This is a genomic window from Mesorhizobium sp. M0848, from assembly GCF_040319805.1.
Lineage (GTDB): Bacteria > Pseudomonadota > Alphaproteobacteria > Rhizobiales > Rhizobiaceae > Mesorhizobium.
In genome coordinates, this window is sequence record NZ_JAMYOM010000011.1 from 1 (window position 1) to 55,218 (window position 55,218).

The 55,218-nt window shown below is 62.2% G+C and carries 57 protein-coding genes, 3 tRNA genes and 2 pseudogenes (1 of these 62 only partly in view); 27 read left to right on the forward strand and 35 right to left on the reverse strand.

Annotated elements, in window-relative coordinates:
• A partial coding sequence (locus NKH95_RS14270) for a GTP-binding protein (RefSeq protein ID WP_032908143.1) occupies positions 1-91 on the reverse strand: 91 nt, incomplete at its 3' end.
• A gap of 312 nt (positions 92-403) precedes the next feature.
• On the opposite strand from NKH95_RS14270, the gene NKH95_RS14275 reads away from it, so the two are divergent.
• Entirely contained in the window at positions 404-1,291 is an 888-nt protein-coding gene (locus NKH95_RS14275) for a DMT family transporter (RefSeq protein WP_023812086.1), read from the forward strand.
• Positions 1,292-1,467: 176 nt separating this feature from the next.
• On the forward strand, positions 1,468-1,605 hold the full coding sequence (locus tag NKH95_RS14280; protein ID WP_164778452.1) for a hypothetical protein: 138 nt from the start codon (positions 1,468-1,470) through the stop codon (positions 1,603-1,605).
• Between the two features lie 75 nt (positions 1,606-1,680).
• Here NKH95_RS14280 and NKH95_RS14285 read toward each other — a convergent pair whose 3' ends face one another.
• Positions 1,681-1,938 carry a GlsB/YeaQ/YmgE family stress response membrane protein gene (locus tag NKH95_RS14285; protein WP_023812088.1) on the reverse strand — a complete coding sequence of 86 codons (258 nt, stop codon included), beginning with the start codon at positions 1,936-1,938 and terminating at the stop codon, positions 1,681-1,683.
• A 131-nt stretch (positions 1,939-2,069) separates the two neighbouring features.
• Here NKH95_RS14285 and NKH95_RS14290 point away from each other — a divergent pair, with 131 nt between their 5' ends.
• Complete coding sequence (locus NKH95_RS14290; protein ID WP_023812089.1) at positions 2,070-2,534, forward strand: YidB family protein; 465 nt, start codon at positions 2,070-2,072, stop codon at positions 2,532-2,534.
• A 78-nt stretch (positions 2,535-2,612) separates the two neighbouring features.
• Here the strand turns inward: NKH95_RS14290 and NKH95_RS14295 are convergent.
• A tRNA-Gly gene (locus NKH95_RS14295) sits at positions 2,613-2,686 on the reverse strand.
• Positions 2,687-2,775: 89 nt separating this feature from the next.
• Positions 2,776-2,860, reverse strand: a tRNA-Tyr gene (locus NKH95_RS14300).
• A 198-nt stretch (positions 2,861-3,058) separates the two neighbouring features.
• Here NKH95_RS14300 and rlmB point away from each other — a divergent pair.
• Positions 3,059-3,907 carry a 23S rRNA (guanosine(2251)-2'-O)-methyltransferase RlmB gene (gene rlmB / locus NKH95_RS14305; RefSeq protein WP_023812090.1) on the forward strand — a complete coding sequence of 283 codons (849 nt, stop codon included), beginning with the start codon at positions 3,059-3,061 and terminating at the stop codon, positions 3,905-3,907.
• A gap of 107 nt (positions 3,908-4,014) precedes the next feature.
• Here the strand turns inward: rlmB and NKH95_RS14310 are convergent, their stop codons facing one another.
• Genes NKH95_RS14310 through gcl form a run of 3 tightly spaced genes read right to left on the reverse strand, consistent with a single transcriptional unit; the run spans position 4,015 to position 7,578 of the window.
• A complete protein-coding gene (locus NKH95_RS14310) occupies positions 4,015-4,932 on the reverse strand; it encodes a 2-hydroxy-3-oxopropionate reductase (RefSeq protein ID WP_023812091.1) in 918 nt (305 codons plus the stop codon).
• Positions 4,933-4,965: 33 nt separating this feature from the next.
• A complete protein-coding gene (gene hyi, locus NKH95_RS14315; RefSeq protein WP_023812092.1) occupies positions 4,966-5,769 on the reverse strand; it encodes a hydroxypyruvate isomerase in 804 nt (267 codons plus the stop codon).
• Between the two features lie 27 nt (positions 5,770-5,796).
• The gene (gene gcl, locus NKH95_RS14320) at positions 5,797-7,578 is read right to left on the reverse strand and encodes a glyoxylate carboligase (RefSeq protein WP_352891832.1); all 1,782 of its coding nucleotides are present in this window, start codon (positions 7,576-7,578) and stop codon (positions 5,797-5,799) included.
• 214 nt (positions 7,579-7,792) lie between these two features.
• Here gcl and bhcR point away from each other — a divergent pair, with 214 nt between their 5' ends.
• Positions 7,793-8,611 carry an HTH-type transcriptional regulator BhcR gene (gene bhcR / locus NKH95_RS14325; RefSeq protein ID WP_352891834.1) on the forward strand — a complete coding sequence of 273 codons (819 nt, stop codon included), beginning with the start codon at positions 7,793-7,795 and terminating at the stop codon, positions 8,609-8,611.
• A 79-nt stretch (positions 8,612-8,690) separates the two neighbouring features.
• Here the strand turns inward: bhcR and NKH95_RS14330 are convergent, their stop codons facing one another.
• The 3 genes from NKH95_RS14330 to NKH95_RS14340 form a co-directional block, all read right to left on the reverse strand.
• A complete protein-coding gene (locus NKH95_RS14330) occupies positions 8,691-8,996 on the reverse strand; it encodes a BA14K family protein (protein WP_023812095.1) in 306 nt (101 codons plus the stop codon).
• A 445-nt stretch (positions 8,997-9,441) separates the two neighbouring features.
• Positions 9,442-9,657, reverse strand: coding sequence for a hypothetical protein (locus NKH95_RS14335; protein ID WP_023812096.1), 216 nt, complete (start codon positions 9,655-9,657; stop codon positions 9,442-9,444).
• A gap of 205 nt (positions 9,658-9,862) precedes the next feature.
• Positions 9,863-10,030 (reverse strand): hypothetical protein, encoded by a 168-nt coding sequence (locus NKH95_RS14340; protein WP_127268088.1) that lies wholly within the window; start codon positions 10,028-10,030, stop codon positions 9,863-9,865.
• Between the two features lie 155 nt (positions 10,031-10,185).
• Here NKH95_RS14340 and NKH95_RS14345 point away from each other — a divergent pair.
• Positions 10,186-10,261: transfer RNA gene (locus tag NKH95_RS14345), tRNA-Thr, on the forward strand.
• A 158-nt stretch (positions 10,262-10,419) separates the two neighbouring features.
• Here the strand turns inward: NKH95_RS14345 and NKH95_RS14350 are convergent.
• Complete coding sequence (locus NKH95_RS14350; protein ID WP_127291337.1) at positions 10,420-10,659, reverse strand: hypothetical protein; 240 nt, start codon at positions 10,657-10,659, stop codon at positions 10,420-10,422.
• A gap of 549 nt (positions 10,660-11,208) precedes the next feature.
• On the opposite strand from NKH95_RS14350, the gene NKH95_RS14355 reads away from it, so the two are divergent.
• On the forward strand, positions 11,209-11,631 hold the full coding sequence (locus NKH95_RS14355; RefSeq protein ID WP_127291340.1) for a DUF983 domain-containing protein: 423 nt from the start codon (positions 11,209-11,211) through the stop codon (positions 11,629-11,631).
• 32 nt (positions 11,632-11,663) lie between these two features.
• On the opposite strand, the gene NKH95_RS14360 is transcribed toward NKH95_RS14355, so the two are convergent.
• Positions 11,664-11,807 carry a DUF1515 family protein gene (locus NKH95_RS14360; protein WP_352556259.1) on the reverse strand — a complete coding sequence of 48 codons (144 nt, stop codon included), beginning with the start codon at positions 11,805-11,807 and terminating at the stop codon, positions 11,664-11,666.
• Positions 11,808-12,031: 224 nt separating this feature from the next.
• Here NKH95_RS14360 and NKH95_RS14365 point away from each other — a divergent pair, with 224 nt between their 5' ends.
• Entirely contained in the window at positions 12,032-12,415 is a 384-nt protein-coding gene (locus NKH95_RS14365; protein ID WP_128305851.1) for a hypothetical protein, read from the forward strand.
• Positions 12,416-12,970: 555 nt separating this feature from the next.
• Here NKH95_RS14365 and NKH95_RS14370 read toward each other — a convergent pair.
• Together NKH95_RS14370 and NKH95_RS14375 are read right to left on the reverse strand one after the other, a co-directional pair.
• The gene (locus NKH95_RS14370; protein WP_128305852.1) at positions 12,971-13,540 is read right to left on the reverse strand and encodes a DUF2569 family protein; all 570 of its coding nucleotides are present in this window, start codon (positions 13,538-13,540) and stop codon (positions 12,971-12,973) included.
• Between the two features lie 124 nt (positions 13,541-13,664).
• On the reverse strand, positions 13,665-14,279 hold the full coding sequence (locus tag NKH95_RS14375; protein WP_352629460.1) for a TetR/AcrR family transcriptional regulator: 615 nt from the start codon (positions 14,277-14,279) through the stop codon (positions 13,665-13,667).
• 91 nt (positions 14,280-14,370) lie between these two features.
• Between NKH95_RS14375 and NKH95_RS14380 the strand changes: the two genes are divergently transcribed.
• From NKH95_RS14380 to NKH95_RS14400, 5 genes are read left to right on the forward strand one after another with little or no spacing between them, the layout of a single operon-like run.
• Positions 14,371-15,450, forward strand: a complete 1,080-nt coding sequence (locus NKH95_RS14380; protein WP_352751402.1) for a polyamine ABC transporter substrate-binding protein — start codon at positions 14,371-14,373, stop codon at positions 15,448-15,450.
• 13 nt (positions 15,451-15,463) lie between these two features.
• A complete protein-coding gene (locus tag NKH95_RS14385) occupies positions 15,464-16,363 on the forward strand; it encodes an ABC transporter permease (protein WP_352891840.1) in 900 nt (299 codons plus the stop codon).
• 1 nt (position 16,364) lies between these two features.
• The gene (locus NKH95_RS14390; RefSeq protein WP_352439947.1) at positions 16,365-17,147 is read left to right on the forward strand and encodes an ABC transporter permease; all 783 of its coding nucleotides are present in this window, start codon (positions 16,365-16,367) and stop codon (positions 17,145-17,147) included.
• Entirely contained in the window at positions 17,144-18,208 is a 1,065-nt protein-coding gene (locus NKH95_RS14395) for an ABC transporter ATP-binding protein (protein ID WP_352439946.1), read from the forward strand. The genes NKH95_RS14390 and NKH95_RS14395 overlap by 4 nt, the downstream gene beginning before the upstream one ends.
• Position 18,209: 1 nt before the next feature.
• The gene (locus tag NKH95_RS14400; protein ID WP_352795102.1) at positions 18,210-18,968 is read left to right on the forward strand and encodes an MBL fold metallo-hydrolase; all 759 of its coding nucleotides are present in this window, start codon (positions 18,210-18,212) and stop codon (positions 18,966-18,968) included.
• Between the two features lie 6 nt (positions 18,969-18,974).
• On the opposite strand, the gene NKH95_RS14405 is transcribed toward NKH95_RS14400, so the two are convergent.
• From NKH95_RS14405 to NKH95_RS14415, 3 genes are all read right to left on the reverse strand, one after another.
• Positions 18,975-19,676, reverse strand: a complete 702-nt coding sequence (locus NKH95_RS14405) for a TetR/AcrR family transcriptional regulator (RefSeq protein ID WP_352751394.1) — start codon at positions 19,674-19,676, stop codon at positions 18,975-18,977.
• A 140-nt stretch (positions 19,677-19,816) separates the two neighbouring features.
• Positions 19,817-21,244: an amidase gene (locus NKH95_RS14410; RefSeq protein WP_352891843.1), complete on the reverse strand. Its 1,428-nt coding sequence runs from the start codon at positions 21,242-21,244 to the stop codon at positions 19,817-19,819.
• Between the two features lie 83 nt (positions 21,245-21,327).
• Positions 21,328-22,362, reverse strand: coding sequence for an extracellular solute-binding protein (locus NKH95_RS14415; protein WP_023812115.1), 1,035 nt, complete (start codon positions 22,360-22,362; stop codon positions 21,328-21,330).
• Positions 22,363-23,317: 955 nt separating this feature from the next.
• On the opposite strand from NKH95_RS14415, the gene NKH95_RS14420 reads away from it, so the two are divergent.
• Together NKH95_RS14420 and NKH95_RS14425 are read left to right on the forward strand one after the other, a co-directional pair.
• Complete coding sequence (locus tag NKH95_RS14420) at positions 23,318-24,091, forward strand: NAD kinase (protein ID WP_023812117.1); 774 nt, start codon at positions 23,318-23,320, stop codon at positions 24,089-24,091.
• Between the two features lie 202 nt (positions 24,092-24,293).
• Positions 24,294-25,883, forward strand: coding sequence for a DEAD/DEAH box helicase (locus NKH95_RS14425; RefSeq protein ID WP_352439940.1), 1,590 nt, complete (start codon positions 24,294-24,296; stop codon positions 25,881-25,883).
• 73 nt (positions 25,884-25,956) lie between these two features.
• On the opposite strand, the gene NKH95_RS14430 is transcribed toward NKH95_RS14425, so the two are convergent.
• The 8 genes and pseudogenes from NKH95_RS14430 to NKH95_RS14465 form a co-directional block, all read right to left on the reverse strand.
• The gene (locus tag NKH95_RS14430) at positions 25,957-26,562 is read right to left on the reverse strand and encodes a hypothetical protein (protein ID WP_023812119.1); all 606 of its coding nucleotides are present in this window, start codon (positions 26,560-26,562) and stop codon (positions 25,957-25,959) included.
• A gap of 227 nt (positions 26,563-26,789) precedes the next feature.
• Positions 26,790-27,440, reverse strand: coding sequence for a YiaD family glycine zipper/OmpA-like lipoprotein (locus NKH95_RS14435; RefSeq protein ID WP_023812120.1), 651 nt, complete (start codon positions 27,438-27,440; stop codon positions 26,790-26,792).
• A gap of 176 nt (positions 27,441-27,616) precedes the next feature.
• Positions 27,617-27,981: pseudogene (locus tag NKH95_RS14440) on the reverse strand (GFA family protein).
• 157 nt (positions 27,982-28,138) lie between these two features.
• Complete coding sequence (locus NKH95_RS14445) at positions 28,139-28,516, reverse strand: hypothetical protein (RefSeq protein WP_023812122.1); 378 nt, start codon at positions 28,514-28,516, stop codon at positions 28,139-28,141.
• A gap of 286 nt (positions 28,517-28,802) precedes the next feature.
• Positions 28,803-29,221, reverse strand: a pseudogene (locus NKH95_RS14450) (GFA family protein).
• Between the two features lie 78 nt (positions 29,222-29,299).
• Positions 29,300-30,431 (reverse strand): peptide chain release factor 2 gene (gene prfB, locus NKH95_RS14455; RefSeq protein ID WP_352891846.1). Its coding sequence is split into 2 segments (ribosomal slippage): positions 29,300-30,364 and positions 30,366-30,431, totalling 1,131 coding nucleotides; the frame shifts between segments, so codons are not numbered across the junction.
• A gap of 118 nt (positions 30,432-30,549) precedes the next feature.
• Complete coding sequence (locus NKH95_RS14460) at positions 30,550-33,006, reverse strand: penicillin-binding protein 1A (protein WP_352891848.1); 2,457 nt, start codon at positions 33,004-33,006, stop codon at positions 30,550-30,552.
• 213 nt (positions 33,007-33,219) lie between these two features.
• Positions 33,220-34,482, reverse strand: coding sequence for an N-acetylmuramoyl-L-alanine amidase (locus NKH95_RS14465; protein WP_352773766.1), 1,263 nt, complete (start codon positions 34,480-34,482; stop codon positions 33,220-33,222).
• 653 nt (positions 34,483-35,135) lie between these two features.
• Here NKH95_RS14465 and NKH95_RS14470 point away from each other — a divergent pair.
• The gene (locus tag NKH95_RS14470; protein ID WP_352795789.1) at positions 35,136-38,075 is read left to right on the forward strand and encodes a ribonuclease E/G; all 2,940 of its coding nucleotides are present in this window, start codon (positions 35,136-35,138) and stop codon (positions 38,073-38,075) included.
• Positions 38,076-38,245: 170 nt separating this feature from the next.
• Here the strand turns inward: NKH95_RS14470 and NKH95_RS14475 are convergent, their stop codons facing one another.
• On the reverse strand, positions 38,246-39,229 hold the full coding sequence (locus tag NKH95_RS14475; RefSeq protein ID WP_352773764.1) for a glutaminase: 984 nt from the start codon (positions 39,227-39,229) through the stop codon (positions 38,246-38,248).
• A 4-nt stretch (positions 39,230-39,233) separates the two neighbouring features.
• The gene (locus NKH95_RS14480; protein ID WP_023812129.1) at positions 39,234-40,382 is read right to left on the reverse strand and encodes a pyridoxal phosphate-dependent aminotransferase; all 1,149 of its coding nucleotides are present in this window, start codon (positions 40,380-40,382) and stop codon (positions 39,234-39,236) included.
• 145 nt (positions 40,383-40,527) lie between these two features.
• On the opposite strand from NKH95_RS14480, the gene NKH95_RS14485 reads away from it, so the two are divergent.
• The 6 genes from NKH95_RS14485 to aat all read left to right on the forward strand — a co-directional run bounded on the left by NKH95_RS14485 (position 40,528) and on the right by aat (position 45,839).
• On the forward strand, positions 40,528-41,922 hold the full coding sequence (locus tag NKH95_RS14485) for a M48 family metalloprotease (RefSeq protein WP_023812130.1): 1,395 nt from the start codon (positions 40,528-40,530) through the stop codon (positions 41,920-41,922).
• Between the two features lie 61 nt (positions 41,923-41,983).
• Complete coding sequence (locus NKH95_RS14490; protein WP_352760332.1) at positions 41,984-42,787, forward strand: DsbA family protein; 804 nt, start codon at positions 41,984-41,986, stop codon at positions 42,785-42,787.
• Positions 42,788-42,935: 148 nt separating this feature from the next.
• On the forward strand, positions 42,936-43,370 hold the full coding sequence (aroQ, locus tag NKH95_RS14495) for a type II 3-dehydroquinate dehydratase (protein ID WP_013531359.1): 435 nt from the start codon (positions 42,936-42,938) through the stop codon (positions 43,368-43,370).
• A 26-nt stretch (positions 43,371-43,396) separates the two neighbouring features.
• Positions 43,397-43,855 (forward strand): acetyl-CoA carboxylase biotin carboxyl carrier protein, encoded by a 459-nt coding sequence (accB, locus tag NKH95_RS14500; RefSeq protein WP_023812132.1) that lies wholly within the window; start codon positions 43,397-43,399, stop codon positions 43,853-43,855.
• Positions 43,856-43,865: 10 nt separating this feature from the next.
• Positions 43,866-45,209: an acetyl-CoA carboxylase biotin carboxylase subunit gene (gene accC / locus NKH95_RS14505; RefSeq protein WP_023812133.1), complete on the forward strand. Its 1,344-nt coding sequence runs from the start codon at positions 43,866-43,868 to the stop codon at positions 45,207-45,209.
• A 12-nt stretch (positions 45,210-45,221) separates the two neighbouring features.
• A complete protein-coding gene (aat, locus tag NKH95_RS14510) occupies positions 45,222-45,839 on the forward strand; it encodes a leucyl/phenylalanyl-tRNA--protein transferase (RefSeq protein WP_023812134.1) in 618 nt (205 codons plus the stop codon).
• 28 nt (positions 45,840-45,867) lie between these two features.
• Here the strand turns inward: aat and NKH95_RS14515 are convergent, their stop codons facing one another.
• The 3 genes from NKH95_RS14515 to NKH95_RS14525 form a co-directional block, all read right to left on the reverse strand.
• A complete protein-coding gene (locus NKH95_RS14515) occupies positions 45,868-46,254 on the reverse strand; it encodes a hypothetical protein (RefSeq protein WP_127291408.1) in 387 nt (128 codons plus the stop codon).
• 75 nt (positions 46,255-46,329) lie between these two features.
• Positions 46,330-46,920 carry a DUF2155 domain-containing protein gene (locus NKH95_RS14520; RefSeq protein WP_352609658.1) on the reverse strand — a complete coding sequence of 197 codons (591 nt, stop codon included), beginning with the start codon at positions 46,918-46,920 and terminating at the stop codon, positions 46,330-46,332.
• A 123-nt stretch (positions 46,921-47,043) separates the two neighbouring features.
• Positions 47,044-47,442, reverse strand: a complete 399-nt coding sequence (locus tag NKH95_RS14525; protein WP_013531353.1) for an NADH:ubiquinone oxidoreductase subunit NDUFA12 — start codon at positions 47,440-47,442, stop codon at positions 47,044-47,046.
• 229 nt (positions 47,443-47,671) lie between these two features.
• Between NKH95_RS14525 and panB the strand changes: the two genes are divergently transcribed.
• Positions 47,672-48,514 carry a 3-methyl-2-oxobutanoate hydroxymethyltransferase gene (panB, locus tag NKH95_RS14530; RefSeq protein WP_352629436.1) on the forward strand — a complete coding sequence of 281 codons (843 nt, stop codon included), beginning with the start codon at positions 47,672-47,674 and terminating at the stop codon, positions 48,512-48,514.
• A complete protein-coding gene (panC, locus tag NKH95_RS14535; protein ID WP_352629434.1) occupies positions 48,511-49,362 on the forward strand; it encodes a pantoate--beta-alanine ligase in 852 nt (283 codons plus the stop codon). Before panB ends, panC begins: the two co-directional genes overlap by 4 nt.
• A gap of 78 nt (positions 49,363-49,440) precedes the next feature.
• Here the strand turns inward: panC and NKH95_RS14540 are convergent, their stop codons facing one another.
• From NKH95_RS14540 to gatB, 3 genes are read right to left on the reverse strand one after another with little or no spacing between them, the layout of a single operon-like run.
• Complete coding sequence (locus NKH95_RS14540; protein ID WP_245465083.1) at positions 49,441-49,836, reverse strand: VanZ family protein; 396 nt, start codon at positions 49,834-49,836, stop codon at positions 49,441-49,443.
• Between the two features lie 29 nt (positions 49,837-49,865).
• A complete protein-coding gene (locus tag NKH95_RS14545; protein WP_352629432.1) occupies positions 49,866-50,354 on the reverse strand; it encodes a GNAT family N-acetyltransferase in 489 nt (162 codons plus the stop codon).
• Positions 50,355-50,358: 4 nt separating this feature from the next.
• Positions 50,359-51,858 (reverse strand): Asp-tRNA(Asn)/Glu-tRNA(Gln) amidotransferase subunit GatB, encoded by a 1,500-nt coding sequence (gene gatB, locus NKH95_RS14550; protein ID WP_352629430.1) that lies wholly within the window; start codon positions 51,856-51,858, stop codon positions 50,359-50,361.
• A gap of 280 nt (positions 51,859-52,138) precedes the next feature.
• Between gatB and NKH95_RS14555 the strand changes: the two genes are divergently transcribed.
• On the forward strand, positions 52,139-52,396 hold the full coding sequence (locus NKH95_RS14555) for a YjhX family toxin (protein WP_128304037.1): 258 nt from the start codon (positions 52,139-52,141) through the stop codon (positions 52,394-52,396).
• A gap of 48 nt (positions 52,397-52,444) precedes the next feature.
• On the opposite strand, the gene NKH95_RS14560 is transcribed toward NKH95_RS14555, so the two are convergent.
• Positions 52,445-52,876 carry a CBS domain-containing protein gene (locus NKH95_RS14560; RefSeq protein ID WP_023812142.1) on the reverse strand — a complete coding sequence of 144 codons (432 nt, stop codon included), beginning with the start codon at positions 52,874-52,876 and terminating at the stop codon, positions 52,445-52,447.
• A gap of 87 nt (positions 52,877-52,963) precedes the next feature.
• Positions 52,964-53,722: a rhomboid family intramembrane serine protease gene (locus NKH95_RS14565; protein WP_352609650.1), complete on the reverse strand. Its 759-nt coding sequence runs from the start codon at positions 53,720-53,722 to the stop codon at positions 52,964-52,966.
• A 229-nt stretch (positions 53,723-53,951) separates the two neighbouring features.
• Here NKH95_RS14565 and NKH95_RS14570 point away from each other — a divergent pair, with 229 nt between their 5' ends.
• Both NKH95_RS14570 and NKH95_RS14575 read left to right on the forward strand, forming a co-directional pair.
• Positions 53,952-54,992, forward strand: coding sequence for a substrate-binding domain-containing protein (locus tag NKH95_RS14570; RefSeq protein WP_023812144.1), 1,041 nt, complete (start codon positions 53,952-53,954; stop codon positions 54,990-54,992).
• A gap of 133 nt (positions 54,993-55,125) precedes the next feature.
• A protein-coding gene (locus tag NKH95_RS14575; RefSeq protein WP_206638041.1) for an LVIVD repeat-containing protein crosses the window boundary here: on the forward strand, positions 55,126-55,218 show its start. 1,164 nt of this gene lie beyond the right edge of the window; 93 of the gene's 1,257 nt are visible here — the first part of the coding sequence; it begins with the start codon at positions 55,126-55,128; the stop codon falls past the right edge of the window.

Here is a 55,218-nt window from a genome sequence, read left to right on the forward strand (position 1 = left end):
CCGCCGTCAGCGACGTCTTGCCATGGTCGACGTGGCCAATCGTGCCGATGTTCACGTGAGGCTTGTTACGCTCGAATTTACCTTTTGCCATTGTCTCTTTCCTTGGACGGCCCGGATCTTCAGTTCGGTCGAAGACCTTCAGTTCAGTCGAATGCGGGGCGATTAGCGACAAAGGCCAAAAAACACAAGCGTCTTTTGGCCGGGTGCCGTCTCACTCAGTCCGAACCATCGATCCGATTGCGGGGATATGACGAAGATATAGGAAGGCTCTGGGCAAAATGAAGGGGTAGCGGGCCGACCGATCGAGGCCGCGAAAGCGCTGGCTTGCTTGCCCGGCCCTGTCTGATTCATGGCCAGGCCATGGACCATTGCCGCCACCACCCGCCTCTGATCTTGTGGCCAGATGCATTTCATCCCTGCCTCTATCCGCGGCCCGCTGTTCATGATCGTCTCGACGGGATCGTATCTCGTCAACGACACGATGATGAAACTCGCGACGGCAGGCCTGCCGTCCTACGAAGTGCTGTTTCTGCGGGGTGCCGCGGCTGCGCTCTGGGGCTTCCCGCTGTTGTTCGCGCTGGGCTACGGCAAGCAGATCCCGCTGATCTTCGACAAGCGCGTACTGAGCCGGAACGTGCTCGAGCTGGCGGCGATCCTTTGCTATGTGGTCGCGCTCGCCAATATGCAGATTGCCGATTCCACCGCGCTCGGACAGATCACGCCGCTCTTGATGCTGGTCGGCTCCTCGATCCTGTTTGGCGAACGGATCGGCAGCCGTCGCATGGCGCTCATCGGGCTCGGTTTCGTCGGCGCGCTGATGGTGGCGCAGCCGACCATGCAAGGCATTTCGGTCTACGCCCTGCTGGCGCTCGGCAACGCAGCCCTCGCGGCGGCGCGTGACCTCGCCGGCCGGCGGGTCTCGGCCGAGGTGCCGGGGATGATCGTGGCGATTTCCGCCGTCGTGGTGGTGCTGATCGGCGCCGGCGCCGCGCATCTGGTTTCAGAGCGCTGGGTCATGCCCCAGGCACATCACCTGCTGCTGATGGCGGGTGCTGGATTTTTCCTGATCTTCGGCCATTTCTTCATCTTCATGGCCTATCGCATCGGACCGACCAGCGCCGTGGCGCCGTTCTACTATTGCTTCACCGTCTGGGCGGTCATTTCGGGCCTGCTGGTGTTCGGGCAGTTCCCCAACACGCTGGCCATTTGCGGCATTCTGCTGGTCGTCGGCAGCGGGCTGACCATCGTCTCGCTGGATCAGCGTCAGCGCCGGCTGGCCGTCGTCGCCTGACGCATGTCGCCCAAAAGGGGCCCCGGTTTTGGGAGAACGACGTGCATAAACAAAACCTGGAGCCTCCGCATCCAAGCACCCGCGCATGAGCAGTTGCCGGGCCGAAAAAGATCGTCTACTCGGCGAAGCATCGTTCGTTCGACGACGACATGATCAATCAGCCAAGGGAGTTCCCCGTGACCGATTTTGACCAGAACAAGAGCTCCGACGCCGAGCACAAGGCCGCTATCCGCAAGTCGCTTGTCGGCTGGGCGGTGTTCATCGCCGGAACGCTGATCTTTTTCGTCGCCGCCGATGCAGTGTTGATGCCATAGACGAGCCGCTGCACGTACAGGCCTGAAGCCGGTCTTGCCTTCGGAAACTCGAAACCTCAGACGATCCGCAGGTGCCTAAAGCGTCCGCCTTGCGCTGAACTGATGGTAGGCCCACAGCACGACCACCGCCCCAACCACCGCGACGATCAGGCTGGAGATGTTGAGACCGGTGACACCCACGCCAAAGATCTGGCTGCAGATCACGCCGCCGACAATGGCGCCGACGATGCCGAGGACGATATCCATGATCAGGCCCTGGCCGGTCTTGTTGACGATCTTGCTGCCCAGGAAGCCGGCAATGGCGCCCAGAATGATCCAACTGATGATACCCATTTTTTCCTCTCCATCCCCTCGCCAGCCGACATTTTCATAGGATTGTCAAAACCTCAAGCCAGCTTGAAATTCTGCCCGAATGCTTCATTGTTGATGAGGGGTCGGGCCTTGGTCGCTATGGAGGATCCACGATGGGACTTTTTGACAACGCCGTTCCCGGCGGCAACATCACCAAACCCCTGATGATCGCGCTCGGCGCATTGCTGGTCGGCAAGATGCTGAGCGGCAGAAGTGCCGAAGAGCCAGAACAGTCTCCCGCGCCCGCTCCGACCGCCCCCGTCCCGACGGAAACCACATCCGCCGATGGTGGCCTGGCTGGCGGATTGGGCGGCCTGCTCGACAAGCTCAGAAATGCCGGCCACGGCAATGCCGCCGACTCCTGGGTCGGCACCGGGCAGAACCAGCCGATCAATGCCAACGATCTTGGCACCGCGATCGGACCGCAGATCATTCGCGAGATCGCGCAACGGACTGGGCTGGACGAGCAGGAACTGCTCAAGCAACTGTCCACCGCCCTGCCCGGTATCGTCGACAGACTGACGCCGAACGGCCAGGTGCCGCAGCAGCACCAGGTCGCCACCGCGTTCAACAGCTGACGCGGCACAGCCACGACAATTGGAGCACTGCGCGCCTCGTGCGCAGTGTTTCGGCTTGCCGGTGATGGGATAAGTGTCTGGAGCGGGTAGCGGGAATCGAACCCGCATATTCAGCTTGGAAGGCTGCTGCTCTACCACTGAGCTATACCCGCGCCGTTCCTGAAGTACCGGATTCATCCGAAAAGCGCCATGCACTTTTCGGTCCGATTCTTGTCACGTTTCAGGGCTTCCGGGCCGGCAGTGGTGGAGAGGGTTGGATTCGAACCAACGTAAGCTAAGCTAACGGATTTACAGTCCGTCCCCTTTAACCACTCGGGCACCTCTCCAGTCTGCCGCCGGAGCCATGCAACGAGGCATTCACGCCGATCCGGACCCGAGTTATGTGTTCTCCGAAACCAGCGCAGCGCCTTATGGCGGCAAGCCCATTGGGTGTCAACCGCGCAACCATGGTTTTTCGTTTCTGTTCGCCGGCTGTGACGGCGGGCCATATCCTTGGCCGGAGGACACAGCTATAGAAGCCAGCCATGAGCGACAAAACCAACACCCCCAAAGACACCCATTACGCCAAGCTGCGCCGCGCCTATCGCGACGAGAAAAGCGGCGGCGCGCCGGCGTTCCGGCCCCGACAGCCGGTTCCGCCGGGCGAAAATGCCGCGGATGGCCTGGTGCGGCTCTACGGCCTGCACACCGTGCGCGCCGCACTCGACAATCCGCGCCGCAAGATTAGGAAGATGCTGGTGACGCGCAACGCGGCCGAGCGCCTCGAAATCGCCGATCTCGCCGCCCTGCCCTTCAAGACCGAACTGGTCGAACCCAGGGACATCGACAAGATCACCGGGTCGGACGCCGTGCATCAGGGTGTGCTGATCGAGGCCGAGCCGCTGAAAGCCAAGCGGCTCGATGCGCTTGGCGACGCGAAGCTGGTGCTGGTGCTCGACCAGATCACCGACCCGCACAATGTCGGCGCTATCCTGCGCTCGGCGGTCGCCTTCGGCGCCGGCGCGCTGATCACCACAGCCCGCCACAGCCCGCAGGAATCGGGCGTGCTGGCGAAATCCGCCTCCGGCGCGCTGGAGCACATCGACCAGATCGAGGTGAAGAACCTCGCCGACGCACTCGGCCAGTTGCACGAGGCCGGCTTCCGCACCATCGGACTTGATTCGGACGCGCCGGCCGAACTCGAAAAGAGCTTTGCCGGAGAAAAGATCGCCTTGGTGCTGGGCGCCGAAGGCAAGGGCCTGCGCCAGAAGACGCGCGAGACGGTGACCACGCTGGCGCGGCTCGACATGCCCGGCGCCATCCATTCGCTCAACGTGTCGAATGCCGCGGCGATCAGCCTTTACGTGGCGCGGGCGTTTTTGAAGCGCGGCTAAGCCAAAAATATCTCGAAACGAGAAACGGGTTCCGACAGACGCCGGAACCCGTTCTTCGACGGGCCAAGAGTTTGCGGCTTGGGAACGTTGCGCCGCCCTCTCCTGACCTATGCCGCTTTGCCCTTGGCGTCGGCTGCCTCGCTGCCGACCTCGAAATTGGCCATCCGCTCCAGCGCCCTGACCAGCGCCGAATGATCCTCCTTGGCGCCGCCATTGGCCGCGCAGGAATTGAACAGCTGCTGAGTCGTCGAGGTGTTGGGCAAGGAAACGCCGAGCGCCTTCGCGCCCTCCAGCGCGAGGTTCAGATCCTTCTGGTGCAGTTCGATGCGGAAACCAGGCGCGAAGGTGCGCTTGACCATGCGCTCACCATGCACTTCCAGAATGCGCGAAGCCGCCAGCCCGCCCATCAGCGCCTGCCTGACCTTGGCCGGGTCGGCGCCAGCTTTCGATGCAAAAACAAGCGCTTCGGCGACGGCTTCAATGGTCAACGCGACGACGATCTGGTTGGCCACCTTGGTGGTCTGGCCAACCCCGTTCGGCCCGACCAGGGTGATGTTCTTGCCCATCTTCTCGAAGACGGGCTTGGCGCGCTCGAACGGCTTTTCCTCGCCGCCGGCCATGATGGTCAGCGACGCCGCCTTGGCGCCAACCTCGCCGCCCGAGACCGGTGCATCGAGATAGTCGCAGCCGAGATCGTTGATCTTCTTTGCGAAGATTTTGGTCTCGATCGGCGAGATCGAACTCATGTCGATGACCAGCTTGCCCTTGGCCAGGCCGGACGCGACGCCATTGTCGCTAAACAGCACATCGGCCACCTGCGGAGTGTCGGGCACCATCAGGATGATGATGTCGGCAGCTTTGGCCACGGCGGCGTGGCCGGTGACGGTCTTCAGGCCTTTGGCGACGAGATCGGCCGGCGGCTTGGAGCGATGGTCGCTGGCGATGACCTTGTAACCCGCGTCCAGCAGATGCCCCGCCATCGGCGCGCCCATGATGCCGAGGCCGATGAAGCCGATGGTTTCCATTGTGGTTCTCCAAATGACTGTGTGAAACGCCCCCTAGTGCTTACGCCGCAGCACTTCCCTGCCCGGCCAACTCCGAAGCCACCCCAAGCCAGCCTCCGTCCCGGCCTTCGGCTTGTACTCAGCCCCGACCCATCCGGCATAACCGATGCGGTCGATATGCTCGTAGAGGAAGGGATAATTGATCTCGCCCGTCCCCGGCTCGTGACGGCCGGGATTATCCGCAAGCTGAATATGCGCGATGCGGCCAAGGTTAGCCTCGATGGTCCGGGCGAGATCCCCCTCCATGATCTGCATGTGATAGATGTCGTATTGCAGGAACAGGTTTTTCGAGCCGACGCGATCGATCAGCGCCAAGGCCTGATCGGAATAGTTGAGGAAGAAGCCCGGAATATCGCGCGTGTTGATCGGCTCGATCAGCAGCCTGATGCCGGCCTGCTCCAGCTTTTCCGCCGCGAAGGCGAGGTTTTCGGCAAAGACATCCTCCAGCACCTTGCGGTCGGCGCCCGCCGGCGCGATGCCGGCCAGGCAATTGACCTGCTGGCAGCCGAGCGCCTGCGCATAGGCGATCGCCTTGGCGATGCCCTGGCGGAATTCCGGCACACGGTCCGGCAGCACCGCAATGCCGCGTTCGCCCTTGCCCCAGTCGCCGGCCGGAAGATTGAACAGCACCTGGGTCAGACCATTCTTCTTCAACCGGGCCGCGACGACATCGGGCGCATGGTCATAGGGGCCGATATATTCGACGCCCTTGAAGCCGGCGCGGGCGGCGGCATCGAAACGGTCGAGGAACTCATGCTCGCCAAAGAGCATCGAAAGATTGGCTGAAAAACGCGGCATTCTTTTTCTCCTTTTCTCCGCCAAGCCTTAGTCCAACATGACGATCGCCGTCGGCGCGTCTTCCTGATTTTCGGCAAGGTCCTCGAATTCGGTGATCTTGTCGATCTCGGTGCCCATGGAGATGTTGGTGACGCGTTCGAGGATGAATTCGAGCACGACCGGCACCTGATGCTCCTTCATCAGCCGCTGGGCCTCCTTGAAGGCACCGGCGAACTCCTCGGGCTTGCGCACCCTGACCGCCTTGCAGCCCATGGCTTCGGCCACGGCAACGTGGTCGACGCCGTAGCCGGCCTCGGGATCGCCTGACCGGTTGATGTTCTCGAAGGCGAGGTCGACCTCGAAGTCCATCGAAAACCCGCGCTGCGCCTGGCGGATCAGGCCGAGATAGGCGTTGTTCACGACGACATGGAGATAGGGCAATTTGTGCTGTGCGCCGACCGCCAGTTCCTCGATCATGAACTGAAAATCATAGTCGCCTGACAGCGCCACGATGGTGCGGTCAGGGTCGGCGGCGCGCACGCCAAGGGCTGCCGGCAAGGTCCAGCCGAGCGGGCCGGCCTGGCCGCAATTGATCCAGTTGCGCGGCTTGTAGACATGCAGGAACTGCGCACCGGCGATCTGCGACAAGCCGATCGTCGTGACATAGGTGACGTCGCGGCCGAACGCCTTGTTCATCTCCTCATAGACACGCTGCGGCTTCAGCGGCACCTGGTCGAAATGCGTCTTGCGCTTCATGGTTTTCTTGCGGACCTGGCACTCCTTCGCCCAACCGGACCAGTCGCGCAGTCTGCCCGCCGTCTTCCACTCGGTGGCGACGTCGAGCAGCATCTTCAGTGCGGCGCCCGCATCGGAGACGACGCCGAGGTCCGGTGCGAAGACACGGCCGATCTGCGTCGGCTCGATGTCGACATGGATGAATTTTTTGCCCTTTGTATAAACATCGACGGAGCCGGTGTGACGGTTGGCCCAGCGATTGCCGATGCCGAAGACGAAGTCGGCTTCCAGCATCGTCGCATTGCCATAGCGGTGCGAGGTCTGCAGCCCGCACATGCCGGCCATCAGCCGGTGGTCGTCGGGGATCGCGCCCCAGCCCATCAAGGTCGGGATGACCGGCACGCCTGAAATTTCGGCGAATTCGATGAGCAGATCCGACGCATCGGCGTTGATGATGCCGCCGCCGGCGACGATCAGCGGCTTTTCAGCCGCGTTGAGCATCGTCAAAGCCTTTTCGGCCTGGGCGCGCGTCATCGCCGGCTTGAACGGCGTCAGCGGTTCATAGGCATCGATGTCGAACTCGATCTCGGCCAGTTGGACGTCGACCGGCAGGTCGATCAGCACCGGGCCGGGCCGCGACGAGCGCATCAGGTGAAATGCCTTCTGCAGCGCCATGGGGACGAGATAGGGTTCCATGACGGTGACCGCCCATTTGGCGACGGGGGCAGCGATGGCTGATATGTCGACCGCCTGGAAATCCTCCTTGTTCAGCCGTGCCCGCGGCGCCTGCCCGGTGATGCACAGGATCGGAATGGAATCCGCAGCGGCTGAATAGAGCCCGGTGATCATGTCGGTGCCGGCCGGACCCGAGGTGCCGATGCACAGGCCGATATTGCCTGCCTTGGCGCGGGTATAGCCCTCCGCCATGTGCGAGGCGGCCTCGACGTGACGGGCAAGCACGTGGCGGACCGTCCCCCTCGCCTTCAGCGCCGAATAGAACGGGTTGATCGCCGCGCCCGGCACGCCGAAAGCGCAGGAAATGCCTTCCTTTTCGAGAACGAGAACCGCGGCATCGACAGCGCGCATCCTGGCCATTTTCCAGCCCTCCACAGGGTTTGTCATTGTTGGATTGGCTAAGGATGTCAGCACGCCGGCTATTTTTCAATTTTTTCAGAATATTTTTTCATTTCTAGAAAACGGCAGCTAGATGCTGATTTTGTTGGATTTTCCGTTTTCCAGGAATTCAGTCGCGGCTTGAGTGAAAAACTTTTTCATTGTGCGTTCGGCGAAATCGTCCGAGAATGACGCCATGGAAACCACCGAAAAACGCCAGCGCGGCCGGCCGCGCGCTTTCAACGGGCCGGAGGCCAGTTCGGTGCAGTCGCTCGATAGGGCGTTGCGCATCCTGGCCATTGTCGCGGAAGGCAGTGGCCTGTCGCTGAGCGAGATATCAGCGCAAAGCGGGCTTGCCGCCTCCACCGCCTACCGCATGCTGACGACGCTGCAAAACCACGGCATGGTGGAATTCGACACCAGCGACCAGCTGTGGTCGATCGGCGTCGAGACCTACCGCATGGGCGCGGCGTTCCTGCGCCGCCGCAAGCTGGTCGATCGCGCCCGCGTCGTCATGCAGGAACTGATGGAGAGGTCAGGCGAGACCGCCAATCTCGGCGTCGCCGAGGATGATTGCGTGGTCTTCGTCAGCCAGGTCGAGACGCATCAGGCGATCCGCGCCTTCTTCCGGCCGGGCACGCGCAGCCCCTTCCATGCGTCCGGCATCGGCAAGGCGGTGCTGGCCCATCTCGAGCCGGAGCGCGTCGGAACCATCCTGCGCAAGGCAGGCCTGCAGCGCTTCACCGACAGGACACTGTCCGACATTTCGGCGCTTGCCCACGATCTGGCGAGGATCAAGCTGCGCGGCTGGTCGGTCGACGACGAGGAGCGGCACCCCGGCATGCGCTGCGTGGCGGCGGCTATCTTCAATGAATTCGGCGAGCCTATCGGTGGCGTCTCGGTGTCGGGACCGACCGTGCGGGTGACGCCGGAGCGGCTCGCCGAGATCGGCCCGCTGGTGCGCGATGCCGCCGCCGAGGTGACGCGGATGATCGGCGGCATCAGGGCGACCTGACGGTCCGATCGTTTCAAGCACAGCGAAAAGAGGGGCTGCGGGGCGCCCCTCTTCTGGCTGATTGAAACGCCACCTCCTCTCAGAGACGGCAGTAGTGGCGATAGCCGTCGTGGCCGAGATAAGTGTCGGAGTCCGCATCATAGCTCTGGTAGCGGTCATAGCAGCGGCGGACGTGCCACGAGCCGCCGCCTTCGTCGACATAGACGGTGCGCGGCTGGGCGAGCAGGCTGCCGAGGACAAAGCCGCCGACGCCGGCCGCAATGCCGATGCCGATTTCGCGGTTGTGGTGATGGCTGTGGGCGGCCGAGGGCTGGACGGTGCCGGCCAGCGTGGCGGCGGCAACTGCAGTGGCGATGAGGCCGGAAACGAGTGTGCTCTTGAACATGACGATCTCCTTGCTTCGTTGACCGAGGCGATCCATCCGCCTCTTGATCATCTGTCGTCGCGGCCAGGAAAAAGGTTCGAATCTTTTTTCGATTTTTCTGGGATCGGGGAAATCGGATCGACCGAGGTCATGCTGACGGCGACCTTGCGAGAGCTTGGCGAAGAAGTTGATGCGGCTGATCTCCCCCCTTGCGGGGGAGATGCCCGGCAGGGCAGAGGGGGGTGCTGTCCCGCCAGCTTGTCAACCAATCAGGGCGAGGCAACCGCACAGACAAATAGAGAAAGTTCATGGGGAAGCCGGTGATCCTTCACACCCCCCTCTGTCCTGCCGGACATCTCCCCCGCAAAGGGGGAGATCGGCAGCTTTGCCGTCCCACCTCACAAAGTGATCGCCCAACGCGAAAAGGGCGGCCGAAGCCGCCCTTTTGGAAGAATGGGTCCCTCCATCAAAGGAAAATGATCACCCTGCCATGCCTGTGGTGATGGTTGTGGTGATGGTTGTAGTGCTTCCACCAGTACTTCTTGAAGTGCTTCTTGTGATGGTTGTAGTTGTGGTGATGGCCGTGCATGCCGTGGGCTGACGACGTGCCGACAGTGCCGGCGAGCGCGCCGGTGGCGACGAAGATGGCGACGAGGCCTGAGGTAAGAGTGCGCTTGAACATGATGATCTCCTGGATCTTTTGATCGAGGCGACCCATTCGCCTCTAACCATCAGTCGGCGCGGCGCGGCAAAAGGTTCGAAAGGCTTGGAGATTTTTTGTGGAGCGCCATTGGCGCAAACGAGCAACGACGGCAAGGACACCAATGAACCGTCGCCCCCTATTCCCCTATTCCCCTATTCCCCTATTCCCCTATTCCCCTATTTCCTCACCCCATCCCCGTGACATGGCGCAGCCAGAAGGCCAGCGCGATGAAGCCGATGATGGTGGTGACGCCGGTCCAGTCGACATTGGCCTTCTTCACATCGCTGATGATCTTCACCAGCAGCATCCAGGCCACGAAGATGATCGGGAGAATGATGACTAATCTGATCATGCGACACCTCTGCGCAAAGCGATTGCACCTTCCCCAGATGTAGGAAGCAATCTAGGGCTTTTCAGGATGCCCTCGCCGACGGGCCACGCGGCATGCCAGGAAAAAACGGAGTTTTGTCTTTACTGGCGCAACAAATATGCTAACCGGAGCGCCGTGCCCTTGTAGCTCAGCTGGTAGAGCAGCGGTTTTGTAAACCGAAGGTCGGCGGTTCGATTCCGTCCGGGGGCACCAGCCTGCCAAGCCATAACCATTAGCATTACCTGATGTTCCATCAAGTAGGCCCGGACCACTTGGGTGAGTACCGATGCGGGTCCGACCAAGGTTGCTTTTCTTCGATCAGCAGCGCGGGGCGCGCTGCCGCTAAGAACCACTAAATCATCGGGCAGCCCTCATGTCCCTTCATTGGTAAGCGGTCTCGGCCGCACAATGTTCAAATCAAACTTGGTTGGCAGGTCGGGTCCCGTATTGTGAATGGCGGTGGTCGTCATTCGATGGACGGGCGGGATGATTACCATCCGGACGTTTCGTTCAGGCCAGAGCGGCTTTCCGAAGATCAGGAACGCGACTGCTATCAGGACGGCGACCAAACCCGCTGCAAATGCGTTCGCAATGATCTGGCCAAGCTGCATGCGCTCTCCGTGAATGATTACCCGCCACGCCAAGCGAGCCGTGGCGGGTAATCAACGAACCGGCGATGAAGGGACGATGATCGACGGCCACGTTCCAAATGTCGAAAAGGCTGTGTTGTTTCAGGGGTCAGACCTTTGCGCCTCGGCATCGGGCTTTAGTCGGACCCAAACAAGGCCTTGGCGGTTGCGTCATTGGCAGAGGGTTGGCGTAGCAGCGTCAACGCGAAGGCCCGTCACTGATCAGCAATGACGGGCCCTGCCTCGAGACCACTTGGCCGGGGGGCTAAGCCAAGCTAACAACCAAACTTCATTTTCAGAACCAGGTTCCCTTGACCAAAAATCGGAGTTTCAGTGGGGCCGCCCCCACTTCCGGGCAGAGGCGGACCGGCCGGGGCTTGGGTGCCTCGACCGGCAGCGGGCACGCTGCCGCTTTTTCCAACCCGCATTGGTAGTTCGTCGAGCTCCCGCCTCCTGTCCTGGATCACATCGCGCTAAGGGCGCCCATCCACAGCGGACCGGAACTATGCCGAGTCTGCCGCGTTGCCGGTCATGACTGACTACAACGAAACCACAAACCCGATCCTGACCGGTTTCAAGGGCCAGTGCCCACGGTGTCAGCAGGGACACCTGTTCGCAGGTTACCTGAAGCTTGCTCCACGTTGTGATGTCTGTGGGCTCGATTTTTCCTTTGCCGACCCGGCTGATGGGCCTGCATTTTTCTCAATGTCGATAGTTGCATTCCCGGCCCTTGCCTTTGCTCTTTGGCTTCAGTTGCGGTTCGAGCCACCTTTCTGGATACACATTCTCACAAGCCTGCCCCTGACCATCGGGGCATGCATATTGTTGCTTCGACCACTTAAAGGCTGGCTCGTGTGTTCTCAATATTTCCACAAGGCAGCAGAAGGTTCGATTGACCGAGATTGGCATGCCGCTGAGGCCGACCGCCAAAGGTTGGAGCCGCACGGTAAATAGATGAGGCATTGGCCCCTGCCGCGTGATATCAATCACCCGCCCCGCAGCACGCGCCAGATATCCGCCCAATAGGCTGTGACAAGCGAGGCCGGCGCCGCCGCAGCCATGCCAGTGACGCCCAAGGCCCCCAGGCCCATCAACTTCCAACGGGTGACCTCGGCAGTTACCGGCTTCACGCCCGTAATATCCCGTTGAGCTTGGTAACAGCGGATTCCATGAGCGAGCGCGAATGCACGTCTTGTTTGAACAGCTTACTCACGCCCGAATGCTCGTTAGAGACGCCGCCGCGATCCGCGCCCATCTGCGCGCGGCCCTTGCGTATCAAACCGTACGTTGAATCCTTCTTGGGTCACGCGTGAGAAGAGAGTAAATAAATCCCTTCGCAGCAAGGGAGGCCGCGATGGTTGAAACGCATATGGAAGTCGCACGCGCGGCTATCGAAACCAGCTTTCGGTTGCGGCACCATTCCCTGGCCGGAACTGCCTCGTTTCGCCGGGATATGGATCACTCCCGACGCGCAATCGAGGCATCACGCGAACTGCTCAAGCGCCTTCGCCAACGTCACCGCGATGACATGGCCCAGGGGTGGGAAGATCCGGGCCCGACTCCTGCTTCCGTCTCCGCCTTCGATGCTGATATTCTTCGCTCTGCATTTCGAGCCCTGGTCAGGGATATGAGCGTGCCTGAATGTCAATGGCGCGATTTGGCTGAGAGCTTGGTCCGCGAATATGTCGGGTGCGAGCAGATCGACGTTGGCCTGTTGGATTGGATCACCCACAAGTAGTCACCAACGCAAAACAGCCCGTCCCGCCCACATTGCCGGTGACACGAAACGGGCTGCGGAAGCCGGCATGCGGTGCTTCCTGCAATCCAACTTTGTGCGCGCACGGTTGTTCCGTCAGCTTCTGCTGACAAGCGGGTACATTCTGCTGCCGTGGCCATTCGACAGTCGCTGGTAGAGTAGACCCGCCGCTCCATTTGCGAAGCGACGGGCTCTCGCCCACCCCATACCTGTCAGAGCAATTTAGATGCCAAACTTTTTGACCCGTTATGGGGCACAGCCGTCGCCTTTGCAGTCGGTTCTACCCCGCCGTAGGAGGCACCGGCCCAGTAATGTTCCACCGGATGAACTCGACTTCCTTCCCGGTGACTTCCCGCAACGCGTTTAACAGCACCTCATGCACGACGCGCGTCTGCCTGAATCCGATTCTGCCTGAATCCGATTCTGCCTGCCGATCACCGCGCGCAGTTCGGGTTCTCCCCCCTCGCGCTTCACGGATTCGATGAACATCAGTTCGCCGAGCCCGTGATGCTCCAAATATTCCAAGTTTGCTGTCTTTTATGACACGCTCGCGACCTGGGTGGATGCCCCAACCCCGGTGAACGTGTTCCGGACCCTGACGGACTTGTAGACGTAGGCGACCCAGAGCCCTGTCAGCACAAACGAGACTATCGGGGCCACCAGCGCGTCGCCTGCGAGCACCAGGCTCACCGGAACGCCCAGAACTGACGCAACCCAGATCGTGTCCAGGATGAAAACGACAGGGATCGCCAGCCACTGGAGCAGAAACAATTGCGGAAAGCGGTGGCTTCGCCGCAGCATCGAAACGAGCACAACCAGCTGAAGCGCCAGAAATGCCAGATTGAGAGCAAGTTCGCCATACACCGCCAGGGGTCCGTTCGGGAGGGTCATGAGTTGCTGGTAGCCGTCGGCCGAATTGGCGAAGTCGGCAAGTGTGCGCAACGGTGATAACGTCTGACCGATCGCCAGCAGCATTAACCAGCCGCCGAAGCCCACAAGAGCCTCGGGATTCTGCGACGGCTTCGCGGCTGATCGAACAGCAAAGAAAACAGGCACGCCGATCAACAGCAGCAAGATCGCCCAATGCCAGATAGAAAACGTCCCCATTTACCCCTCCCCCGTTTTTGCTCCTATAAGTTGTATCAGGTTTTAAATTCAACTCAAGAGCCGACATGCATCTGAAACCAGGTCTTATGCGGAAGCAACGCTTTCTCCTGCCCTTTCCTGCCACTCACACCGCAATCGCCGCCACCAGAATCCTGTTCTGCCTCCGTACCGCCGCCCGCAATTCCGCAATCCTCGCCGCATCGCGCTTCACGAATTCGATGAACATCATGTTCATGTTGTTGAAGATCAGTTCGCCGAGCGCTGCCCCGTCGATGTCCTGCCGCACAAGGCCGAGCGCTTGCAGGCGGACGATCAGGGCGCGGATCTGTTCGGTTAGAGCACGGTCGAGCGCGGTGTAGGCCTGGCCGAACGGGCTATCGGGCAGTTGCGTTGAGATCGCCATCGCCTGCCGCCACATCTCCTTGCTGAGATAGTGCAGCGAATGCTCGATATAGATGCCGATCAGCGTGTCCAGCGCGTCGCCGACATTGGCCGGCGGCCTGGCGACGACGCCCTGCCCGGCATTGAGCACCTCGTTGACCTCCAGCGAGACGATGGCGCCGAGGATGTCGCCCTTGTTTTCATAGTAATTGTAGATGGTGCCGACCGAGACCTCGGCCTGGGCGGCGATCGCCTCGATCTTGGCGCCTTCGTAGCCGGCCTCGCGAAACAGTTCCGCCGCCGCCTCGATGATGCGTCGGTGCCGGTCTGCCTTTTGCCTTGCCCGCAATCCGCTCATGTCAGCCTCTTGCCATAAAAACAGAATTGACTCAATTTTAGAATTGGTTCAATTTTTTGCAAGAAGCCACAAAGGCAAGGGAGAACACTCGATGTCACACACAGCCAGCAATCCGCTTTCCATCCTGAGGACCCGTTTGCGCACAGCTGCCGCAGCCGCGGCGCTGCTGCTTTCGACGGGCGCGCAGGCCGCCGACCTCAACGCGCTGATCTGGTGCGATCATGCCGATCCGGCCTTGCTGCAGCCGTTCGAGGAGGCCAATGGCGTCAAGGTCAACGTCAAGGAGTTCGAGGGCACCGGCGCTGGGCTGGCCATCGTCGAGCAGTCGCAGCCGGGCGATTGGGACGTGATGGTGATCGACAGCATCGACGTGCCGCGCGGCGTCGAAAAGGGTCTGTTCGAGCCATTGCCGGACGACAAATTGCCGTTGGCCGATCTGTTCCCGCAGGTGAAGATGGACGGCTCCACCGTCGTCGGCGGCAAGCGCTACGGCATCACCGAAAAGTTCGGCTACAACACGATCGGCTACAACAAGACCAAGGTTGACCCCGCCGACATGCAGTCGATGGCAGCACTCACCGGCGACAAGTACAAGGGCAAGGTCGCCATCTACGACTACTACCTGCCGGTCATCGGCATGGCCGCGCTCGCGATCGGCAAGAAGACGGCCGAGCTCACCGAAGCCGACCTGCCTGCCCTCAAGGAAGAGCTCTTGAAGATGAAGGCCAATGCCAAACTGGTCGGCGAAGTGACCGCCAGCCAGACGGCGCTTGCGACCGGCGAGGTCGACATATTGGTCGGCGGCGGCGAATGGGTGACGGCGGGCCTGGCCAAGGAAAACCCGGCGCTCGACTTCTCCATCCCCAAGGAGGGTGCGGTGCTGTGGTCGCAGTCGCTGGCCATGTTCAAGGATTCCAAGAACAAGGACATGGCGCTGAAGTTCATCCAGTACATTATGAGCCCGGAGGGCCAGGCGCGCCTTGCCACCTCCTCCTGCTACTGGGGCATGCCGGCGAACACCAAGGCGGCTCTGACCGACGACCAGAAGAAGGTTTTGCGCTTCGACGAGCAGCCGGGCTTCCTGGCGCGCGCCCAGGCCTATCCGGCGCCGAACGCCGATCTCGACAAGAAGATGCAGGATATGTGGACCGAAATGCTGCAGGCAAAATGAGCCGATACCGCTCATGAGCACCTCGGCAAACAACCTCCCCAGGGCGGGCTCTGCTCTGCCCCGGGCGGGCCGTGCTCTGCCCCGGGCGAGTTCTACTCTGCCCTGGGCGCTGGTCACGCCGGCGCTCGGCTGGACGCTGTTGTTCTTCGTGCTGCCCTTCATCGCCATGGGGGTTTCCAGCCTGACGGCGCATGAGGGCGGCGGCTTCACGCTGTCCAATTACAGCCAGTTCTTCACCAACCCGTCCTACTGGCGGGCGATGGTGAACTCGCTGCAGGTGACCGTGATCGTCACGGTGATTTCGGTGCTGCTCGCCTATCCCTTTGCCTGGATCCTCGCCGAACAGGTGCCGGAGCGCTGGCAGCGGCTGGCGCTGATGCTGGCGGTGCTGCCGTTCTGGACATCCTATGTCGTGCGCTCCTACTCGTGGCTGCTGGTGCTGGCGCAGAATGGCGTCGTCAACCGGGCGCTGACCGGCTCGGGCCTGTTCAGCGAGCCGCTGCAGCTCGCCAACACCCGTTTCGCCACCGTCACCGGCTTCGTGCACTTCTTCGTCATGCTGTTGACGCTGACCATCTTTGCCAACCTCAAGCAGCTCAGTCCGAGCTATCGCAAGGCAGCCGCCGATCTCGGCGCCGGGCCGGTGCGCACCTTCCTGCATGTCGTGCTGCCGCTGACCTTGCCCGGCATCATGGTCGGCGCCTTCCTGACCTTCGTGCTGTGCATCGGCGACTACATCACGCCGCAGATCCTGGGTGGCAACAACGAGCTGCTGATGCCGCAGCTGGTGATGATGCAGATCGGCCGGCGCGGCGACTTTCCGCTGGCCTCGGCGCTGTCGATCATCCTGATGGCGGTGGTCACCATTGCCTACCTCGCCTGCGCCCGCTGGCTGAAGATCAAGCGGGCCTGAGATGCGCAGGATTGTCCGCATCGCCTCCTGGCTCTACGCCGTCCTGATCTACGGCTTCATCTTCCTGCCGGTGATCGTGCTGGTGCTGTTTTCACTGCAGGCGACGTCGTTTCCGATCCCGCCCTTCACCGGCCCATCGCTGCGCTGGTACGACGCGGTGCTCTCCGACGTCAGGCTGACCTCGGCGCTGGTCAATTCGCTGCTGGTGGCGTCCATCTCGTCGCTCGCCGCCGCCACGCTCGGTTTCCTATCCGCCTGGGGCTTTGCCCGTTTCGTCCTGCCGGGCTCCGGCCTGCTGCGCGGGCTGATCACGCTGCCGCTGACGGTCAGCTATCTCATCATCGGCATGGGGCTGCTGGTGCTGTTCAACTGGGCCGGCTTGCCGAAATCGCTGCTTGCGGCAGGGATCGGCCATGTCGTGATCAACCTGCCGCTGTGCTTTGCCATCATCTACAGCCAGATGGGCGACCACCAGATCAACATCGAACGCGCCGCGCGCGACCTCGGCGCGCCGGAATGGAAGGTGCTGCTGTTGATCACCGTGCCGGTCATGGCGCCGGCCATCTTCGCCGGCTTCTTCCTGTCGATGACCTTCTCCTGGGACGAGTTCGTGATCTCCTTCCTGCTCACCCGCTTCGACACCACGCTGCCGGTCGAAATCTGGAACCTGCTGCGTTCCGGCCTCAACCCGAAGACCAACGCCGTCGGCTCGCTGGTTTTCGCCGTTTCCATCGTGCTGGTCGTGCTGTTCGAATTGACATTGCTGCGCAGGAGAAAGGCATGACTGCGCCTTTGGTCGATATTCGCTCCGTCTCGCATCGCTTCGGCCAGCATACGGTGCTGAAGGACGTTTCGCTGCAGATCGAGCCCGGCAGCTACACGATCCTGCTCGGGCCCTCGGGCTCCGGCAAGACGACGCTACTGTCCATTCTGGGCGGCTTCGTCACGCCCAGCGAAGGCAAGGTGTTCATCCGTGGCGAGGACTGCACGTCCGTGCCGCCGGCCAAGCGCCCGACGACGACGGTGTTCCAGGACTATGCGCTGTTCCCGCATATGAGTGTCGGCAGCAATGTCGGCTTCGGCCTGCGCATGCAGGGGGTCGATGGCGCGACGCGGGCGGCAAAGGCGCGCGCGGCGCTGGCCCTGGTTGGTCTCGCCGCTGCTTTCGACAAGAAACCGCACCAGCTTTCCGGCGGCCAGCGGCAGCGCGTAGCTCTGGCGCGGGCGCTGGTGATCGAGCCGGCGGTGCTTCTGCTCGACGAGCCGCTCGGCGCGCTCGACCTCAAATTGCGCCGGCAGATGCAGGACGAGTTGAAAGCAATCCAGAAGCGCGTCGGCACCGCCTTCATCCACGTCACCCACGACCAGGAAGAAGCGATGGCGCTGGCCGACCATTGCGTGGTGATGAATGACGGGCGCATCGAGGACGAAGGCCCGCCCGAGCGCGTCTACGCACGGCCGGCGACACGCTTTTCGGCGACCTTCATGGGCGAAAGCACGATCCTTGCCGGCACGGTCACGGAGGCCGGGGACCGGACAGGCACTGTCGCGACGCCGGTCGGGCCGGTCTCGGTACCCGGCGCCTTGCCGGTGGGCTCTGGCGTTGTGCTGGCCATACGACCGGAGCATCTTGTGCTCGGCACGGCTGCAGGCAGCGTCAAACTCGGTACTGCCAGAGTGAGCGACATCGTTTTCCAGGGCAGCTTCAAACGCGTGCTCGCCGTCTCCGTCGAAGACCCCTCGCTTCACTTCATCGCCAGGCTGCCCGCGATAGCTACCGTCCGGCCGGGCGACACGGTTGCCGTTTCGTGCGATACCGACCAGATCATTCTGCTGACGGATTGAAATGGGCACGCTCGCGGTCATCGAGGCACCAGACTGGTACGAGACCATCCGCATGAGCGATGGCGTGACCTTGATCCACGAGCCATGGATAAAACCGTTCTTCCGCTGCAACATGTGGCATGTGCGCGGCCGCGACCGCGATCTCCTCTTCGACACTGGGCTCGGCCATTTCAGCCTTCGGCGTCATGTGCCGCTGGTCAGCGAGCGCAAGCTGATTTGCGTCGCCAGCCATACGCATTTCGACCATATCGGCTGCCATCACGAATTTGCGGACCGCTGCGTACACGCCGCCGAGGCCGACATCCTCGCCGATCCGCGCAACGAATGGACGGCAGCCGGCACCTATGCGACCGACGAGATGTTCGATCGCATGCCGCAAGGCTGGGACACGGCGCGCTACGGCATTTTACCCGCACCCGCCGGCCGTCTGCTCGACCATGGCGATATCGTCGATCTCGGCGACCGGGCCTTCGAGGTGATCCACACGCCCGGCCATTCACCCGGCGGCATCGCGCTTTACGAAAACAGGACGGGCATCCTGTTATCCGGCGACATCATCTATGACGGCCCGCTGATCGACGACGTCTACCACTCGGTTGTCGGTGACTATGTCGCCACGCTGCTGTGTATGCGCGACCTCGATGTCTCGGTGGTGCATGGCGGCCATTTCCCCAGCTTCGGCAAGGTGCGCTACCGCCAGCTTGTCGACGAGTATCTGGAACAGAAGCGGCAGGCAGGCTGCCATCTGCGGCAGCCCTGAAAGCGGTTAGCGCATCAGTTCGAAATGCCGCGGAAACGCCTGATGCAGCAGGAGCAGCATGGTCTTGCGCAGCACGTTGGTGTCACGGCTGGACGGATTGAGATGATCCCAATACCAGGCGCCATGAACCAGATAGTTCAGGCTCTCCGACAGCGTGTCGATGTCGACGCCGGTATAACCGCCGCTGCGCGAAATCTCGATCAGCAGCTCGCGCGCCTCGGCGGTGTAGGCGAGATCGCTCGGAAGGCCGATCTCGTCGTAGATCTGCATGCTCTTGCGGTCGCTGGAGAACACGACAAAGACCGAAACCCATTTCGGGTGCTGGCGGGCGAAACGTTGCGCGCAATCGACCGCGCCCAGGGCCCGCTCAACCGGAGACAGGCCGGGCGCCCGCACCAACGTCACCCACAGCTCGTCATAGCGATCGCTGAGATACTGCAGGACGGCGCGAAACAGGTTCTCCTTGCTGCGAAAATGGAAGACGACCAGGGCATTGGACGAGCCGACATGTTCGGCGATGCGCTGCATGGTGACGCTTGCCAGCCCCTCCTCCGCGATGAGCTCGATGGTGGCGTCGATGATCCGCTGCACGCTGGCTTCGCCGCGTTCGCGCCGACGGTCCTTGGGCGGCGCGGCATCGTTTGCCGCACTTCCATTCTTCGCCATTGCGCCTTTGCGTTTTGCCGCCGCGGCCTTTTGTTGCGCCATCTTCGTCCAGCTCCTTTCGGACCTTCTGGCGGCGATCACCGGCGCCGCCACGGATCCGTCTATTCGAGATGTCCGGCGCCGGCTCACCACAACCGAGACCGCGGATCAAGCACCGGTGCGGCAAGGGCCGCAGCGCCCTGTTATAGCGACGGGCGCGTTTCGGCGTTTGTGTACCACTGCCCCTTGGCCGTCTCATAGGCCATGGCCGCGCGGAAAACATCGGCATCGCAATAGGTGCGGCCAACGATCTGGATGCCTGTCGGCACGCCGCTTGCCGCCCGGCCCGAAGGGATGGACAGAACCGGACAACGGCTCATCATGTTGAACGGCGTCGTCATCACCCAGCCAAGCGACGGGTTCACCTGCTTGCCGTTGATCTCGACCGTGCCCGTGGTCTGATCGAACTCCGCCGGCACGGAGGGAAGCGCGTTGGTCGGGCAGACCAGCACATCATAAGTCTCAAGCAGCGGCCCCAGCGTCTGGTACATCCTGGCCGCCACATCGAGGGTTCCGACAAAATCCGTGGCTTTGGACTTTTGCCCGTCCTCGGCGAACTGCCTGGCATAGGTCGTCATGTCCTTGCCGTGCTCGTTGAGCAGCTGCGACAGCGAGGCGCCAAAGAGATGTTCAAGATAAGCCATGCCGGCCTTGAGCACGTCGTCGCCCCAGCCCAAATCGACTTCCTCGACCGTGGCGCCAAGCGAGCGGAACACATCGCAGGCGGCAAGCGTGTTCTTGCGCACATCGGGATCAACCTCGAAAGAACCAAGGTCCATCGAGAAAGCAATCTTCCAGCCCTTGATCGGCTTGTAGTCGAGCGGCAGACGCAGTTTTGGGCGCAGCGTGGCGATGTCGAGCGGGCTTGGTCCGGCCATCACATTCTGCAGCAGGATCGCATCCCCAACGTTTCGCGCCAGCGGCCCGGTGTGGCAGTAAAAATCGAGGTTGAAGGGCGGCTCGTCCGGATTGCGGCCGTGGGGCGGCTTGAAGCCGACAAGGCCGCAGGCCGAAGCCGGAATGCGGATCGATCCGGCAATGTCCGAGCCGGTGGCGATCGACGATGTGCCGGAAGCCAGCGTCGCCGCCGCGCCGCCGGACGAACCGCCCGGTGTGAAATCCGGATTCCACGGATTGCGCGTCACGCCCCAGCGCCTCGACCAAGTATAGCCGGCGCAGCTGAATTCGGGCGTCGCCGTGCGGGCATGCACGATGCCTCCGGCCTTGATGATGCGTTCATTCATCGTCGAGGTATGGCCGCCGATGGCGTCTTTCGACAGCAGCGAGCCATGCGAGGTCGGCTTGCCCTTGATGTAGCTCTCGTCCTTGATGCCGATCGGCAGCCCCTCGAGCGCCCCGGTCCGGGCGCCCCTGGCGTATTTCGCCTCGGCCTTCCCAGCCAGATCCATCGCCTCGTCGAAATGCGTGAAGGTGAAGCAGTTGATCGTCGCCTTGGTTGCCTCTGCGCGGCGGATGGTGGCCTGCATCAGTTCGACGGGCGAAAGCTTCTTCGCCTTGAACAGCCGCAGCGCCTCGCTGGCCGGCATGTAGCAAAGGTCGAGATCGGTCATGGGAAGTCTCCTACGATCTGCGCATCGCGTTTGGCATGGACGGGAGATGACCGCGCCGCATGCAGCGGCGCGGGAAGGTCATTTCATTTCTGCAGGTCGGTCCAGATCTTCGTGTAGAGCGCCTGCACATCCGGCGGGCAGGCCTGCATGAACTGACCCTTGGCGGCGAACTCGGCGGGAATGTTGACTTCCGGCGCGGTCTTCATGTCGTCGGGCATGAAGGCTTCCGAGCCCTTGATGCCGTTCGAATAACGCGCAAAGGCTGAGATCAGCGCCGCATTCTGCGGATCCATGATGAAGTTCTGGAACAGCTTGGCGTTGTCGACATTCTTGGCGTCCTTGAGGACAGCGACATTGTCCATCCAGATCGGATAGCCTTCCTTGGGATAGCCATAGACGATCTTGTCGTTCTCAAGCCGCTCGCGCAGCGATATGCCGTTCCAGTTGACGCCCGCGGCGATGTCGCCCCTGCCCAGACCATCGACAGCCGCATAGTCGAGCGAAAGCCATTTCGCCTTCGCCTCCACCAGCTTGTCATGCACCTTTTTCAGCATCTGCATGTCGCTGCTGCAATATTTGCCACCCTCGTAAGCAATGGCGAGGAACATGATGTCACCCATTTCGGGTACGACATTGATCTTGCCGACGAGTTCGGGGGGTGGGTCGAGGAAGATCGCCGATGTGTTCGGGTCGCCGGCATAAACCGACTTGTTCACCGAAATGCCGGTCGTGCCCCACTGCCATGGAACGGTATATTTACGGCCTGGATCGAATGGAACATCGACCCATCTGGGATCGACGTTTTTGAAGTTTTCCATCTTGTTGGGATCGGTCTCCAAGAGCAGACCTTCGCTGATCCAGACCGGCACGACGCTCGCCGAGGGCACGACGATGTCATAGCCGGAGGCGCCCTGCCGGACCTTGGCCAAGGCGGTGTCGTTGGAATCATAGTCGGTGACGGTGACCTTGACCTTGTAGGTCTCTTCGAACTTCTTGATCAGGTCGGGGCTGGTGTAGTTGCCCCAATTGTAGATGTTGAGCTCGCCTTCGGCACGGGCCACGCCCGTGACAGTCAGCAACGACAGGCCGATGGCCGTCGCGGTCAGTTTCCAGTTCATGCTGCATGCTCCCATTGTTGGGACCGGCGGCACTACGGCCCCAAGTCCGTTTCCTGCTGACGAAAAGATGGCCGCGACAATGCCGATCGACGGCACGAGAAAGGCCGTCGACATCGCATTTGCGGCGCGCCGGCAACGGCAAGCCGCATGGCAGTCAAGATATTCCCCCCTTTATTGTGGCCATTCACCGGCTGGAACCCGGCTGTCCAACTCAATTCTCGACCTCAGGAATAACTATGACTAAACATACAGTCAATATCTTATCGTGGATACGGCCATGGCTCGCCCATTGATGCGCCCGATGCGGTGGTGACTCAGTGAGCAGCCAGGAAAGAGGTTTAGCCGCGATGCCGGACGCGTCAGGCCGTTGAGGCCGAAATGCTCGCGGCCGCAATTCGCGGTGGCCGACCGGCCACTGCTTTTAAGGAGAGAAACTGCCGCGCGATGTCGCGCACCGAAGCGGCCGCCAATGCCGCCGGTCCTCCGAAAGGATGATCAGGTTACAGCGCTACAGCGCCCTTTGCGGACATGGCGCTCCGGCTGCGTCACCACAGCGCGACGCCGTGGGCTGCGGCCGGAAGCTCGTTTCTTCGGACTGGCGCACCAGTTCGGCAAAGAGCAGCGCGAAGCTTCCCAGCATCAGAAAGACGATGATCAGGCGTGTTACCGGCAATATGTCGGCCTCGACTGGCTAGCCCCCACGCCACCCATCCACTGCCGGCTAACATGACCGATCCGGCTTTACGAGACTTTAAGGCCGGTCTTAACCATCACATTCGCGTAGCCTTTGACATGATACGCGAACGGCAAGCCCGCATCCGCCGTCCTGCGGCCGCCTTGCCATCCGGCATGGGTCGCATCCGGGATGACAGCTCCCTTTGCAGACGTACCCCGCCCATGCTACCCCGGCGCTGGCGCGGCCCTGCCGCTGCCAATCGGTCGTCATCGGGGAGCCATGAGCAAAGCCGCCAGCCGCATCGCCTTCGTCTCGTCCGACACCGCTGACGCCAAGACGGCGCTGGAAAGCCTGTCGGCGCGCTATGGCCAGTCTTCCGTCGAGGAGGCCGGGATCGTCGTTGCCCTTGGGGGTGACGGCTTCCTGCTGCAGACCCTGCGCGACACGATGGGGACCGGCAAGAAGGTCTACGGCATGAACCGCGGCACCATCGGCTTCCTGATGAACGAGTATCGTTCCGGTGGCCTGACGGAGCGTCTCGAAGCCGCCGTCGCCGAGACGATCCGCCCGCTGGAGATGCTGGCCGTGACCTCGGAAGGCGAAACGATTTCGGCACTGGCGATCAACGAGGTGGCGCTGTGGCGTCAATCGTACCAGACGGCCAAGATCCGCATCACCGTCGACGAACAGGTACGGCTTGAGGAACTGAACTGCGACGGCGTCATGATCGCAACCCCGGCCGGGTCCACCGCCTACAATCTTTCGGCGCACGGACCGATCCTGCCGCTCGACGCGCCGCTGCTGGCGCTGACCCCGGTCAGCCCGTTTCGCCCGCGCCGCTGGCGCGGCGCGCTGCTCTCCAACAAGGCGACCGTACGCTTCGACATCCGCGAGCCGGAAAAGCGGCCGGTGAACGCCGCCGCCGACCATACCGAGGTCAAGGCGGTGACCTCGGTAACGGTGCGAGAATCACCCACGGCGACAGCAACGTTGTTGTTCGATCCCAATCATTCCTGGAACGAGCGTATTCTCGCCGAACAGTTCCGCTATTGAGCCGGCGCTGCGGCCGACAGGTCGATTAAGCATCCCGATTAAGGTTACAACTTCACAATCGTGCCATTGCTGCCCGTTTCTGTTGACAAATCGAGGGCTTGCTCCTAATTGCAATACCAATCTTGCAGGCGCGTGGCGCTTGCCGCGACAGACGCCATTAGACGCCGTTGCGCTTCCCCGAACCAGCCAAAGACAACAACACTTGTCCTCAGACACCACGACCGCTCAAGAAGCGTTGACCTTCGCAGACCTCGGCCTGTCGCCGAAGGTCCTTTCCGCAGTCACCGACGCCGGCTATACCCAGCCGACGCCGATCCAGGCTGGTGCGATCCCACACGCCTTGCTCGGCAAGGATATTCTGGGCATCGCCCAGACCGGCACTGGCAAGACGGCTTCCTTCGTGCTGCCGATGCTGACCCGCCTCGAAAACGGCCGAGCCCGCGCCCGTATGCCGCGCACGCTGATCCTGGAGCCGACGCGCGAACTCGCCGCGCAGGTCGAAGAGAATTTCATCCGATACGGCAAGAACCACAAGCTCAACATCGCGCTCTTGATCGGCGGTGTCTCATTCGACGAACAGAACAAGAAGCTGGAGCGCGGCGTCGACGTGCTGATCGCGACGCCCGGCCGCCTGCTCGACCACCGCGAGCGCGGCAAGCTGTTGCTCAACGGTGTCGAGATCCTCGTCATCGACGAAGCAGACCGCATGCTCGACATGGGCTTCATCCCCGATATCGAGCGCATCTGCGAGATGATCCCGTTCACCAGGCAGACGCTGTTCTTCTCGGCGACGATGCCGCCGGAAATCACCAAGCTGACCGAGAAATTCCTGCACGCGCCGGTGCGCGTCGAGGTCTCGAAGGCAGCATCCGCGGCGACCAACATTATCCAGCGGCTGGTCAAATCAGGCTCCAAGCCATGGGACAAGCGCGAGACGCTGCGCAATCTGATCAAGGCCGAAGACGCGGAGCTGAAGAACGCCATCATCTTCTGCAACCGCAAGGTTGAAGTGGCGGAGCTGTTCCGCTCGCTGCTGAAATATGATTTCGACGCCGGTGCGCTGCATGGTGACATGGACCAGCGCGCGCGCATGCAGATGCTGGCCAATTTCCGCGACGGCAAGCTGCGCTACCTCGTCGCTTCCGACGTCGCCGCGCGCGGCTTGGACATCCCCGATGTCAGCCACGTCTTCAACTATGACGTGCCGATCCACGCCGAGGACTATGTCCACCGTATCGGCCGTACCGGCCGCGCCGGACGCTCCGGAAAATCCTTCACCATCGCGACCAAATCGGACACCAAATACATCGATGCCATCGAACGTCTGATCGGCAACAAGATCGAGTGGCATGACGGCGACTTGTCGACGGTTGTTGCCAGCGAAGGCGGCGAGGATGATGCTCCGCGCCGTGGCAAGGGCGCACCGCGCCGCGCCGGCCGCAAGGACGACGATCGCGGCAGGGAAAAGGGCGGCGAGCGCAAACCGCGCGAACGCCACGCCAAGCGCAGCGAAGACACGGCACCGGAAACAGTCCGCGAGGATCAGCCGGTGGCCGAGGCCGCAGCCGCCGACGTCGGCGAACGGCGCTCGCGCAAGGAAGCGATCCGTTCGGAAAACACCGAGCGCAAATCATCCGATCGCAATGAACAGCGCGCACCGGAACGCGGCGACACGAGGCCGCAGCGCGACAACAGCCGCCCTGCCCGCCAACGACACCAGGAAGACAACGATTCCACCGTCGGCTTCGGCGATGACATGCCGGCCTTCATGCGGATCGTCGCCAAGGTCTGATTCCCGACCGCTTCAAAGGCAAGCCAGCCATCCGGCTTGTCTTCTCGGCAAAGGTTCCTGCCTGACTCGCCCGTTACATCGGCCCAGGCATCATCTTGGTCGGTTTTTCCAGCATCGGAAACTCGGCCTTGTTGCATTTCACGTTCGGATTCGTCGGACTGAACATGCCGTTCGGATTGTCCCCGAGCCAGGCATGCAGGTCGTAGTGGACGAACTCCTTCGGGATGAGAGGGTAGTGCCCCTCCATAGGCCCCATGAAGGTCTGGCCAAACAGCTTCGGGGGTTCCTTGATGTCCGGCGTCAGAGGCACCAGCCATTCCACGCCGACCAACTTCAGGCCTTTCTTGGTCGGCTCGTAGATCAGCACGTTTGGCCTCATCGGATCGAGCTTCTGGCCGACACTCGGGACATTGACGAAGTGGATACCCATGGCGCCCTTCGGGTAGTCCATCGCACCCGCTATCTTTTCTCCGCTGTAGTAGACGCAGCCGACCGTCGACAGATAGAGGTCGCGGACGGCGACGGTGTAATCGTCATATTTGGCGAGCGATTTTTTCAAGGCTTCGATGTCGGCCTTGTTGGCGTCCTCGGCCCGAGCCGAAGCAACGTTCAGCCACGCGCCCACCAAACCTGTCAAAACGAGGACGCCGCAGCGCCCAAGGCTGGCTGTTCTTGTCATGCATTCCTCCCAGATTTCTGATCTGGCCGTGCAAGACCGAGGCGGAAAAATGCTGATTGCGCGGCCAGTGACACCGCCTCATCCCCTCAGGAACAGCGATGATGCTATTCCTTTCCATAGCTGCGGGAAAGCTATATTTTAGCAATAGCTAATCCAACAACGCCAATATCCGTACAAACAAAAACGGCCCCCCATGGGAGCCGTTTCGCATTGGTTTGCCGTGCAAATCAGGTGAGCGGCGACAGCTGGATCTCGACGCGGCGGTTCTGGGCGCGGCCTTCGGACGTGGCATTGGATGCGACCGGGCGCGTCTTGCCGAAGCCGGTGACTGCGAAGCGGCGCTGATCCACGCCCTGACCGGACAGATAGTTCGCGACCGCCAGAGCACGACGCTGCGACAGATCGAAATTGTGCTGGTCGCCACCGGTCGAATCGGTGTGGCCGAACACGTCGACCGTGGTCTGCTTGAACTTCTTCAGCACCAGCGCGACAGAGTTCAGGACCTGGTAGAAGCCGGGCTTCACCGCATCCTGATCCGAGTTGAAGGTGATGTCGGACGGCATATTGAGAATGATCTGGTCGCCGCTGCGGGTGACGCTGACACCGGTGCCCTCGAGCTGCCGGCGCAGTTCGGCCTCGTTCTGGTCCATGGTGGCGCCGATGGCGCCGCCGGCCAGCGCGCCGATGCCGGCGCCGATCAGTGCGTTGCGGCGGTCGTTGCCGCCGGCAAGCAGGCCAAGGCTGGCACCCGCCAAGGCGCCAAGGCCGGCGCCGGCCGCCGTGTTGGAAATCTTCTGGTCGCCCGTATACGGATCAGTGGTGGTGCAGGCGCTCACGAGCACAGCCGTCGCCACGACGACGAGCACAGTCTTTTTCATAGGATAGTCCCTCTCCAAGTCACGCCTTGCGGTGGCGCCAAATCAGCCCTTCCCGCGACTTGTACCACGAATTGCGGCGAAAAGCGGAATGGCGAAAGCGCCGCTCACGGCTTTTCCCGAGAGACCAATACCCGGCGGTGGCGCCGCATCGCCGTGCCGGAATGGTTTGGATCAGGTTACCAGAGGTTCTTGCCGTCTATGACAACAACTTCGACCTTGTCGATATCGAAATCGTCGAACAGTCGCGAGTTGACGCTAATCTTGGGATTGTCGAAATCCGGCTCGCCAGTCGACCAGTCCGGCGTTTCGGTAAAGGTGCCGCAGCCGCAGGTGGCGCAAAAACCGTGCTTTACGGTTTTCGACCCCCAACGGTAGAAAGAGACGTTCTCCATCGGGCTGGTGAGCTTGAATTGCGAAGGCACGTAGTAGGCCCAGAGCGAGCCGCGCTTCGAGCAGAAAGAACAGGTGCATTGCGTCACCGTCTGCGGTGCCTGCGAAACCTCGAATGCGCCTTGCAATGGCAGCTTGCCTTGATGATCATCAACGAACTCCTCCCGTCGCCCGCCACCCTGTGCGGCAAAGGCACCATAAAGAGGTGCTCCTGACAACTGTCTGTCAGCAGGCACACCCGAACCGCGCAAACCCGGCCTGCGGCCCCGGTCACACGCGACCGCGGACGGCCGACCGTCGTCCTGTCGTCAATAGGAGCGCGGCGGCACGAACAGGCAGATTGTCTTGCCGGCGTCGAGGCCCGCTTGGTGCGCGCACCAATGGAACTCGCCGTCCGGGCTGTCCTTGACACGCTTGTCGGTCATTGGAACGATCTCACCCGTTCCGGCGATGACATAGCCCTCGGGTTTCTCCAGCACTTCGCCTGTATGGGTCGTGCGACAATCATAGTTGGCGCAGCATGCGAACGGATAACTCCAGCCCTGTGGCTTTGCCGCCGTGGGCGTGGCGTCATGCGCGAAGGCAGGTGCCGTCAGCATTGCCATCGCGCCGATCGCGAACAGGGAAAACAAAAGTCGGCCAGCCGGTTGAACGGCATTGGCCGATCTGAGTGTGGCAGCAGACATGACGCGTTCCTTTCAAACGAGCTCAAGCGTTTCGCTTGCCCGTTCCCGGAACGTATCTTCCCAGTGGCCGGATCGTCGGGTCGCAGATATGCCGCGTCCGGCCATAAATGCTTTTTCTCTCCCAGCCCTTGGATGCTGGGCTGATTCCTTGGTCGGCGCAAGACGATGCATTCCCGACATCGTTCTATGGACGTCAGGTATCCGCTACCGCCGACGAGATGAGGCCAAGGTCGATTCCCGGCAAACGGGCGTCGGATAAACGGAATAGGCCCGCTGTGGTTCCAGCCTACTGCTGGTCAGAGCCGGCAATCACGTGCTCTTGATACTGCGGCAGGTCATCGGTGATGGTGAACCAGCCCGCCTTCGAACCGACGAAGATGTGCGCGGTCGGGCGGATGGATGGGTCGTCGACGAGGGTTCCCATGGCGACATGGACATAGGCCCGTCGCGCACGAGCGAATAAAGCAAGGAGCCGCACCGGCTACAATGCGCGCTATGGCCGCTTTCGTCGCCGAAGATCAGGAGCTTGTCCTCGCCTTCGGTGAGGACAAGCTTTTCACGCTCGATACCGGCGAAAGACTTGAAGGCCGATCCGGTGGTGCGCCGGCAGTTCGAACAATGGCAATTCGCGGCATAGATGAATTCGTCAGCGACCTCGTAGTGAACCGCACCGCAGAAGCACTTTCCGGTGAGCTTGCTCGGCAACCCACTCCTCCGTCGCTGTGGTGCGCAGGGGTATGTTCAGATTGAGGTCAGCTAACCTCACCTGAACATGGACATATCCTAATCCAGGTCTGCTACGGCTTCGCCCGCGCCGCCCTCGATGCGCTGCGACAACGAGGCTTCCATGAAATCGTCGAGGTCGCCATCGAGCACGCTCGACGGGCTGGTGCTCTCGACGCCGGTGCGCAGATCCTTCACCAGTTGGTAGGGCTGCAGCACATAGGAGCGGATCTGGTGACCCCAGCCTATATCGCTTTTCGACGCTTCGGTGGCGTTTGCAACCGCCTCGCGCTTTTTCAGCTCTTCCTCGTAAAGGCGCGAGCGCAGCATCTCCCAGGCCTGGGCCTTGTTCTTGTGCTGCGAACGTTCAGCCTGGCATGCGACCGCGATGCCGGTGGCCAGATGCGTGATGCGCACCGCCGAATCGGTGGTGTTGACGTGCTGGCCGCCCGAGCCTGACGAGCGATAAGTGTCGATGCGGACATCGGATTCGGAGACGTCGATCTCGATCGTGTCGTCGATGACCGGATAGACCCAGACGCTGGCGAAGGACGTATGCCGGCGCGCATTGCTGTCATAGGGCGAGATACGCACCAGGCGATGAACGCCCGATTCCGTCTTCATCCAGCCATAGGCATTGTGGCCTTTGATCATCAACGTTGCGGACTTGATGCCGGCCTCTTCGCCGTCATGCATTTCCAGCACTTCGACCTTGAAGCGACGGCGCTCGGCCCAGCGCGTGTACATGCGCAGCAGCATCGAGGCCCAGTCCTGGCTTTCGGTACCGCCGGCGCCGGCATGGATTTCGAGATAGGTGTCGTTGGAGTCTGCTTCACCCGACAGCAGCGTCTCGACCTGGCGGGCCTTCGCTTCGCCCTGCATCGAGCGGATCGCGGCTTCCGCCTCTGCGATCACCCCCTCGTCGCGCTCTTCCTCACCGAGCTCGATCAGTCCGATATTGTCTTCCAGCGCCTGCGTCAGGCCTTTCACCGAGGCGATGCCCTCTTCAAGGCCCTGGCGCTCGCGCATCAGCTTCTGCGCTTCCAGCGGCTCGTTCCAGAGGCTGGCGTCCTCGGCGCGCACATTGAGGTATTCAAGCCGCTTTATGGCCTGATCCCAGTCAAAGATGCCTCCTCAGCAGGGTTATCGCCTGCCTGATCTCGTCGACAATATTCTGCGTTTCCGCGCGCATGGCTGGCTGTTCTGTCCTGTTTGCTGAAGTCGGTTGGCGCGATACATAGGCAGGCCGCCGCCGGCTGTAAAGCAAAATGGGCTGGCGCCAAGGCCAGCCCATCCGCTCCTGAAAATCGTCAGTAGAGGCCGCCGCCGCCGGACTGGATGGCTTGATTGGCCTGCGGCGACAGCGCGCCACCGGTGGCATTGGAGCCGTCGGCGCCCATGCCGATCACCCAATAGCTGTCGGCGGGACCGGTGCCCGGCTTGAAGGCTTCGATGATGGTTCCGGGATCGCCCGATGCGGCACGCATGCCGGTCTTGCGGTTGATGGCAACCAGGTTCATGCCTTCGGGCACCTTGAAGTCGACATTGGGCGTGCCATCCAGCGCCACCCGCATGAAGTCCTTGAAGATTGGTGCTGCGAGACCACCGCCGGTGGCGCCATGGCCGAGGCCGCGCGGCGTGTCGTAGCCCATGTAGAGGCCGACGACGAGGTTGGGCGTGTAGCCGATGAACCAGGCGTCCTTTTCGTCGTTGGTCGTTCCGGTTTTGCCGGCGATGTGGCGGCCGAGTTCATTGATGGTGGCGCCGGTGCCGCGCTGCACGACGCCTTCCATCATCGAGGTGATCTGGTAGGCGGTCATCGGATCGAGCACCTGCTCGGAATTGTCGACCAGTTCCGGCTCCGGCTGGTTTTGCCATTCAGGCGCATTGCAGCCCTGGCAGCCACGTTCGTCCTGCTTGAACACCGTCTTGCCGTAGCGGTCCTGGATGCGGTCGATGAGCGATGGTTTGATCGATTTTCCGCCGTTGGCCATGATCGAATAGGCCGACACCATGCGCATCACGGTGGTTTCGCCGGACCCCAGCGCCATCGGCAGGTAGGGCGCCAGATGGTCGTAGACACCAAAGCGCTCGGCATATTCGACGACCAGCTTCATGCCCATGTCATTGGCAAGCCGCACCGTCATCAGGTTGCGCGACTTCTCGATGCCGGAGCGTAGGGTCGCCGGACCGGCGACGGTGCCGTCATAGTTCTTCGGCGTCCAGCTCGTGTTGCCGCTCTGGATCGTGATCGGCCCGTCCATGATCACCGAGGCCGGCGTATAGCCATTGTCGAGGGCGGCCGAATAGACGATCGGCTTGAACGAGGAGCCCGGCTGGCGCATGGCTTGCGTGGCGCGGTTGAATTCGGACTGCGCGTAGGAGAAGCCGCCGACCATGGCCAGCACGCGGCCGGTGTGCGGGTCCATGGCGATCAGGCCGCCTTCCACTTCGGGCACCTGGCGCAGGCTGTAGGCGCCATCGGCACCATCGTTTTTCTGCACGAAGATGACGTCGCCCGGCTTCAGCACCTCCGCCGGCGACTTGGCCTTGACGGTCTTGCCGGCAACCACATGGCGCATGGCAAAACCCATGTCCTCCTTGCTGATGGTGCCTTCGACGCGCTCCTTGACGATCTCGCCCGACGCCTGCCGTGCCGGCTGCAGGCCGATCGACAGCCCGGTCGCCGAACTGTCGAGCACGACGGCGAGCGACCATTCGGGGACATCCTCCAGCCCCTTGACGGCGCCAAGCGGCACGCCCCAGTCGCCCGAGGCGTCGATCGATGTCACGGGCCCGCGATAGCCGCGCAGCGTGTCGTATTTCATCAACCCGTTCTGCATCGATTTGCGGGCAATGAGCTGGATCTTCGGATCGAGCGTGGTGCGGACGGAGAGGCCGCCTTCGTAGAGCGCATTCTCGCCGTAGCGGGCGATGATCTGGCGGCGCACCTCTTCGGTGAAATACTCGCCGGCGAACAGATAGGTGCCGCTGCGCCGCGGCGTCACGCCCAGAGGCTCGGCCTTGGCCTTGCTGCCTTCCTCACGCGTGACGTAGCCGTTCTCGACCATCTGGTCGATGACCCAGTTTCGGCGCTCGATCGCGCGATCGGCATGCTTGAAAGGGTGGTAGTTGTTCGGCCCCTTGGGCAGCGAGGCCAGGTAGGCGGCCTCGGCCACGGACAGTTCGTTGACCGACTTGTCGAAATAGGTCAGGGCCGCGCCGGCGACGCCATAGGCGCCGAAGCCGAAGAAGATTTCGTTGAGGTAGAGCTCGAGGATGCGATCCTTGGGATAGGCCTGCTCGATGCGGAAGGCGAGGATCATCTCCTTGATCTTGCGCTCGTAGGTCTGGTCCGAGGACAACAGGAAGTTCTTCGCCACCTGCTGGGTGATCGTCGAGGCACCGACCTGACGCCGGCCCGAGCCGAAATTCTGCAGGTTGACGATGATGGCGCGGCCGAGGCCGGTCACATCGATGCCCGGGTGGTTGTAGAAATTCTTGTCTTCGGCCGACAGGAAGGCCGCCTTGACGCGGTCCGGTATGGCCTGGATCGGCAAATACAGGCGCCGTTCGCGCGCATATTCGGCCATCAGCGCGCCATCCGACGCATGGATGCGGGTGGTCACCGGCGGTTCGTATTTGGCCAGCACCTCGTAATCGGGCAGATCCTTCGACAAATGGCCGATATAGATGGCAACGCCCGCCGCGACCAGAAGGGCCAGCGTCGTGCCGATGCCGAAAAAATAGCCAATGAGACGAATCATACCCGCTCCAGTCCTTGGTTCGGGAATTTCCTAGACGAAGCCGCCTTTCGCGCAAGCTTTCGAGCCGGTCCCAATCCGTAATCGAAAACCCTTGTCGCCGCCATGTGGACAAAATACGGCAATGCCTGATTTCGCGGTCGCGAGCCGGAAATAAAAGCACTGGGTGTTGTCGTCGCGCAACGCCGCCTCTGGTTGCAGGCGCCGCCGGTCATGTCAACCTCCGGTTCCCGGTCCGGCCTTGGCCGACGCGAACAGCGCGACGGCGTTGGTTATGCTCTGGGCCGCCTTTCCGCGCCAGTCGGCGTTGAGCAACTGCGCCTCGTCCTTGGCGTTCGAGAGATAACCGAGTTCGACCAGCACCGACGGCACGTCGGGTGCCTTGAGCACCTTGAAGCCCGCCGAACGCTGCGGATTGTTGATCAGGCCGACGCTGGTCGACAGCTGGCCGACCAGCGTGTGGGCGAAACTCATCGAGAAATTGTGCGTTTCGCGGCGGATCAGGTCGATCAGGATGTCGGTGACTTCCTTGTTGTCGTTCTTGATTTCCATGCCGGCGAACTGGTCGGAGAGGTTTTCTCGGTCGGCAAGCGCCTGCGCCTCGGGATCCGAAGCCTTATCGGAGACGGTGTAGACGGTGGCACCGCGAATGCCTTTGACGCTGATCGTGTCGGCATGGATCGAAATAAGCAGGTCGGCCTCATGCTGACGGGCAATGCGCACGCGGTCGTCCAGGCGCAGGAATTCGTCGGTGTCGCGGGTCATGAAGACATCATAATTGCCGACGGCTGCGAGTTTGTCGCGCAGTTCTGTGGCGAAGGCCAGCGTGACGTTCTTTTCGATGGTGCCGTTCAGGCCCTCGGCACCGCCGTCGATGCCGCCATGGCCGGGATCGATGACGACGGTGAACCGATGGCCGGGATTTGAGACCGGTCCGGTGCCGACCCGCCCTCCCTTGTCGGTCGAAACGGTCGATCCGGTGGTCAGCGCCTGATTGGCCAGCGCCAGGTCGAACTCGCGCTCGGATGCCGCCGACATGTCGATGGCAAGGCGGTAGCCGGTGCCGTCCTCGTTCTTGAGCACATCGAGCTTGTCGACGGCGAACGGTCCCTTGCCGGTGAGGACCAGCCGCGAAACGCCCTCGCCGAGGGCGCCCAGGCGCACGCTCTTGACCAGGCCCCGCGCCTTCAAATCCTTGGCATCAACGGCGAATCTCGTATTCGCGAGATCGATGACAAGACGGTTGGGACCGCGCAGCAGGAACCATTTGATACCGGGTTCGCGATCGAAGTCCATGACGATGCGCATCTTGGTGGCATCGCCGGCCATCTTGTAACCTTTTGCCACGAGCGGAGCGTCGGCGGCATTGGCATTTGAGGACAGGGCAGATGAGACCGCCAGCAGCAGCAAGAGGCAGAAAGCGGCCAGGATCCGGCCGCCGACACGACATCCCTTGTCTGTGAAGTCCGCCAATCCCATCTCTCTTCCAGTCGCTCCCGGTTTGGCGCCCGGCGCCCGGTCATTTCGTCCATATGCCGGTTAGGCCGCGAACTCGATTAACGATTGGTATCCAGAGAAGGTTAACCAAGCCTTTTCATGCAAGGCCGCAAGCCTGGCTTACGCTACGGAACGGCTTTTTGCCGGCATCGGAAATCGGGGTTGCCTTCCATCCCGCCAAATCATAAAAGCGATGGTGGATCACTGCAATCCTGGAACCGCCCTCCTCCGCAGCTTCTTGCTACAGGGTCAGATGTAAAGGCGGCTCCTTTCGCTTCAGGCGAAAAGGGTTCAGGTGATCGCGACGAATTTCGCAGGCGTGCTCCCGTGGCGGGGGAATCGCCTGCGTGAGGAAAACGGCCGGGTTTGTTCCCGCGCCGGCTCTGTATGAGCAAACAAGCTGGTCCGGTTCATCCGGGCTTTGGTTCAAAAGGTTCTGTTGGTGACGATGGCTTCAAGCGCAATCATGGAAAGGTCCGCATCAAACCGCGCCATTATGGCTGCGGGCGGCACCGCCATGGCGCTCAAGCGGCGGCCGGCGGACGTTCAAATATCCGGCACCCACATTCCAGACACGCAGCAGCAGGCTTTGCCTCGCAAGCTGCGGCTGACGGCTGCCGGGGGGAAACGAAATAATGCCCAACAAAATGCTGATAGACGCCTCCCACCCGGAGGAAACACGCGTTGTCGTCGTACGCGGTAACCGTATTGAAGAATTCGACTTTGAATCCCAGGACAAGAAGCAGCTCAAAGGAAACATCTACCTAGCCCGCGTAACGCGCGTAGAGCCCTCCCTTCAGGCAGCCTTTGTCGAATATGGCGGCAACCGTCACGGTTTTCTCGCCTTCAGTGAAATTCACCCCGATTACTACCAGATTCCGGTCGCCGATCGTCAGGCACTGCTACGCGCGGAAGCGCAGGAGGCCGAGGACGAGGAGAACGAGGACGGCGACGGCGATGACCGTCAGAGCCGCGATCGCGGACGGCGCGGCCGCCGGCGCGGCGGAAAGCCCCGTGACCGGGGTGAGCACAAGCGCGATGCAGCCGATTCCGGCGAGGCAAACGACGCTGCCGACGAGGCAGAAGAAGGGGCCGACGCTGGTTTCGAAGAGATCTCGCACACGTCCGAGATCATCGAACATGCGGCCGATACGTCCGAACATGCCGATGCGTCCGAACATGGCGAGGATTCCGCCGAGCAGGACGAAGGCGAAACCCGCGAAGGCGGCCCGACGTCGATCGCCGCCTCGGTCGAGGCCGATGTGATTTCCGAAGCCGTTCCGCAGGCCGAACAAGGCAGCGAAGCGACCTCCGGCGACAATGATCGCGGCATGCTGGAAGAAGTGCAGTCCTCGCATCCGGACGATCACGAGGTCGAATCGGTCGGCGCCGAGGACGCGCTGGAGGAAGTGCGCAACCGCCGCAAGCCGGTGCGCCGCCAGTACAAGATCCAGGAAGTGATCAAGCGCCGGCAGATCCTCTTGGTGCAGGTCGTCAAGGAAGAGCGCGGCAACAAGGGTGCGGCACTGACCACCTACCTGTCGCTTGCCGGCCGCTATTCGGTGCTGATGCCGAACACGGCGCGTGGCGGCGGCATTTCGCGCAAGATCACCAGCGCGGTCGACCGCAAGCGCCTGAAGGAGGTCGTTGCCGATCTCGAAGTGCCGCAGGGCATGGGCGTGATCCTGCGCACCGCCGGCGAGAGCCGCACCAAGGCCGAGATCAAGCGCGATTACGAATATCTGATGCGGCTTTGGGAAAATGTCCGCAATCTCACCTTGCAGTCCACGGCCCCTGCCCTGGTCTACGAGGAAGGCAGCCTGATCAAGCGCTCGGTGCGCGACCTCTACAACAAGGATATCGACGAGATTCTTGTCTCCGGCGAGGAAGGCTACCGCGAGGCCAAGGACTTCATGCGCATGCTGATGCCGAGCCACGCCAAGGTGGTTCAGCCGTTCCGCGACACGACGCCGATCTTCGTGCGCAACGGCATCGAGGCGCAGCTCGACCGCATGCTGCAGCCGCAGGTGACGCTGAAGAGCGGCGGCTACATCATCATCAACCAGACCGAGGCGCTGGTTGCCATCGATGTCAATTCGGGCCGCTCCACCAAGGAGCACTCGATCGAGGACACCGCGCTCCACACCAATCTGGAAGCGGCCGAGGAAGTCGCGCGTCAGCTCAGGCTGCGCGATCTGGCCGGCCTGATCGTCATCGACTTCATCGACATGGAGGAGAACCGCAACAACCGCTCCGTCGAGAAGCGGTTGAAGGATCACCTCAAGAACGATCGTGCGCGCATCCAGGTCGGCCGTATCTCGCATTTCGGCCTGATGGAGATGTCCCGCCAGCGCATCCGCGCCAGCGTGCTGGAATCGACCATGAAGCCTTGCCCGCATTGCGGCGGCACCGGCCATGTGCGCTCCGATTCGTCGGTCGCGCTGATGGTGGTGCGGGCGATCGAGGAATTCCTGCTCAAGGATTCGCGCAGCCACATCACGGTACGGACGCCGGCGGCGACCGCACTCTACGTGCTCAACCACAAGCGCGGCACGCTGGTCGAACTCGAAAGCCGCTTCGGGCTGACGATCACCGTCGAGGCCGACGATTCGGTCGGTTCGCAGCACTATGCGATCTTCCGCGGCGCGCTGGCTGAAAAGCCGGAAGGCTTTGTCGAGGCGCGCAGCTTCCCGGCCTATGTCGAGCCGGAAGAGCCCGAGGACGAGATTGTCGTCGCCGAGGAGGAGGATGACGAGGCGCCGGTCCAGGCCGAACAGCCACGCCAGCAGCCGCAGCAACAACCCCGACCTGCTGCCGCCGGTGGCGAGGAAGGCGAAGGCCGCGACCGCAAGCGCCGCAAGCGCCGGCGTCGGCGCGGCGGCAAGGATCGCGATCGCGAACATGGCGCCCCTGCGGACGGTGCTTCCGTCTCGGCTCCGGCCGGCGAGTTTTCGGACTCGGACTCGGCCGCCGGCGATGGCGACACGGAAACGGACGACAACGCCCCTGTTGGTGTTGCCGAAACGTCCGAGACAGCTGAAGCTTCGGACGACGGCCAGGGTAAAAAGCGCCGGCGCGGCAAGCGCGGCGGCAAGCGCAACCGCCGCGAGGACGGTGAAGGCGAGGCCGAGGCAAGTGCTGGCGAAGCAGCCGACGCGTCCGAAGTCGAAGTCTCGGCAACCGAGGTGATCGCCAGCGAGCCGGTGGTTACCGCAGCGGCCGAAGAGCCGGTGGCGCTTGCTCCGGCCAATGACGACGCGCCGAGCACGGAGAAGCCCAAGAAGCCACGCCGTGCCGCCAAGCCGAAGAAGGCCGCGGCCGAAATCGTCGCCGAAGAGCCGGCTGCCGAGGCGGAAGCACCTGTCGAGACGCCGGCCACGGCGTCCGACGAGGCAGCGGCTGTCGAGAAGGCGCCGAAGGCCCGCCCGTCGCGGCGCAAGCCGGCGGCGGTGAATGCGCCGGTCGAGCCGGTGGTGTCTTCGACCGTAGCGGAAGAACCCGCGGCCAAGACCGAGGACAAGACCGAGGACAAGCCGAAACGCGGCGGATGGTGGCAGCGGAAGGGCTTTTTCTAAGCCTTTCAGCCACCTGAGCTAGTTCTCTGACAAAAAAATCCCGCGCCGTCTCGAAGACGGTGCGGGATTTTCTTATCTGGCGTTATGGCGGATCGCGAAGGCTAAAACGCTTCTTTGATTCCAAGCATGTCGTTGTCCCAAAACCGCTGCGCACTTTTGGGCGACATGCATCACGGCGCGAAGATCGACCAGTTCATCATCCTGGCCAGCTTTTCCAGCGCGATCGACCCCAGCTTGGAATTGCCGTTGGCATTGAGGCCCGGCGACCAGACGGCAAGCGAGGCCACGCCCGGCACGATGCCCAATATGCCGCCGCCGACGCCGCTCTTGCCGGGAATGCCGACGCGGAAGGCGAAATCGCCGGAGCCGTCATAGTGACCGCAGGTCAGCATCATGGCGCCGATGCGGCGTGCCCGCTCGGCCGACACCACGGAATGCCCGGTCGCCGGGTTCTTGCCGCCATTGGCGAGGAAGCGGCCTGCGAGCGCCAGCTGCCGGCAGCTCATGGCAATGGCGCAGTGGTGGAAGTAGACGCCCAGCGCCAGTTCCGGCGCATGGTGGAGATTGCCGAAGGATTTCATATAGTTGGCGAGTGCGAAGTTGCGGTAGCCGGTGGCCCGTTCGGACGCCGCGACCTCGCGGTCGATGATAACAGTCTCGTCGTCGGCCAGGAAACGGATGAAGCGCAGGATCTCGCCGATCGCCTCGCGCGGCTGGTGGCCGGCAAGCAGGATGTCGGAAATGACGATGGCGCCGGCATTGATGAACGGATTGCGCGGAATGCCGTTCTCATGCTCGAGCTGCACGATCGAGTTGAACGGATTGCCTGACGGTTCGCGGCCGACCCGCTGCCACAGCGCGTCGCCGACATTGCCGAGCGCCAGTGTCAGGGTGAACACTTTCGAGATGCTCTGGATGGAAAAGGCCTGGTCGGCGTCCCCTGCCGTCAGCACGCGGCCGTCATTGGTGACCGCTGCGATGCCGAATTTCTTCGGATCGACCTTGCCCAACTGCGGAATGTAGGAAGCGACATCACCGCGATCGATGCGATCGGCCATTTCGGCGGCGACTTCGGCCAATGCCTGATCAAGTTTGGGGGCCTGATCAAGTTTGGAGGCCTGATCAAGTCTGAGGGGCTGTTCGAGTTCCGGCATGGTGCTACCTCAACCAGCGTTCGATGCGCGCCATTGCCTCGACCATGTCGTCGTGGCTGCCGGCATAGGAAAACCGCATCGTCCGGTGCCCAGCCTGAGTGTCGAAGTCGCGGCCGGGCGTTGCCGCCACATGCGCCTCAGCCAGCATCTTGCGTGCGAAGGCCATGCTGTCATTGGTATGCCTGGTGACGTCACAGAAGGCATAGAAGGCGCCGTCCATGGGCGCTGCCAGCGGAAAGCCGAGTTCCGGCAGGCGTTTCATCAAAAGCTCGCGATTCCAGGCGTAGCGGCCTTTTACCGCCTCCAGCTCCTCGGTCGCCCTGAACGCTTCGATCGCGGCGATCTGCGACAGTTCCGGCGGCGAGATGTAGAGGCTCTGGGCGACGCGCTCGACCGGCCGCACCAGCTCTTGCGGCAGCACCATCCAGCCGATGCGCCAGCCCGTCATGCAGTAATATTTGGAGAAGGAGTTGATCACCGTCACGTCGCCGCCATAGGCCAGCGCCGTGGTGTCGGGGGCGGCATAGGCCAGCCGGTGATAGATTTCGTCGGAGATGACGGCGATGCCGAGCTCTTGTGCCGTCCTCACCAGAACCGCCAGTTCATCGGCCGGTATGACCGCGCCGGTTGGATTGGCGGGGCTGGCGAAGAGAACGCCTTTCAGCGGCTTTTCACGATGCGCGGTCTCGAGATGGCCGGCATGCAGATAGGCGGCGTCGCCGAGCTCGATCTCGACCACCTCGATGCCGAGTGCGGCCATGATGTTGCGATAGGCGGGATAGCCGGGTGCCGCGATGGCGACCCGGTCACCCCCATCGAACATCGCCAGGAAGGCGAGGTTGAAGGCGGCCGACGATCCAGTGGTCACCGCGATCCGGCCGGGCTCGATATCAAGCCCGTAGTGATCGGCATAGTGTCCGGCGATCGCCTTGCGCAAACCTGCCAGTCCCAGCGCATCGGTGTAGCCGATGCGTCCATCCTGCAGCGCCTTGGCGGCTGCGGCGCGAACCAGAACCGGTGCGGGATCGGAGGGCTGGCCGACGGCCATCGAAACAACCGGCACGCCCTGGGACTTCAGCCGGTTTGCCTCTGCCAGAATGTCCATCGCATGGAAGGGCTCGACATTGCCACGGCGTGAGAGCGAAACGACCATTTAACCAGTATTCCCGATGACTGACGGCGCCACGCACTGGCGCATGTGCCGCACAAATGCCCGATTGATGTGAGGATCACAAGTTGAGGAAGTTTCCGGCGCCGACTTTTCATCTTTCGCCCGCTCGTCTACCAGTGGAGCCATCATGTTGAGCCGACCCAGATCGACGATTGCCCAGGCAGCGCGCGTCTTCGCGACGCTTTCGCTTGGCGTTGCCGTTGCAATGGCGAGCTCGGTCAGTGCCTTCGCCCAGAACGTGCCGGTGGTGCGCGACGCCGAGATCGAGGCGCTGGTGCGCGATTACGCGCGGCCGATCTTCAGGGCGGCCGGCCTGGCGAATGACGGCATCGACATCGTTCTGGTCAACGACCAGAGTTTCAACGCCTTCGTCACCGGGCGCCGGCTGTTCATCAACACCGGCGCGCTGATGACGGCTGAAACGCCCAACGAGATCATCGGCGTCATCGCGCACGAAGCCGGCCATATCGCCGGCGGCCACCAGCAGAAGCTGCGCGACCAACTCGAACGAGCCAAGACGATGGCCGTCATCGCGACATTGCTTGGCGCCGGCGCCATTGTCGCCGGTGCCACAACCAGCAGCCGCGGTCTCGCCGGCGCTGGCATGGGCGTGGCCGCTGGCGGCGGCGAGATGGCACAGCGCAGCATCCTCGCCTACCAGCGCACCGAGGAGATGACGGCCGACCGCTCGGCGATCACCTATCTCAATGCCACCGGCCAGTCCGGCATGGGCATGCTGAAGACATTCCGCCGCTTCCAGACCGCACTGTCGCTTTCGGGCGCCCAGGTCGATCCGTATCGGATCAGCCATCCGATGCCGCAGGACCGCATCGCCAATCTCGAAGTGCTGGTGAAACAGGACCCCAATGTCGACAGGCCGGACCCGCCCGCGCTGCAGCAGCGCCATGACATGATGCGGGTGAAGATCGCCGTCTACATGGAAGGCCAGGCGGCCGCGTCCCGGCTGATGCGAAAGATGCAAGGAACCCTCGCCGCGCAGTACGGCGACGCCCAGTCGACCTACCTGTTCGGCAACATCGCCGCCGCTCTCGCCAAGACCAATGCACTGATCAAAGCGCAGCCGAAAAATGCCTACTTCCAGGAACTGCGCGGCGACATCCTGATGAAAGCAAACAAACCCAAGGAAGCTGCGGACGCTTACGCCAAGGCGGTCAGCCTCGATTCGGCTCGGTCCGGTCTGCTGCCGGTGTCCGTGGGTCAGGCGCTGATGGCCGTCGGCACGCCCGACTCCCTCAAAAAAGCCGTCGTGCAGATCAACAATGGCCTCGGTCGCGACAAGGAAAATTCAGCCGGATATCGCTATCTGGCACAGGCCTATGGCGAGTTGGGCGACATATCCGGCGCTGAACTTGCCACCGCCGAAAGCCATTTTTATTCCGGCAGCTACAAGGATGCGAAGATTTTCGCCATGCGGGCGCAACAGCAGATGAAACGCGGCGAGCCGCGCTGGCTTCGCGCCCAGGATATCATAAACTACAGGCCGTCAACCAAGATCAAGTGAACCTTCCGGTCGCGCGCCACGACATAGCCAGACCGGAAAACAGGTAGAAGGAACAGGAACGATGAAAAAGGCACTGCTGCTGGGCACCACGGGGGTTGCGGCCGCCCTGGCCATGCTGGCTTTCGGATTCGTTGCCGGAAACCCGCAGATCGCCAAGGCCGGTACCGCGCAGCCGGTCGAGACGGCCGCGGCCGATACCAAGATCGACCGCACCGAGGTCGAAGGCATCATCCGCGACTATTTGTTGAAAAACCCGGAAGTCCTCCTGGAGGTCCAGGATGCGCTTGAGGCCAAGCAGAAGGAAGAGCAGCGCATCGCTCATCTCGGCGTGATCAAGGATGCCAAGGACCAGATCTTCAACTCCGCCTTCGACGGCGTCGTCGGCAATCCCAACGGCAAGGTCACCATCGTCGAGTTCTACGACTACAATTGCGGCTTCTGCAAACGCGCCATCGACGACATGCAGGCGCTGACCAAGACCGATCCGGACCTGCGTTTCGTGCTCAAGGAATTCCCCATCCTCGGACCGGATTCGCAGAAGGCGAGCGTGGTCTCGATGGCCTTCCACCTGATGCACCCGGAAAAGTACGGCGAGTTCCACAATGCGTTGCTCGGTGGCCAGGGGCGCGCCACCGAGGCGGCGGCCATGAAGGTCGCGCTATCGCTCGGTGCCGACGAAGCGGCGCTGCGCGAGAAGATGAAGGACCCGACAATCAACGAGGCCCTCGCCAAGACCTACGATCTTGCCAACAAGCTGGCGATCACCGGAACGCCGTCCTATGTCGTCGGCAACGAGGTGGTGTTCGGGGCGCTCGGGCAGGAAGTGCTGGCTGAAAAGATCGAGGCGGCGAAAGCCGCGCTCTGATCTTGCTCGCCAGCTATTTCTCACGGGCACATTTCCGCCTGTTGTGGACAGTGAAAGAACGCACTTGCGCTCTTTCCGCGGGCGGCTATGCCCATTATAGAGGGCCCAGCGCGCCGGCTTGATGACGGCGCCGGGAAAGGTCGGCTTTTTGAAAACGGTTTTCGTCCTGAACGGTCCCAATCTCAACGCGCTCGGCAAGCGCGAGCCGGGCATCTATGGCGGCAAGACGCTTGCCGCGATCGCCGACGACTGCAAGCAGGCAGGCACGGCGCTGGGGTTCGAGATCGATTTCCGCCAGTCGAACCATGAGGGCGACCTTGTCGACTGGATTCAGGAAGCCGGCGACAAGGCTGTCGGCATCGTCATCAATCCGGGCGCCTACAGCCACACCTCGATTGCCATCCACGACGCCATCCGCGCCGTCGCACCGTTGCCGGTGGCCGAAGTTCATCTTTCCAACATCCATGCGCGGGAACCATTCCGCCACGTCTCCATGGTCGCGCCGGTCGCCGTCGGCATGATCTGTGGCTTTGGGCCGCTCGGCTATACGCTGGCGCTACAGGCGCTGGCCGCACGCCTATGACCGGCCAACAAACAGAAGGCTCGAAAATGTCGATAAAGAAGACCGGTGTTGACCAGCAACTGATTCGCGATCTGGCGGGCATACTGAACGACACCAACCTCACCGAGATCGAGGTTGAACTGGGCGACCTGAAGGTGCGCGTCTCGCGGCAGGCGCCGGCTGTTCATGCAATCGCAGCGCCGCAGCAGGCCTATGCGCCGGCAGCAGCGCAAGCTGCCTCCGTAGCTCTGCCCGTTGTGGCAGATATTTCCAAGAACGCAGTCACCTCGCCGATGGTCGGCACGGCCTACCTGGCGCCGTCGCCGGACGCCAAGGCATTCATCGAAGTCGGCCAGAAGGTCAAGGAAGGCCAGACGCTGCTGATCATCGAAGCGATGAAGACGATGAACCAGATCCCCTCGCCACGCGCCGGCACGGTGACCGCGATCCTTTTCGAGGATTCGCAGCCGGTCGAATATGGCATGCCGCTCGTCGTGATCGAGTAGAGCGGGCCTGATGTTTCAGAAGATCCTCATCGCCAATCGCGGCGAAATCGCCCTCCGGGTGCTGCGCGCCTGCAAGGAACTCGGCATCCAGACGGTGGTGGTGCATTCGACCGCCGATGCCGACGCCATGCATGTGCGGCTCGCGGACGAGAGCGTCTGCATCGGTCCGCCGCCATCGCGCGACAGCTATCTCAACATCCATCAGATCGTTGCGGCCTGCGAAATCACCGGCGCCGACGCCGTGCATCCGGGCTACGGCTTCCTGTCGGAGAACGCCAAGTTCGCCGACATACTGGCCGCGCACAACATCACCTTCATCGGTCCGTCCGGCGACCATATCCGCATCATGGGCGACAAGATCGAGGCCAAGCGAACCGCCAAGCGCCTCGGCATTCCGGTTGTGCCCGGTTCGGACGGCGCCGTCACCGACCAGAAGGAAGCCAGGCGCATTGCCGCCGAGATCGGCTATCCCGTGATCATCAAGGCATCGGCCGGCGGTGGCGGGCGCGGTATGAAGGTCGCCCTCACCGAGGCTGACCTGGAGATCGCCCTGCAGACGGCGAGCACCGAAGCCGGTGCCGCCTTCGGCGACGATGCCGTTTATATTGAAAAATATCTGGAAAAGCCGCGCCATATCGAAGTCCAGGTGTTTGGTGACGGCTTTGGCCGCGGCGTGCATTTCGGCGAGCGCGACTGTTCCTTGCAGCGCCGCCACCAGAAGGTCTGGGAAGAGGCGCCCTCTCCCGCCCTCAATGCCGAAGAGCGCGCCCGCATCGGCGGCATCTGCGCCAAGGCGATCGCCGACCTCGGCTATTCCGGCGCCGGCACGATCGAGTTCCTCTACGAGAATGGCGAGTTCTACTTCATCGAGATGAACACGCGCCTGCAGGTCGAGCATCCGGTGACCGAAGCGATCACCGGCATCGATCTCGTGCACGAGCAGATCCGCGTCGCCTCCGGCGGCGGCCTCTCGGTGAAGCAGGAGGACATCAAGTTCAACGGCCACGCCATCGAATGCCGCATCAACGCCGAGGACCCGCGCACCTTCACCCCCTCGCCCGGCACGATCACCCATTTCCACACACCGGGCGGCCTGGGCATCCGCGTCGATTCCGGCGTCTATTCCGGCTACAAGATCCCGCCCTATTACGACAGCCTGATCGGCAAGCTGATCGTGCATGGGCGTAATCGCGTCGAGTGCATGATGCGCCTGCGCCGCGCCCTGGACGAGTTCGTCGTCGACGGTATCAAGACGACGCTGCCGCTGTTTCGCGATCTCGTCGGCAATGCCGACATCGCCAATGGCGATTATGACATCCACTGGCTGGAAAAATATCTGGCCAAGGAAGAGTAGCGCGGAGACGCGATGACCCGCCCCTACGCGCCCGGCTATCGCATCCCCACCGACCTGCTGCTCAAGGCCTACGCCTCGGGCGTCTTCCCAATGGCAGAAAGTGCCGGCGACCCGGAGGTGTTCTGGGTGCGGCCGGAGACGCGCGGCATCATTCCGCTCGATGGTTTTCACGCACCGAAGAGCCTGAGGAAAACGATCAAGAAGAACCCCTTCGACATCCGTTTCGATTTCGATTTCGAAGCCACGATCGACGGTTGCGCCGAGAAGCGGGTGGAACGGCGCTCGACCTGGATCAATGCGCCGATCCGCGAAGCCTATGTCGAGTTGCATCGGATAGGCCATTGTCATTCGGTCGAGGCGTGGCGCGAGGACCGGCTGGTCGGTGGCCTCTATGGCGTGTCGCTCGGCCGGGTGTTTTTTGGCGAGAGCATGTTCGCCAGGGAGACGGACGCTTCCAAGACCTGCCTTTTCTATCTCGTGGAGCGCTTGAAGGCACGCGGATTCGCGCTGCTCGATACGCAGTTCACCACCGAGCACCTCAAGCGCTTCGGCGCCGTCGACGTGCCGCGCGGCAAATATGAAAAGATGCTGGCCGACGCGCTGAAGGGCGAGGCCGTATTCTATCCCTGACGCCCAATTCTATCCCTGAAGATTGAGCCTACTTCCCAGTGGCGGCTTCCAATGGCGTCTGCGAATGGAACATCATCTTCCAGCCGTTGACGCGATGGACATAGCCGGTGCTGACCAGCGCGGCGTAAGGTTCGCCGTTCTCGCGTGTCGCATGTGCCTCGTAGGTCAGCATGATGATGTCGCTGCCCGGCTCGATAATACCCTTGAGGTCGATTTTCAGGTCGCGCCAACGGTTGGGCTTGGTTGCGGTCTTGGCGAGATCCGCATTGTCCATCGCCTGTGCCATCTGCGGAAACGCCACCAGGCATTCGGTGTCGGCATTGGCCGCATAGTAGGCCGCGTCGCCCGTCCAGAATCCCTTTTCGAGTTCCAGCAACTCTGCCTTGCCGGCCGTGATCCGCTTGCTGTCTGACATCGGAAGATCCTCCCTGCGCATAAATGCGCGCTCATCCGTGCCCCAACGTATGGTGGCCAGGACGGTTCCGGGGGATCAGTTGGTGTCGGTGGTATCGGGTTCCGAAGCGTCCGGCTCCGTCACGCCAGGCTCTGTCACGTCCGGAGCGGTCGCGGCTTTCGGTTTGGCCGCGGCGGGCTTGGGCGCCTCGGCTTTGGTCGAGTCTGCCTTGGCGCCATCGGGCGCCGGCACATCCGACTTCTGCTTGCAAGCCTTCAGCCAGACGTCATAGACGGCATGCTCGACGGCATTGAGGCCGGGGCTTTCGGCAAACATCCAGCCGGTGAAGATGCGGCGGATCTTGCGGTCCAGCGTGATCTCGTCGACCTCGACGAAAGAATCGGTCTTCGGCTCTTCGGTCTGCGGCCGTGAATAGCAGACGCGCGGCGTCACCTGCAAAGCACCGAACTGCACCGTCTCGTCGATATAGACATCGAAGGTGATGATGCGGCCGGTGATCTTGTCGATACCGGCAAACTCGGCAACGGCATTGGTAACCCGGTCCGCTCCCGCGGGCGGCGCCGGCGCGGGTGCCGCGGGCTCAGGCGAAGCGGCGAAGGCCACGGTGCTGACGGCAAGACCGGCGGCTAGCGCCAGACTGGCCGATATTGAGTAAGAAAAGCTCATGCAAAGATACCGGTGGTTCGCGCCCGGGTGATTCTGTCGATCGCCAAGGCTAGTCGCCGTTTTCTGATCAGCAAGCAGCTAAACACCAATTGTGGCGCTAAAGGACCGGCTTGCACCCTGTCGCTACGACCCGGGTGTCCAGGCATCGTAGTCGCCGGTGACCTGCGGGCGATGCTGATTGGTCAGCACCGAGCCCTTCGGGCGATAGGCCGCCGGGCTGCCGGTCAGATTGGGCTGATGCGGCTTCTGCCAGTCGCGCGGCTTGTAGTCCTCGCTGGACGGCGCAACGTCGACGCGGTGGTGCATCCAGCCGTGCCAGCCGGGCGGTATCGCCGAAGCTTCCGAATAATTGCGGTAGATGACCCAGCGGCGCGTGCGGCCTTCCGAATCGATGCCGCCTTCGTAGTAGAAATTGCCGGTTTCGTCCTGGCCGACCTTCTTGCCGTACCGCCAGGTGTGCAGGCGGGTTCCTATCGTCTGGCTGTTCCACCAGGTGAAAAACTGCGTAAGGAAAGTCTTCATTTCAAAACCCTCGCGCCGGCAGCGCCCGTTTTCCTGCTTATGGCGTCAGGCCTTGCCGAAGGCAAGGCTTTTGCCACGGCGTGCGCGCAAATGGCTTGCCGGAAACCCGACACAAGCCTGTGATCCTGCCGGTCGCTGCATGCACGCTTGCCAAGCCTTTACGGTATTTCTAAAGCTCTGCGCGCCCATGCCTGCATCCAGCCCGGCTTGAGGCCAAAGGAGGTGACGATTGGCCACGGAATTGCCGACCACCGACATTCGCATCAGCGCCGAGGCGATTCGCCACCGCAAGGGCGGCACGCCGATCGTTTGCCTGACCGCCTATACCTATCCCATCGCCCGTCTGCTCGATCACCATGTTGACCTGCTTCTGGTCGGCGACAGTGTCGCCATGGTCCTGCATGGCCACAAGACGACGCTGGGCGCCTCGCTAGAGATGATGATTGCGCATGGGCAAGCGGTGATGCGCGGCTCGGCCAGGGCCTGCGTCGTCGTCGACCTGCCGGCCGGCAGCTATGAGGTTTCGGCAGCACTTGCCGTGGCCTCGGCGCGGCGGGTCGTCGACGAAACCGGCTGCCAGGCGGTGAAGCTCGAAGGCGGCCTCGACATGACCAGCCAGATCGAGGCCATCGTCGCCGCCGGCATTCCGGTGATGGGACATATCGGCCTGCAGCCGCAATCGGTGGAGAAGGACGGCGGCTACAAGATCAAGGGCCGCACCGAGGAGGCTGTTGCGGCATTGCTTCGCGATGCGCTCGCCGTCGAGAACGCCGGCGCTTTCTCGGTGGTCATCGAAGGCACGGTCGAGAGGGTCGCCGCCGATATCAGCCGCCGCCTCGCCATTCCAACCATCGGCATCGGCGCCAGCGGTGACTGCGACGGCCAGATCCTGGTCATCGACGACATGGTCGGGCTGACCGTCGATCGCGTGCCGAAATTCGTCAAGGAATACGCGGACCTGCGCAGCGTGATCTCGCATGCAGCTGAAACCTATGCAGCCGAGGTGCGGGGCCGGACATTCCCCGGCCCCGGCCATGTCTTTTCGGCGACAAAGAACAGGGATGACGCATGAGCCAACCCGTCGTCGTCGACAGCGTGGCCGCACTTCGCGCGCAAATCCGGGACTGGCGGCGCGACGGCCTTCGTGTCGCCATGGTGCCGACCATGGGTGCACTGCATGACGGACACATCTCGCTGGTCAGGATCGCGCTCCAAAAAGCCGAGCGCTGCGTCGTGTCGATCTTCGTCAACCCGACGCAGTTCGCGCCGAGCGAAGACCTCGACAAGTACCCGCGCCAACTCGGCCGCGACCTCGACCGGCTGGGCGCGGCAAAGGCCGACCTTGCCTTCACACCGACGGTTGGCGAGATGTATCCTGCCGGCTTCGCCACGAAAATCTCGGTCGGCGGCCCCTCCGCCGGGCTCGAATCGGACTTTCGGCCGACTTTTTTCGACGGCGTCGCCACCGTGGTGGCAAAGCTCCTCCTGCAGGCAACGCCCGACTGTGCGGTCTTCGGCGAGAAGGACTACCAGCAGCTTTGCGTGGTGAGGCAGCTCTGCCGCGACCTCGACCTGCCTGTCGAGATCATCGGCGCACCGACGATCCGCGACGCGCATGGTCTCGCCATGTCGTCACGCAACGCCTATCTCGATGAGGCCGAACTGAAGATCGCCCGCCAGCTCAACGTGATATTGCGCAATACGGCTGCGGCCCTGGCGGCAGGCGCCGGCCAGAGCGACGCAACCGAAGAGGCCAGCCGCGCCCTCATCGCCGCCGGCTTTCAGAAGGTCGACTATGTCGAGGCACGCCAAAGCCTGACGCTTGCGCCATGGCGTCGAAACCGCGAAGGGCGTCTTCTTGCGGCAGCATGGCTCGGCAAGACGAGGCTGATCGACAATGTGGAGGTTCCCGCTGCCTAGCGAGAAGGCTTCGGCCAGATAGACACGGGCCGCGACCAAGGTCGATGGTCCCGCACTCCCGGCGGATTGCCGCCGCGCCTAGCTCTCGCTCTTTTGTCCGCCGGCCCTGACGATCAGGTGTCCCGCCACGATCCCAACCACCCCGGCAAGGGCTTTCACCAATGCATCGATGAGGCGTGCATGGCGACCGGGATCAATGAGCTGAAGCAGTTCCAGCATGCCGGCGGTCACAGCCACAAAGATCACGACCTGATACAGTCGGTTGGGAAAGCCGATCGCCAGGGCGAAGCCCAGCAGGACATAAGCCAAGGCACGCTCGACATTCGCTTCAGCGAGGTGCGGCCGCATCTGGATCGGCGACAAGGTCGCGAAAATGATGATGGCGAGCAGCGCCAGCGCTGTAATGCGGGACAGTTTGGTCATGCCCTTGCATATCCGTCGTGAGCCGGCACAGCAAACGCCGCGATGACGCATGGCTTGATCGCTCTATTCATCCCGGTGGTCTATCCCAGCGGTTTCTCGAAACTCAGCGTCGTCAGCCTTGAGGTATCACGGGACTCTTCCGCGGCACTGACAGGCAAGAACCCTTTCGACCGATAGAAGGCGATGGCACCGGCATTGGCTTCCTCGACCTCGACGCGCAGCGTTCGCGCTTCCGGGAAACTGGCTTCGACCTCGTCGAGCAGTGCTTGCCCGATCCCCCGCCGCTGGCAGTCCGGATGGACGTAGAGCTGGTTCAACAGGATGATTTTCGCATCGGCGGTGGCGGCGGCGAAAGCCATTCCGCCGATCCGCTTGCCGTCATCGGCCACCAGGAATTCCGAGTTGGGCCGCGTCAGCCGCGAGCGGAGCGAAGCGATCGAGTGCCATTCGTCGGTGATCTCGGCGACTTTGGCAGCGCCATAAATGGCGTCATAGGTCGCATGCCACGTTTCCACCAGCAGCGTCCGCACAGCGGCAAGGTCGCGTTCACCTGCGGTGCGGACGAACACGGCGCTACTCGATGCCCAGCTTGGCCTTGACGAGGTCGTTGACGGCTTGCGGGTTGGCCTTGCCGCCGGTCGCCTTCATTACCTGGCCGACGAACCAGCCGGCCATGCTCGGCTTGGCGCGCGCCTGTTCGACCTTGTCAGGGTTGGCGGCGATAACGTCGCCGACGGCCTTCTCGATGGCGCCGGTGTCGGTGACCTGCTTCATGCCACGGCTCTCGACCAGTTGGCGCGGGTCGCCGCCCTCATTCCAGACGATCTCGAACAGGTCCTTGGCGATCTTGCCGGAGATGGTGCCATCCCTGATCAGATCGATGACCGCACCGAGCTGCTCGGGCGAAACCGGAGCGTGTTCAATGTCTTTTCCGGCCTTGTTCAATTGCCCGAGCAGATCGTTGATGACCCAATTGGCGGCAAGCTTGCCGTCGCGGCCGGCGGCCACCTTTTCGAAATAGTCGGCGATCGGCTTTTCCGAAACCAGGATCGAGGCGTCATAGACGGACAGGCCGAGCGACGCGATCAGCCGCGCCTTCTTGTCGTCCGGCAGTTCCGGCAATTCCTTGGCCAGCGCATCGACATAGGCCTGGTCGAATTCCAGCGGCAAAAGGTCGGGATCGGGGAAGTAGCGGTAATCATGCGCCTCTTCCTTGGAGCGCATCGAGCGCGTCTCGCCCTTGACGGCGTCGAACAGCCGCGTCTCCTGATTGATCTTGCCGCCATCCTCGAGGATGGCGATCTGCCTGCGCGCCTCGTAGTCGATGGCCTGGCCGATGAAGCGGATCGAGTTGACGTTCTTGATCTCGCAACGCGTGCCGAACTCGCCGCCCGGCTTGCGCACCGAAACGTTGACGTCGGCGCGCATCGAACCTTCGTCCATGTTGCCGTCGCAGGTGCCGAGATAGCGTACAATGGTGCGCAGCTTGGTGACATAAGCCTTGGCTTCGTCGGCCGAGCGCATGTCCGGCTTGGAGACGATCTCCATCAGCGCCACGCCGGAGCGGTTGAGATCGACATAGGACATGGTCGCATGCTGGTCGTGCATCGACTTGCCGGCATCCTGCTCCAGATGCAGCCGCTCGATGCCGACCTCGATGTCCTCGAATTCGCCCTGGCGGTCCGGGCCCACCGAAACGATGACCGTGCCCTCGCCGACGATCGGCTGCTTGAACTGTGAAATCTGGTAGCCCTGCGGCAGGTCGGGATAAAAGTAGTTCTTCCGATCGAAGACCGACTTGTGGTTGATCTGCGCCTTCAGCCCCAGGCCGGTACGGATCGCCTGCTTGACGCATTCCTCGTTAATGACCGGCAGCATGCCCGGCATCGCCGCATCGACCAGGCTGACATTGGCGTTAGGCGGCGCGCCGAAGGCCGTCGAGGCGCCCGAAAACAGCTTTGCTTCCGAAGTGACCTGCGCATGGACCTCGAGGCCGATGATGATCTCCCAGTCGCCGGTTGCGCCGGGGATCAGGCGTTTTGCGTCAGGAGTACGGGTGTCGATAAGGGACATGGCGGCCTGCGAACTGGAATGATGGGAAGCTGCATTAATGCACATTCTGATTTGCAACTTCGCTAGTGCAAACCGCCAAAAGAGACAAGCGCAAAGCCACGGACTGGCCTTTTCAGCCGCGTTCGCCTATAGGACGCTCATTCCAATGGAGAGTGGATGTCCACTTACGCTCAGTCCCGGTAAGGCCCTGACCTCCTGGCGAGGCAGGGCAGAAAACCGAAACCCCGTGCCGCGAAGCTTCGCGGCGGCGGCATTTTTTGTTTTCCCGGAAAACTCTCACATGGACATTTCGCGCATAGAACAGCGCATCCTGCACCTGCTCGCGCAGGGTGGACGCATTGAAATCGAAAAGAACGAGAAAAAGCGGATCGCCTCCGTCAAATGCCTGACCCGCGACGGCTGGCATTATCCGGGCGTCGATCTCGATATGTTTCGAAAACTGAAGCGTAAGAAGGCGGTTTCTTCGTCGGGAGGCGGCCCTTACCGCATCACCCGGCGCGGGCTCGCGCTCGTCCGCTCCGAACTCGACAACAGGTAAACCACGGCTCCGCCGGTCGGTTCTCCGGCCGGCGGTTCGCCTCGCCGCTCAGGCGGTGGCGATATAGGCCCTGATCTCGTCGGCCTCGCGCTCGACATCCTCGATGCGGCGCTTGACCACATCGCCGATGGACACGATGCCATCGAGCATGCCGTCCTTCTCCACCGGCAGATGGCGGAAGCGGCCTCGGGTCATGATCTCCATCACCTCGTTGACGGTGTGATTCTCGTTGCAGATCTTCACCTTCGGCGTCATTGCCGAGCGCACGGCGATATCCAGCGCGGCTCCACCTTCGCGGGCGACAACCCGGACGATGTCGCGCTCTGACAGGATGCCGACGATCTTGCGATCGCCATTGGTGATGACCAGCGCACCGATCTTGTGCTCTGCCAGGATGCGGATGGCTTCGCTAAGCTTTTCGTTCGGCCCGAGCGTCAACACGTCATGGCCTTTTCTCTCGAGAATTGCCTTCACCGTCATGGCGTCCTCCTCTGCTTTGCCTGCCGGTTCCTGCCCTGACCGGCCTTCACGTAAGAGTGAACATCGTGCGCCGTGATCGGTTGCATTTCAAGTGCGGTGGTCGGTCGTCTCCCATTCAGGCGCCTGCCATCGCCTGTCGAACCAACGCAAGCCGAAGAAGCCCGCGAAAAAGCCGCCAATATGGGCCTCCCAGGCGATCTGACCATCTACCCCTGGGGCAAACCCGAGCAGGCCGGTGGCGAGATTGATGACCATCCACATGGCGAGGAAGATCACGACACCGCGCAAGCGCAATACGAATGCGATCGGCAGCACAGGGCCGGCGAAGGCGGCCTTGCCGGCCGAACGGTCGGTGCGGAAGCCGAAACGCGCCGCAGCCCCCATCATGCCTGATATCGCACCGGAAGCCCCGACCAGCGGCGCCTCACCATAAGGATGGATCGCCCAGAAAAGCGCGACCGAAGCCAACCCGGTTGCGGCAAAAAACAGCGCGAACCACAGCGTTCCCAGGCGGTTTGCCAATGGTGAACCAAACGCGGCGAGCCACACCATGTTGATGGCCAGATGCGCGAAACCGCCGTGCAGGAAAGCATAGGTGAACGGCCGCGAAAACAGGAACCAGTCGAAGCCGTATTGCCCGGTGTAGAGAACGGGGATGAAGGCCCCGTCATACAGCAATGTCATCTGCTGGGATTCGCTCAACACATATTGCTGCAACAGGTAGACGACGACGCAGATGCCGATCACCGCCAACACGACGGGTGGCAGGTTGAACACCGGCTCGCGCCGTCGTCGCTGCGCGTCGTCCATCTGTTCCGTGTCCGAAGGGTTTACCGGTTCGTTCATGCGCATCTGGTCCAGGAATTCCTGCGCGTCCTTTAGAGCAAGGATGTCCGGGTTGGAACAATTCTGTTTTCTCAACAGCGAACGCCCGGCACCGCATCGTCTTCATTTGCTACGAAACCGAAAGGAAGCGAAGTGGAAATGCTCCGGGATTTGAAAAACTCGCAATGAGCGTTCTCGGAAGCGATGGGCCTCCTCCCTAGAATGCGGCCAATTTCAAAGGGGTCTCCACATGATCAAGCATATTCTTTCGCTGGCGGCAGCCGCCGGCATAGCCGGTCTCGCCACCGCTGCTTCGGCGCAGGGCATATCCGGCGCGCCGGCACCCTTCGATAAGGGCGGCGTCAAGATCGCCGTCGTCAGCTTCCTCGGCTCCGGTGACTGGCTCCAGGCATTCGAGGCCGGCGTGAAGCGCCAGGCCGATGCGCTCGGCATCGAGGCCAACATCTCGCAGGCGCGCAACGACATCAACACCGAGCGGCAGTTGATCCAGCAGGCGATCAATCTCGGCGTGCAAGGCATCATCATCAACAACGGCCAGCCCGAAGCCATCAAGGACGTCGCACAGGCAGCGCTTGACGCCGGCATTCCAGTGGTGGCCTACGACACCAACCTCGACAACCCCAAGATCCCGCAGGTCGAGCAGTCCGATGCCGACATGGCGCGCCTCGTGCTCGACCAGGCGGTCAAGGACCAAGGCGAGAAATTCGACGGCGGCGTCCTCTATGTCGCCGGCTTCGCACCGCTCGACCGTCGTTATGCGGTGTGGAAGGATTTCGGCAAGAAGTACCCAGGCATCAAGGAAGTCGCCACCTGGGGCGTGGTCAACGACACCGTTGCCGCTTCGGTCGCCGACCAGACCAAGGCCGTGCTCACCGCCAACCCGACGCTTTCGGTCGTCTTCGCCCCATGGGACGAGTTCGCCCGTGGCGTGAAGCTCGCCATCGACGAGCTTGGCGTGGCAGACAAGGTGAAGATCTACGGTGTCGATATCTCGACCTCGGACATCCAGGCCATCCTCGAGCCGAACAGCCCGTGGGTGGCGACGGCGGCAACCAACCCGGCCGTCGTCGGCGAGGCTTCGGTGCGCGCGCTGGCCCAGCTGATCGCCGGACAGAATCCCGGCCATTCGGTGCTGATCCAGCCGACGCTCGTCACCAGAAAGGACCTCGTCGACAACAACATCAAGACGATCGAAGATCTGCAGGCAAAATTCCCGGCCTTCAAGGACAGCGATGCCGCAAAGGCACCGTGGATCCCGGCGACGAATTGAGCTTCTGCGCCTTCACAAAATCAGCGATCCAAACAATCATCCCCGGCCTGCTGGGGGATGATTGCGCCTGCCTCCGCCACACCACCCGCTGCGACAGGCAAAGTGCGCCGGACCGACCTTTTGAAAGACAATTATGGTTTCTGTCCCCACCCCCGACTATTCCAGGAACATGCGCCTGATCGGTCATTCCGACCAAGGCGGGCGGCCGGACGGATTGCAGGTGATG

Bases quoted from the DNA above. Each gene is read 5' to 3' on its own strand.
- NKH95_RS14355 (WP_127291340.1), top strand. From the start codon at position 11,209: ATGACTGACTACAACGAAACCACAAACCCGATCCTGACCGGTTTCAAG.
- NKH95_RS14435 (WP_023812120.1), bottom strand. From the start codon at position 27,440: ATGAAAAAGACTGTGCTCGTCGTCGTGGCGACGGCTGTGCTCGTGAGC.
- NKH95_RS14330 (WP_023812095.1), bottom strand. From the start codon at position 8,996: ATGTTCAAGAGCACACTCGTTTCCGGCCTCATCGCCACTGCAGTTGCC.
- rlmB (WP_023812090.1), top strand. From the start codon at position 3,059: ATGAGCGACAAAACCAACACCCCCAAAGACACCCATTACGCCAAGCTG.
- NKH95_RS14375 (WP_352629460.1), bottom strand. From the start codon at position 14,279: ATGAGCGGATTGCGGGCAAGGCAAAAGGCAGACCGGCACCGACGCATC.
- NKH95_RS14470 (WP_352795789.1), top strand. From the start codon at position 35,136: ATGCCCAACAAAATGCTGATAGACGCCTCCCACCCGGAGGAAACACGC.
- NKH95_RS14525 (WP_013531353.1), bottom strand. From the start codon at position 47,442: ATGAAGACTTTCCTTACGCAGTTTTTCACCTGGTGGAACAGCCAGACG.
- NKH95_RS14490 (WP_352760332.1), top strand. From the start codon at position 41,984: ATGAAAAAGGCACTGCTGCTGGGCACCACGGGGGTTGCGGCCGCCCTG.
- NKH95_RS14465 (WP_352773766.1), bottom strand. From the start codon at position 34,482: ATGGGATTGGCGGACTTCACAGACAAGGGATGTCGTGTCGGCGGCCGG.
- NKH95_RS14285 (WP_023812088.1), bottom strand. From the start codon at position 1,938: ATGGGTATCATCAGTTGGATCATTCTGGGCGCCATTGCCGGCTTCCTG.
- NKH95_RS14365 (WP_128305851.1), top strand. From the start codon at position 12,032: ATGGTTGAAACGCATATGGAAGTCGCACGCGCGGCTATCGAAACCAGC.
- NKH95_RS14385 (WP_352891840.1), top strand. From the start codon at position 15,464: ATGAGCACCTCGGCAAACAACCTCCCCAGGGCGGGCTCTGCTCTGCCC.
- NKH95_RS14460 (WP_352891848.1), bottom strand. From the start codon at position 33,006: ATGATTCGTCTCATTGGCTATTTTTTCGGCATCGGCACGACGCTGGCC.
- gcl (WP_352891832.1), bottom strand. From the start codon at position 7,578: ATGGCCAGGATGCGCGCTGTCGATGCCGCGGTTCTCGTTCTCGAAAAG.
- NKH95_RS14420 (WP_023812117.1), top strand. From the start codon at position 23,318: ATGAGCAAAGCCGCCAGCCGCATCGCCTTCGTCTCGTCCGACACCGCT.
- aat (WP_023812134.1), top strand. From the start codon at position 45,222: ATGACCCGCCCCTACGCGCCCGGCTATCGCATCCCCACCGACCTGCTG.
- NKH95_RS14475 (WP_352773764.1), bottom strand. From the start codon at position 39,229: ATGCCGGAACTCGAACAGCCCCTCAGACTTGATCAGGCCTCCAAACTT.
- accB (WP_023812132.1), top strand. From the start codon at position 43,397: ATGTCGATAAAGAAGACCGGTGTTGACCAGCAACTGATTCGCGATCTG.
- NKH95_RS14480 (WP_023812129.1), bottom strand. From the start codon at position 40,382: ATGGTCGTTTCGCTCTCACGCCGTGGCAATGTCGAGCCCTTCCATGCG.
- bhcR (WP_352891834.1), top strand. From the start codon at position 7,793: ATGGAAACCACCGAAAAACGCCAGCGCGGCCGGCCGCGCGCTTTCAAC.
- NKH95_RS14410 (WP_352891843.1), bottom strand. From the start codon at position 21,244: ATGACCGATCTCGACCTTTGCTACATGCCGGCCAGCGAGGCGCTGCGG.
- NKH95_RS14310 (WP_023812091.1), bottom strand. From the start codon at position 4,932: ATGGAAACCATCGGCTTCATCGGCCTCGGCATCATGGGCGCGCCGATG.
- gatB (WP_352629430.1), bottom strand. From the start codon at position 51,858: ATGTCCCTTATCGACACCCGTACTCCTGACGCAAAACGCCTGATCCCC.
- NKH95_RS14555 (WP_128304037.1), top strand. From the start codon at position 52,139: ATGGACATTTCGCGCATAGAACAGCGCATCCTGCACCTGCTCGCGCAG.
- NKH95_RS14340 (WP_127268088.1), bottom strand. From the start codon at position 10,030: ATGATCAGATTAGTCATCATTCTCCCGATCATCTTCGTGGCCTGGATG.
- NKH95_RS14485 (WP_023812130.1), top strand. From the start codon at position 40,528: ATGTTGAGCCGACCCAGATCGACGATTGCCCAGGCAGCGCGCGTCTTC.
- NKH95_RS14350 (WP_127291337.1), bottom strand. From the start codon at position 10,659: ATGCAGCTTGGCCAGATCATTGCGAACGCATTTGCAGCGGGTTTGGTC.
- NKH95_RS14415 (WP_023812115.1), bottom strand. From the start codon at position 22,362: ATGAACTGGAAACTGACCGCGACGGCCATCGGCCTGTCGTTGCTGACT.
- NKH95_RS14520 (WP_352609658.1), bottom strand. From the start codon at position 46,920: ATGAGCTTTTCTTACTCAATATCGGCCAGTCTGGCGCTAGCCGCCGGT.
- NKH95_RS14370 (WP_128305852.1), bottom strand. From the start codon at position 13,540: ATGGGGACGTTTTCTATCTGGCATTGGGCGATCTTGCTGCTGTTGATC.
- NKH95_RS14400 (WP_352795102.1), top strand. From the start codon at position 18,210: ATGGGCACGCTCGCGGTCATCGAGGCACCAGACTGGTACGAGACCATC.
- hyi (WP_023812092.1), bottom strand. From the start codon at position 5,769: ATGCCGCGTTTTTCAGCCAATCTTTCGATGCTCTTTGGCGAGCATGAG.
- NKH95_RS14570 (WP_023812144.1), top strand. From the start codon at position 53,952: ATGATCAAGCATATTCTTTCGCTGGCGGCAGCCGCCGGCATAGCCGGT.
- accC (WP_023812133.1), top strand. From the start codon at position 43,866: ATGTTTCAGAAGATCCTCATCGCCAATCGCGGCGAAATCGCCCTCCGG.
- NKH95_RS14380 (WP_352751402.1), top strand. From the start codon at position 14,371: ATGTCACACACAGCCAGCAATCCGCTTTCCATCCTGAGGACCCGTTTG.
- panC (WP_352629434.1), top strand. From the start codon at position 48,511: ATGAGCCAACCCGTCGTCGTCGACAGCGTGGCCGCACTTCGCGCGCAA.
- NKH95_RS14395 (WP_352439946.1), top strand. From the start codon at position 17,144: ATGACTGCGCCTTTGGTCGATATTCGCTCCGTCTCGCATCGCTTCGGC.
- NKH95_RS14515 (WP_127291408.1), bottom strand. From the start codon at position 46,254: ATGTCAGACAGCAAGCGGATCACGGCCGGCAAGGCAGAGTTGCTGGAA.
- NKH95_RS14290 (WP_023812089.1), top strand. From the start codon at position 2,070: ATGGGACTTTTTGACAACGCCGTTCCCGGCGGCAACATCACCAAACCC.
- NKH95_RS14430 (WP_023812119.1), bottom strand. From the start codon at position 26,562: ATGACAAGAACAGCCAGCCTTGGGCGCTGCGGCGTCCTCGTTTTGACA.
- NKH95_RS14560 (WP_023812142.1), bottom strand. From the start codon at position 52,876: ATGACGGTGAAGGCAATTCTCGAGAGAAAAGGCCATGACGTGTTGACG.
- NKH95_RS14390 (WP_352439947.1), top strand. From the start codon at position 16,365: ATGCGCAGGATTGTCCGCATCGCCTCCTGGCTCTACGCCGTCCTGATC.
- NKH95_RS14540 (WP_245465083.1), bottom strand. From the start codon at position 49,836: ATGCGTCATCGCGGCGTTTGCTGTGCCGGCTCACGACGGATATGCAAG.
- NKH95_RS14445 (WP_023812122.1), bottom strand. From the start codon at position 28,516: ATGTCTGCTGCCACACTCAGATCGGCCAATGCCGTTCAACCGGCTGGC.
- NKH95_RS14275 (WP_023812086.1), top strand. From the start codon at position 404: ATGCATTTCATCCCTGCCTCTATCCGCGGCCCGCTGTTCATGATCGTC.
- NKH95_RS14405 (WP_352751394.1), bottom strand. From the start codon at position 19,676: ATGGCGCAACAAAAGGCCGCGGCGGCAAAACGCAAAGGCGCAATGGCG.
- NKH95_RS14335 (WP_023812096.1), bottom strand. From the start codon at position 9,657: ATGTTCAAGCGCACTCTTACCTCAGGCCTCGTCGCCATCTTCGTCGCC.
- NKH95_RS14565 (WP_352609650.1), bottom strand. From the start codon at position 53,722: ATGAACGAACCGGTAAACCCTTCGGACACGGAACAGATGGACGACGCG.